The organism is Cytobacillus gottheilii, from assembly GCF_001636345.1.
In the GTDB taxonomy this organism is placed as follows: domain Bacteria; phylum Bacillota; class Bacilli; order Bacillales; family Cytobacillaceae; genus Cytobacillus; species Cytobacillus gottheilii.
This window is the reverse complement of the sequence record NZ_KV440945.1, coordinates 2,623,354-2,681,024: the sequence shown is the minus strand read 5'-3', so window position 1 is coordinate 2,681,024 and position 57,671 is coordinate 2,623,354. Positions and strand designations below refer to the sequence as shown.

The 57,671-nt window shown below is 36.4% G+C and carries 57 protein-coding genes and 1 tRNA gene (1 of these 58 running past the window's edge); 50 read left to right on the top strand and 8 right to left on the bottom strand.

Annotation, left to right across the window (positions count from 1 at the left end):
* Together A6754_RS12980 and A6754_RS12975 are read left to right on the top strand one after the other, a co-directional pair.
* Nucleotides 1–26: the final stretch of an ABC transporter transmembrane domain-containing protein gene (locus A6754_RS12980; protein ID WP_066446260.1), read on the top strand. It extends 1,723 nt beyond the left edge of the window; only the last 26 of its 1,749 coding nucleotides appear in the window; its start codon lies off the left edge, out of view; it ends in the stop codon at nucleotides 24–26.
* A gap of 4 nt (nucleotides 27–30) precedes the next feature.
* Nucleotides 31–1,827, top strand: coding sequence for an ABC transporter ATP-binding protein (locus A6754_RS12975; protein WP_066446258.1), 1,797 nt, complete (start codon nucleotides 31–33; stop codon nucleotides 1,825–1,827).
* 54 nt (nucleotides 1,828–1,881) lie between these two features.
* On the opposite strand, the gene A6754_RS12970 is transcribed toward A6754_RS12975, so the two are convergent.
* The gene (locus A6754_RS12970) at nucleotides 1,882–2,043 is read right to left on the bottom strand and encodes an aspartyl-phosphate phosphatase Spo0E family protein (RefSeq protein WP_066451629.1); all 162 of its coding nucleotides are present in this window, start codon (nucleotides 2,041–2,043) and stop codon (nucleotides 1,882–1,884) included.
* 380 nt (nucleotides 2,044–2,423) lie between these two features.
* On the opposite strand from A6754_RS12970, the gene A6754_RS12965 reads away from it, so the two are divergent.
* From A6754_RS12965 to A6754_RS12955, 3 genes are all read left to right on the top strand, one after another.
* Nucleotides 2,424–3,131 carry a cytochrome c biogenesis CcdA family protein gene (locus tag A6754_RS12965; protein WP_066446253.1) on the top strand — a complete coding sequence of 236 codons (708 nt, stop codon included), beginning with the start codon at nucleotides 2,424–2,426 and terminating at the stop codon, nucleotides 3,129–3,131.
* Nucleotides 3,132–3,329: 198 nt separating this feature from the next.
* Nucleotides 3,330–3,689 carry a response regulator gene (locus A6754_RS12960; protein ID WP_066446250.1) on the top strand — a complete coding sequence of 120 codons (360 nt, stop codon included), beginning with the start codon at nucleotides 3,330–3,332 and terminating at the stop codon, nucleotides 3,687–3,689.
* A gap of 147 nt (nucleotides 3,690–3,836) precedes the next feature.
* Complete coding sequence (locus tag A6754_RS12955; protein ID WP_066446248.1) at nucleotides 3,837–4,319, top strand: CcdC family protein; 483 nt, start codon at nucleotides 3,837–3,839, stop codon at nucleotides 4,317–4,319.
* 104 nt (nucleotides 4,320–4,423) lie between these two features.
* Here A6754_RS12955 and A6754_RS12950 read toward each other — a convergent pair whose 3' ends face one another.
* A complete protein-coding gene (locus A6754_RS12950) occupies nucleotides 4,424–4,849 on the bottom strand; it encodes a DUF2621 domain-containing protein (protein WP_066446246.1) in 426 nt (141 codons plus the stop codon).
* 236 nt (nucleotides 4,850–5,085) lie between these two features.
* On the opposite strand from A6754_RS12950, the gene A6754_RS22805 reads away from it, so the two are divergent.
* From A6754_RS22805 to ltrA, 8 genes are all read left to right on the top strand, one after another.
* A tRNA-Sec gene (locus A6754_RS22805) sits at nucleotides 5,086–5,182 on the top strand.
* A gap of 233 nt (nucleotides 5,183–5,415) precedes the next feature.
* The gene (locus tag A6754_RS12945) at nucleotides 5,416–6,507 is read left to right on the top strand and encodes a nitric oxide synthase oxygenase (RefSeq protein ID WP_066446239.1); all 1,092 of its coding nucleotides are present in this window, start codon (nucleotides 5,416–5,418) and stop codon (nucleotides 6,505–6,507) included.
* 237 nt (nucleotides 6,508–6,744) lie between these two features.
* The gene (locus A6754_RS12940; protein ID WP_066446234.1) at nucleotides 6,745–8,268 is read left to right on the top strand and encodes a DHA2 family efflux MFS transporter permease subunit; all 1,524 of its coding nucleotides are present in this window, start codon (nucleotides 6,745–6,747) and stop codon (nucleotides 8,266–8,268) included.
* A gap of 530 nt (nucleotides 8,269–8,798) precedes the next feature.
* Complete coding sequence (gene ltaS / locus A6754_RS12935) at nucleotides 8,799–10,826, top strand: lipoteichoic acid synthase (RefSeq protein WP_066446230.1); 2,028 nt, start codon at nucleotides 8,799–8,801, stop codon at nucleotides 10,824–10,826.
* A 63-nt stretch (nucleotides 10,827–10,889) separates the two neighbouring features.
* Nucleotides 10,890–11,501 carry a class I SAM-dependent methyltransferase gene (locus tag A6754_RS12930; RefSeq protein ID WP_066446227.1) on the top strand — a complete coding sequence of 204 codons (612 nt, stop codon included), beginning with the start codon at nucleotides 10,890–10,892 and terminating at the stop codon, nucleotides 11,499–11,501.
* A gap of 100 nt (nucleotides 11,502–11,601) precedes the next feature.
* Nucleotides 11,602–12,627 carry a VanW family protein gene (locus tag A6754_RS12925; protein ID WP_066446224.1) on the top strand — a complete coding sequence of 342 codons (1,026 nt, stop codon included), beginning with the start codon at nucleotides 11,602–11,604 and terminating at the stop codon, nucleotides 12,625–12,627.
* Nucleotides 12,628–13,030: 403 nt separating this feature from the next.
* Nucleotides 13,031–14,743 carry a methyl-accepting chemotaxis protein gene (locus A6754_RS12920; protein ID WP_180320223.1) on the top strand — a complete coding sequence of 571 codons (1,713 nt, stop codon included), beginning with the start codon at nucleotides 13,031–13,033 and terminating at the stop codon, nucleotides 14,741–14,743.
* A gap of 620 nt (nucleotides 14,744–15,363) precedes the next feature.
* Entirely contained in the window at nucleotides 15,364–16,623 is a 1,260-nt protein-coding gene (gene ltrA, locus A6754_RS12915; protein WP_066446222.1) for a group II intron reverse transcriptase/maturase, read from the top strand.
* A 272-nt stretch (nucleotides 16,624–16,895) separates the two neighbouring features.
* On the opposite strand, the gene A6754_RS12910 is transcribed toward ltrA, so the two are convergent.
* A complete protein-coding gene (locus tag A6754_RS12910) occupies nucleotides 16,896–17,168 on the bottom strand; it encodes a phage holin family protein (protein WP_066446219.1) in 273 nt (90 codons plus the stop codon).
* 158 nt (nucleotides 17,169–17,326) lie between these two features.
* On the opposite strand from A6754_RS12910, the gene A6754_RS12905 reads away from it, so the two are divergent.
* From A6754_RS12905 to A6754_RS12795, 22 genes are all read left to right on the top strand, one after another.
* Nucleotides 17,327–17,545: a DUF1659 domain-containing protein gene (locus A6754_RS12905; protein WP_066446217.1), complete on the top strand. Its 219-nt coding sequence runs from the start codon at nucleotides 17,327–17,329 to the stop codon at nucleotides 17,543–17,545.
* 37 nt (nucleotides 17,546–17,582) lie between these two features.
* Nucleotides 17,583–17,801, top strand: coding sequence for a DUF2922 domain-containing protein (locus A6754_RS12900; protein ID WP_066446214.1), 219 nt, complete (start codon nucleotides 17,583–17,585; stop codon nucleotides 17,799–17,801).
* Between the two features lie 164 nt (nucleotides 17,802–17,965).
* Nucleotides 17,966–18,103: a YvrJ family protein gene (locus A6754_RS12895; RefSeq protein ID WP_066446212.1), complete on the top strand. Its 138-nt coding sequence runs from the start codon at nucleotides 17,966–17,968 to the stop codon at nucleotides 18,101–18,103.
* Between the two features lie 203 nt (nucleotides 18,104–18,306).
* Nucleotides 18,307–18,507 (top strand): cold-shock protein, encoded by a 201-nt coding sequence (locus A6754_RS12890; protein WP_066446209.1) that lies wholly within the window; start codon nucleotides 18,307–18,309, stop codon nucleotides 18,505–18,507.
* 256 nt (nucleotides 18,508–18,763) lie between these two features.
* Nucleotides 18,764–19,345: a DUF421 domain-containing protein gene (locus A6754_RS12885; RefSeq protein WP_066446206.1), complete on the top strand. Its 582-nt coding sequence runs from the start codon at nucleotides 18,764–18,766 to the stop codon at nucleotides 19,343–19,345.
* A gap of 81 nt (nucleotides 19,346–19,426) precedes the next feature.
* Nucleotides 19,427–20,572, top strand: coding sequence for an exonuclease SbcCD subunit D (locus A6754_RS12880; RefSeq protein WP_066446204.1), 1,146 nt, complete (start codon nucleotides 19,427–19,429; stop codon nucleotides 20,570–20,572).
* Nucleotides 20,569–23,706 (top strand): SbcC/MukB-like Walker B domain-containing protein, encoded by a 3,138-nt coding sequence (locus A6754_RS12875; protein WP_066446201.1) that lies wholly within the window; start codon nucleotides 20,569–20,571, stop codon nucleotides 23,704–23,706. The genes A6754_RS12880 and A6754_RS12875 overlap by 4 nt, the downstream gene beginning before the upstream one ends.
* A 27-nt stretch (nucleotides 23,707–23,733) precedes the next feature.
* Nucleotides 23,734–24,822 carry a DNA alkylation repair protein gene (locus A6754_RS12870; RefSeq protein WP_066446199.1) on the top strand — a complete coding sequence of 363 codons (1,089 nt, stop codon included), beginning with the start codon at nucleotides 23,734–23,736 and terminating at the stop codon, nucleotides 24,820–24,822.
* Nucleotides 24,823–25,627: 805 nt separating this feature from the next.
* Nucleotides 25,628–25,900 carry a hypothetical protein gene (locus A6754_RS12860; RefSeq protein WP_156495793.1) on the top strand — a complete coding sequence of 91 codons (273 nt, stop codon included), beginning with the start codon at nucleotides 25,628–25,630 and terminating at the stop codon, nucleotides 25,898–25,900.
* Nucleotides 25,901–25,949: 49 nt separating this feature from the next.
* Nucleotides 25,950–26,444 (top strand): GNAT family N-acetyltransferase, encoded by a 495-nt coding sequence (locus A6754_RS12855; RefSeq protein ID WP_257297636.1) that lies wholly within the window; start codon nucleotides 25,950–25,952, stop codon nucleotides 26,442–26,444.
* A gap of 270 nt (nucleotides 26,445–26,714) precedes the next feature.
* Nucleotides 26,715–27,446 carry a putative endonuclease domain-containing protein gene (locus A6754_RS12850; RefSeq protein WP_257297634.1) on the top strand — a complete coding sequence of 244 codons (732 nt, stop codon included), beginning with the start codon at nucleotides 26,715–26,717 and terminating at the stop codon, nucleotides 27,444–27,446.
* Nucleotides 27,447–27,745: 299 nt separating this feature from the next.
* Nucleotides 27,746–28,066, top strand: a complete 321-nt coding sequence (locus A6754_RS12845) for a hypothetical protein (RefSeq protein ID WP_066446192.1) — start codon at nucleotides 27,746–27,748, stop codon at nucleotides 28,064–28,066.
* 166 nt (nucleotides 28,067–28,232) lie between these two features.
* Nucleotides 28,233–28,958, top strand: coding sequence for a spore coat protein (locus A6754_RS12840; protein ID WP_066446189.1), 726 nt, complete (start codon nucleotides 28,233–28,235; stop codon nucleotides 28,956–28,958).
* 30 nt (nucleotides 28,959–28,988) lie between these two features.
* The gene (locus tag A6754_RS12835) at nucleotides 28,989–29,675 is read left to right on the top strand and encodes a response regulator transcription factor (protein WP_066446186.1); all 687 of its coding nucleotides are present in this window, start codon (nucleotides 28,989–28,991) and stop codon (nucleotides 29,673–29,675) included.
* Between the two features lies 1 nt (nucleotide 29,676).
* Complete coding sequence (locus tag A6754_RS12830; protein ID WP_066446180.1) at nucleotides 29,677–30,681, top strand: sensor histidine kinase; 1,005 nt, start codon at nucleotides 29,677–29,679, stop codon at nucleotides 30,679–30,681.
* A 93-nt stretch (nucleotides 30,682–30,774) separates the two neighbouring features.
* A complete protein-coding gene (locus A6754_RS12825) occupies nucleotides 30,775–31,458 on the top strand; it encodes an ABC transporter ATP-binding protein (protein ID WP_066446177.1) in 684 nt (227 codons plus the stop codon).
* Nucleotides 31,455–34,052, top strand: a complete 2,598-nt coding sequence (locus A6754_RS12820) for an ABC transporter permease (RefSeq protein ID WP_066446175.1) — start codon at nucleotides 31,455–31,457, stop codon at nucleotides 34,050–34,052. Before A6754_RS12825 ends, A6754_RS12820 begins: the two co-directional genes overlap by 4 nt.
* A gap of 122 nt (nucleotides 34,053–34,174) precedes the next feature.
* Entirely contained in the window at nucleotides 34,175–35,311 is a 1,137-nt protein-coding gene (locus tag A6754_RS12815) for a DUF1835 domain-containing protein (protein WP_066446166.1), read from the top strand.
* Nucleotides 35,312–35,367: 56 nt separating this feature from the next.
* Nucleotides 35,368–35,985, top strand: coding sequence for a hypothetical protein (locus A6754_RS12810; protein ID WP_066446163.1), 618 nt, complete (start codon nucleotides 35,368–35,370; stop codon nucleotides 35,983–35,985).
* A gap of 5 nt (nucleotides 35,986–35,990) precedes the next feature.
* Nucleotides 35,991–37,211, top strand: a complete 1,221-nt coding sequence (locus tag A6754_RS12805; protein WP_066446162.1) for an SEC-C metal-binding domain-containing protein — start codon at nucleotides 35,991–35,993, stop codon at nucleotides 37,209–37,211.
* 201 nt (nucleotides 37,212–37,412) lie between these two features.
* On the top strand, nucleotides 37,413–37,616 hold the full coding sequence (locus tag A6754_RS12800) for a DUF6440 family protein (RefSeq protein WP_066446161.1): 204 nt from the start codon (nucleotides 37,413–37,415) through the stop codon (nucleotides 37,614–37,616).
* Between the two features lie 320 nt (nucleotides 37,617–37,936).
* Nucleotides 37,937–38,398 carry a YhfM domain-containing protein gene (locus A6754_RS12795; RefSeq protein WP_066446158.1) on the top strand — a complete coding sequence of 154 codons (462 nt, stop codon included), beginning with the start codon at nucleotides 37,937–37,939 and terminating at the stop codon, nucleotides 38,396–38,398.
* Nucleotides 38,399–38,819: 421 nt separating this feature from the next.
* Here A6754_RS12795 and A6754_RS12790 read toward each other — a convergent pair whose 3' ends face one another.
* Nucleotides 38,820–39,263 carry a DUF3888 domain-containing protein gene (locus A6754_RS12790; protein ID WP_180320222.1) on the bottom strand — a complete coding sequence of 148 codons (444 nt, stop codon included), beginning with the start codon at nucleotides 39,261–39,263 and terminating at the stop codon, nucleotides 38,820–38,822.
* 381 nt (nucleotides 39,264–39,644) lie between these two features.
* Here A6754_RS12790 and A6754_RS12785 point away from each other — a divergent pair, with 381 nt between their 5' ends.
* The 3 genes from A6754_RS12785 (at nucleotide 39,645) to A6754_RS12775 (ending at nucleotide 40,967) form a co-directional block, all read left to right on the top strand.
* Entirely contained in the window at nucleotides 39,645–39,926 is a 282-nt protein-coding gene (locus A6754_RS12785; RefSeq protein WP_066446152.1) for a hypothetical protein, read from the top strand.
* Between the two features lie 173 nt (nucleotides 39,927–40,099).
* On the top strand, nucleotides 40,100–40,420 hold the full coding sequence (locus A6754_RS12780) for a hypothetical protein (protein WP_156495791.1): 321 nt from the start codon (nucleotides 40,100–40,102) through the stop codon (nucleotides 40,418–40,420).
* 148 nt (nucleotides 40,421–40,568) lie between these two features.
* Complete coding sequence (locus tag A6754_RS12775; protein ID WP_066446150.1) at nucleotides 40,569–40,967, top strand: VOC family protein; 399 nt, start codon at nucleotides 40,569–40,571, stop codon at nucleotides 40,965–40,967.
* 759 nt (nucleotides 40,968–41,726) lie between these two features.
* Here the strand turns inward: A6754_RS12775 and A6754_RS12770 are convergent.
* On the bottom strand, nucleotides 41,727–42,182 hold the full coding sequence (locus A6754_RS12770) for an SRPBCC family protein (RefSeq protein ID WP_066446148.1): 456 nt from the start codon (nucleotides 42,180–42,182) through the stop codon (nucleotides 41,727–41,729).
* Nucleotides 42,183–42,203: 21 nt separating this feature from the next.
* A complete protein-coding gene (locus tag A6754_RS12765; RefSeq protein ID WP_066446145.1) occupies nucleotides 42,204–42,689 on the bottom strand; it encodes an outer membrane protein assembly factor BamD in 486 nt (161 codons plus the stop codon).
* A 535-nt stretch (nucleotides 42,690–43,224) separates the two neighbouring features.
* Here A6754_RS12765 and A6754_RS12760 point away from each other — a divergent pair.
* Together A6754_RS12760 and A6754_RS12755 are read left to right on the top strand one after the other, a co-directional pair.
* Nucleotides 43,225–43,638: a DUF4275 family protein gene (locus A6754_RS12760; protein ID WP_066446136.1), complete on the top strand. Its 414-nt coding sequence runs from the start codon at nucleotides 43,225–43,227 to the stop codon at nucleotides 43,636–43,638.
* Between the two features lie 145 nt (nucleotides 43,639–43,783).
* Nucleotides 43,784–44,731 carry a hypothetical protein gene (locus A6754_RS12755; RefSeq protein ID WP_066446128.1) on the top strand — a complete coding sequence of 316 codons (948 nt, stop codon included), beginning with the start codon at nucleotides 43,784–43,786 and terminating at the stop codon, nucleotides 44,729–44,731.
* Between the two features lie 332 nt (nucleotides 44,732–45,063).
* On the opposite strand, the gene A6754_RS12750 is transcribed toward A6754_RS12755, so the two are convergent.
* Complete coding sequence (locus A6754_RS12750) at nucleotides 45,064–45,528, bottom strand: YozF family protein (RefSeq protein WP_066446125.1); 465 nt, start codon at nucleotides 45,526–45,528, stop codon at nucleotides 45,064–45,066.
* A 335-nt stretch (nucleotides 45,529–45,863) separates the two neighbouring features.
* On the opposite strand from A6754_RS12750, the gene A6754_RS12745 reads away from it, so the two are divergent.
* The 10 genes from A6754_RS12745 (at nucleotide 45,864) to A6754_RS12700 (ending at nucleotide 55,855) form a co-directional block, all read left to right on the top strand.
* On the top strand, nucleotides 45,864–46,271 hold the full coding sequence (locus A6754_RS12745; protein ID WP_246586635.1) for a hypothetical protein: 408 nt from the start codon (nucleotides 45,864–45,866) through the stop codon (nucleotides 46,269–46,271).
* Between the two features lie 160 nt (nucleotides 46,272–46,431).
* On the top strand, nucleotides 46,432–47,937 hold the full coding sequence (istA, locus tag A6754_RS12740) for an IS21 family transposase (RefSeq protein WP_066446114.1): 1,506 nt from the start codon (nucleotides 46,432–46,434) through the stop codon (nucleotides 47,935–47,937).
* Nucleotides 47,934–48,653, top strand: coding sequence for an IS21-like element helper ATPase IstB (istB, locus tag A6754_RS12735; protein WP_066446112.1), 720 nt, complete (start codon nucleotides 47,934–47,936; stop codon nucleotides 48,651–48,653). The genes istA and istB overlap by 4 nt, the downstream gene beginning before the upstream one ends.
* A gap of 322 nt (nucleotides 48,654–48,975) precedes the next feature.
* A complete protein-coding gene (locus tag A6754_RS12730) occupies nucleotides 48,976–49,605 on the top strand; it encodes a histidine phosphatase family protein (RefSeq protein WP_257297622.1) in 630 nt (209 codons plus the stop codon).
* A 137-nt stretch (nucleotides 49,606–49,742) separates the two neighbouring features.
* Entirely contained in the window at nucleotides 49,743–50,264 is a 522-nt protein-coding gene (locus A6754_RS12725) for a hypothetical protein (protein ID WP_066446107.1), read from the top strand.
* A gap of 338 nt (nucleotides 50,265–50,602) precedes the next feature.
* Nucleotides 50,603–51,202 carry a kinase gene (locus A6754_RS12720; protein WP_082851684.1) on the top strand — a complete coding sequence of 200 codons (600 nt, stop codon included), beginning with the start codon at nucleotides 50,603–50,605 and terminating at the stop codon, nucleotides 51,200–51,202.
* 718 nt (nucleotides 51,203–51,920) lie between these two features.
* Nucleotides 51,921–52,154 carry a hypothetical protein gene (locus A6754_RS22800; protein WP_156495789.1) on the top strand — a complete coding sequence of 78 codons (234 nt, stop codon included), beginning with the start codon at nucleotides 51,921–51,923 and terminating at the stop codon, nucleotides 52,152–52,154.
* An 86-nt stretch (nucleotides 52,155–52,240) separates the two neighbouring features.
* A complete protein-coding gene (locus tag A6754_RS12710) occupies nucleotides 52,241–52,654 on the top strand; it encodes a hypothetical protein (protein ID WP_066446096.1) in 414 nt (137 codons plus the stop codon).
* A gap of 633 nt (nucleotides 52,655–53,287) precedes the next feature.
* A complete protein-coding gene (locus tag A6754_RS12705; RefSeq protein WP_066446094.1) occupies nucleotides 53,288–54,562 on the top strand; it encodes a helix-turn-helix domain-containing protein in 1,275 nt (424 codons plus the stop codon).
* A gap of 39 nt (nucleotides 54,563–54,601) precedes the next feature.
* Nucleotides 54,602–55,855, top strand: coding sequence for an MFS transporter (locus A6754_RS12700; protein ID WP_066446092.1), 1,254 nt, complete (start codon nucleotides 54,602–54,604; stop codon nucleotides 55,853–55,855).
* A gap of 1,595 nt (nucleotides 55,856–57,450) precedes the next feature.
* Here A6754_RS12700 and A6754_RS12680 read toward each other — a convergent pair.
* Nucleotides 57,451–57,671 (bottom strand): ATP-binding protein (locus A6754_RS12680; protein WP_180320221.1); only part of this gene is annotated, 221 nt, incomplete at its 5' end.

Genomic DNA, 57,671 nt, shown 5'->3' with positions numbered 1-57,671 from the left:
AAGAACTTGTGGAGTACGGAGGGTAGCGAGATGGAAAAAATACCAGTTTTAACAGGGAAAGAACAGAGAAATATTTTATTTCGTTTACTATCCTATACAAAACCGCATAAAAAAACAATTATCCTTGCCTTTCTCCTTCTGCTGGCAACAACGGCAGGAGATATTTTAGGCCCAATTCTAGTGAGTATTTTCATCGATGATTATTTGCGTCCTCAGAATCTGGTTGCGGAACCATTAATTATACTTGGGACTGCATATTTAGGTCTTCAAGTCATGAACTTAATTGTTTCTTATTTTCAGCTGCTGAAATTCCAGGAAATCGCTTTGAAAATCATACAGCAGCTGAGAATTGATGTCTTTAGTAAGGTACAGGCTCTTGGGTTAAAATATTTTGATAAAACACCTGCGGGCAGTATTGTCTCACGTGTTACAAATGATACTGAAGCGATAAAGGATATGTTTGTCAGTGTCTTAGTGACCTTTATTCAAGGCGGATTTCTGCTGGTTGGGATTTTTATTGCTATGTTTATCCTGAATGTGAAGCTTGCCCTAATCTGCCTTATTATATTGCCGCTTATTTTTATGATAATGGCAGCATATCGGAAATACAGCTCCGTTTTTTACCAGGATTTGCGTGAACGGCTCAGTCAGCTGAATGCCAAGTTAAGTGAATCATTGCAGGGAATGGCTATTATTCAAGTTTTTAAGCAGGAAAAAAGAATGCGGGACGAATTTGAGGAAATCAACGAAGCGCATTATAAAGCAGGAATACGCAATATAAAGATTGATGGATTGCTGCTTCGTCCAGCCATCGATCTTGTTTACGCACTTGCTTTAATCATCGTGTTAAGCTTTTTTGGTTTTGATTCGTTAAATAGTCCAGTTGAAATTGGCGTTATTTATGCGTTTGTTAGTTATTTAGATCGTTTTTTTGAGCCTGTTAATAATATCATGCAGCGCCTGTCTATGTATCAGCAAGCGATTATTGCGGCATCACGCGCTTTTAAACTGCTTGATGAAGATGAGCTTGCTCCTGATCAGTCTGATAACAGCAGTTTGCAAGTTACAGATGGTGAAATAGAATTCCGCAATGTCTCATTTTCATATGATGGCAAACGGGATGTTCTAAAAAATATTAGCTTCAAAGCCAAACCTGGAGAAACGGTGGCACTTGTTGGTCATACAGGAAGCGGAAAAAGTTCAATCATTAATATGATGATGAGATTTTATGAATTTGAGCGCGGAGATATTTTGGTAGACGGACAATCCATTAAGCATTACGGAAAAGAAGAGCTCCGCAAAAAGCTCGGCCTTGTCCTGCAGGATCCATTCCTTTTTTATGGAACTATTAAAGATAATATTAGTCTATATAATGATGGACTATCAGATGAAGAGATTAAAAAGGCAGCTGAATTTGTCCAAGCGCATCACTTTATTCAGCAATTAGAGGACAAATATGATCATAAGGTAGTAGAGAGAGGGTCAACATTTTCCAGCGGTCAGCGTCAGCTAATTGCTTTTGCCAGAACCATTGCATCTAATCCAAAGGTTTTGGTTCTAGATGAAGCGACGGCTAATATTGATACTGAAACAGAAGAAGCCATCCAGTTTGCGCTAAACAAAATGCGAAAGGGCAGAACAACAATTGCAATTGCCCATCGATTATCAACGATTCAAGATGCCGAACAGATTCTGGTTCTCCACCAGGGGGAAATAGTTGAAAGGGGCAATCACCAGGAGCTGCTTTCCCAAAGAGGGCTTTATCACAAAATGTATTTATTGCAGAATGGGTCAGCGGAAATTGTGGAAGATGCAGTAGGAACTTAATAAGGTAAATAAAAATAAAAAGAATGCAGGGTGCCATGAGAGGTGACCTGCATTCTACGCTTTTTTTAGAAAGGTTCGATTGTATTCATTTAATAAGGCATCCAGCTCTTGACTAAATTTAATAGCATCCGTAGAATTTAACCCGTTTGACATGGCTACTTGAATTAATTCTGAACGTTTTTTTTCGATTAATGCAAGCAATTCATTTTTATTCACGGCTGGAAATCCCTTCATATCAATTTCACCTTTAGCAAATAGTACAGACATCACAAACCACCCATGTAAAACTCAAGAAATTGTCACAAAAATTGTTAGCTCCTATCTAGTATAACGAATGTTGGTAATTAATTCAAAAGAAACTTTTGTAAAACTTTAGGATGTCTAAACAAAATAACATTAGTTACATACTTGAAACATAGAAATATATGGACATCTATTTAGAGAATGGGTTAGAATTACGGGTAGCTTACATGCTGAAATTCTGTGTTTTTTTGAGCAATGGTGTTATGACATAAATTGTTCACATTTAAACCTTACTATTCTTGGTGCTTTTGCTAGAATAGAACATGATCACTATATGATCGGGAGTTGTTACGATGACAGATATTAATTTATTTCTTGCCTTGGGTGCAGGTTTTTTAAGTTTTATTTCACCGTGCTGTTTGCCCTTATATCCTGCTTTTTTGTCCTACATAACCGGGATGTCTGTAGGGGAATTGAAAAATGATAATGCTATGCTGCAGAAGAGAAGCCTTTTTCATACTATAGCCTTTTTAATTGGTTTTTCTATCATTTTTATTGCACTCGGATTTAGTTCTACTTTTATTGGTGAGTTTTTCAGAGAGTATAATAACCTGATCAGGCAGATTGGCGCAATATTTATTGTTGTGTTTGGATTAATGATTGTCGGTATTATCAGTCCAGAAATTTTAATGAAGGAAAGGCGTTTTGAATTTAAGAACAGACCAGCGGGATATTTCGGTTCTGTCTTAATTGGTCTTGCTTTCGCAGCTGGCTGGACACCATGCATGGGGCCAATCCTTGTATCAGTTATTGCGTTAGCGGCAACAAATCCTGGTTCCGGTATATTTTATATGATTGCATATACATTAGGTTTCGCTGTTCCATTTTTTGTTATGTCGTTTTTTATTGGCAAATTGCAATGGATTAAAAAACATAATGTAAAATTGATGAAAATCGGCGGATATATTATGATTGTTATGGGGATCATTTTATTTTTTGATTGGATGACAATGATTATTTCCTATTTCACTGCTTTAACAGGCGGATTTAAAGGGTTTTAATAGGGCTTAAAAGTGAGTGAAAAACCACTGACAATAGTAAAATTGAACATTCAGCTTATACATCCGCAAAAATTGTCGGTTACTTTGAATTGATATTTTTGATTAAATTAGGTATATTGGATTATGTAATTCTCAAGTAGACAGCTGTATTTTACATATAATTGAACTTACCGTCGCCGTATCGAGGGGGAAACACCAATGGCAAAGATTTTAATAGTGGATGATGCGAAATTTATGAGACTTACGCTTTCAAACATATTAAAAAAGGCGCAGCATGAAATTGTAGGCGAAGCGGAAACGGGATTAGAAGCAATCAATCTTTACCGTAAACTGCAGCCGGATCTTGTAACCTTAGACATCACAATGCCTGAGATGAGCGGTCTTGAAGCAATGAGAGAAATTAAGAAGGAATTTCCTGCAGCTAAAATCATTATGTGCTCAGCAATGGGGCAGCAGAAAATGATCGTGGAAGCAATTGAATCAGGCGCAAAAGATTTTATCGTTAAGCCATTTGACGAATCACGCGTTTTGGATGCGGTAGAAAGAGTTTTAAATTGAATGAACACTGAATCGGCATCTTTTGAAGGTGCCGTTTTTTTCATTTTCAACTCTAAATTCGTAATTAATTCTCATAATAGATGACTCATTCTATTAACATGAGATATAATAAGATAGTCAAAATTATAGAAAAAAGGATGTCTCTGTATGAACATGGTAGTTGTTTCTTCTATAGGTGCAGTGCTCATGGCCATTTTTGCTATGTTTATCCGAATGAAGTCTGCTGAAAAACCTGCTTCAGCTAGAAAAATTATTTTGCCGCCATTATTTATGAGTACTGGTGCGCTAATGTTTATATTTCCTGTCTTCCGTGTGACTCCAATTGAAATACTGGAAGCCATCTTAGTAGGTATGTTATTTTCAATCTTATTGATTAAAACATCTAAATTTGAAATTAAGGAAAACGATATATATTTAATCCGCTCTAAAGCATTTATATTCATTTTAATTGGATTACTTGTCATACGAATTGCGGCAAAGTCCATTTTAAGCGCATCTATTGATGTTGGCCAGCTTGGAGGTATGTTTTGGATTTTAGCCTTTGCTATGATTGTACCTTGGCGTATTGCGATGTATATCAATTTTAAGAAGCTGCAGAACACTCTTTTATTAGGGAAAAATGCGGTCTGATAAGAAGAACGGCTTATTCGCATCCGGTAATAGATTGTCCTTCTTCCAAATTAAACAAAAAATGCTCCAGCATGTGCCGGAGCATTTTTTGTTTATACATTTGATTAGAATAAATGTTCATAAGGGACTGTACTAATTCGGCTTTCATCCAGTTTTTTGCGGAGAAATTTATGATCCCTTTTTGGTGTTGCTAAAATATATCCTCGGATAACCAAATCCTGATTAATCACTTTTGCTTTCTCTTTTACAGCAAGTTCTCCTATTTTTCCAGCGATTTTCTGGCGTGCTACATCCCTAAATAACTCTGGAACGGGACTGACAAGATCCTCTAGCAGCTCTTTTTCATCTTGCTTCCATAAATGCTTTGTTTCCATTACAAAATGTTCTTCCCAATCCATATCGGACTTGCCGTCTTCTTTTGGCAAGCGCTTTAAAAATTTTCGGAACATAAAAAAGCCGCCAATCGCAAATGACCCGAGTAAAACGATAATCCAAAATAAAATAAACCATAAAAACCAGCCTTCAAGCATTGCATTCACCTACACTGAAATATTCTGATCCTATTATAAACCTTGTTTTACTATCAGACAAGAAGCCATTCCAGCACATTCATTATATTCAGTCATTTGAGTGTTCATAAGAATGTAACAATTAAATAGAAACAACAAGGTATTTACTATTGAAAGATAACGAAAAACATAGTACCATGTTACAGTATATCGACGAAATATAATTTAAGAGCTTACATATTCTCAACTTTAGAAATGGGGCTGAATGGGGTACTGGTGTCCCCCGTGGTCTTCAAAACCATCTGTGACCGCCGTGAGCGGTCAGCTGGGTTCGATTCCCAGGCGGTCCCGCCAGCAAAGCTAATAATACTATATAAAATAAGGTAAACTGCTGACTATAGCAGTTTTTTTTGTAGAAAATTGAATTTATGAATAGCAACGCAGATTATGTTTGAAAAAGCGTTTTATTTTAGAGATTCAAATTGAGACATTAGCTGTCCTTTTATTTTTGCCATGCATCAAGATTTCTTAATATCAGTAAATTCTATGAGTATATATATGAAGTATCATTAAAAGGAGGTTCACTCTTGAGTAATGAACTAAAAACAGAGGCAAAAGAGTTTATTCACCTCTGTTATCAGGAACTTGGCAAAAGCAGAGAAGAAATTGAACTTCGTCACCAGGAAATCGAAAAGAGTATTGATCATACAGGTACATACAATCACACTGCTGAAGAGTTAACTTATGGAGCAAAACTGGCATGGCGAAACAGCAATCGCTGTATTGGCAGGTTATTTTGGGAACAGCTCACGGTCATTGATAAAAGAAACATTGAAAATGAAGAGGAAATGTTAGCTGCTCTCATAGACCATATTACTTACGCAACAAATGAGGGAAGAATTCGTCCTACCATTACGATTTTTCCTCAAAAGGAGAAAAACCAGGCTTTCCGCATATGGAATCATCAGCTGATTCGATATGCTGGATATGATTCAGAGAAAGGTATAACCGGCGATCCTCATTCCGCTGCATTCACAAAGGAATGTATTCAGCTTGGCTGGAAGCCTAAATATGGTATGTATGATGTCCTGCCAATTGTAGTTCAAATCAATAATCAGACGCCAAGATGGAGAGAAGTCCCTCTTGAGCTTGTTAAAGAAATAGAGATAGAGCATCCAGAGTATCCGGAATTTCGAGATTTAAACTTAAAATGGTATGGAGTACCGATTATTTCTGAAATGAAGCTGGAGATTGGCGGCATTGAGTATAGTGCAGCTCCTTTTAACGGCTGGTATATGGGCACTGAAATTGGTGCAAGAAACTTTGCTGATATTGAACGGTACAATGTGCTGCCACAAGTTGCTGAGTTGCTTGAATTGAATACTAAAACAAATGCAACTCTATGGAAGGATCGAGCACTAGTCGAGTTAAATGCAGCTGTACTCTACTCTTACAAGAAAAATGGTGTCAGCATTGTGGACCATCATACGGCCGCTAAGCAATTTAAGCGGTTTGAAGAAATAGAAGCCGATCAGAAAAGAGAGGTTACAGGAGACTGGACATGGCTTATACCGCCAATTTCCCCGGCTTCTACCCATATCTTTCATTCTTCCTATGATAATAAAATTAAGAAGCCAAATTACTTCTATCAGAAGGCACCTTATGCTAATCATTCATGAAAGACCTAATAAAAACTCACCTTTTTTTAAAATGGTGAGTTTTTTGCTTTTCACACTATTAAAAGGAGAATTCCAGGGAAAATGGTTAATAATATCTCTATAAAGTCAGAAAAAATAAATTTAGGAAATCGAAGAAATTTTGATTGCATAAAGTGATTGAGTGTTATATGATATTGCCTATGATGTAGAACAAAGGTACAAATTAATGTACCAACAGTACAATAAGAGGTGAAAACAATGGAAGAAAAACACAATTCAAACACACGGCCTCCGTACGGCATTATTGCAGTTTTAATGATTGGTGCATTTATTGCTTTTTTAAATAATACACTGCTAAATATCGCCTTGCCGTCTATTATGAAAGATTTAGAAATTGGACCAACAACTGTGCAGTGGCTAACGACTGGCTTTATGCTCGTCAATGGAGTATTAATTCCGATGACTGCGTTTTTAATTCAAAAATATTCAGTGCGCAGATTATTCTTAGTTGCCATGAGTTTATTTACAATTGGTACTTTAATATGCGGAATCGCCGATGTATTCCCAATTTTGCTTTCAGGAAGAATGCTGCAGGCATCAGGTTCGGCTATCATGATGCCGTTATTAATGAATGTAATGCTGGTTAGCTTTCCAATTGAAAAAAGGGGAGCGGCTATGGGGATTTTCGGTCTGATCTTAATGGCTGCACCTGCAATTGGGCCAACACTATCTGGCTGGATCGTTGAAAATTATGATTGGAGAATGCTTTTCCACTTTGTAACCCCAATCGCAGTGATTGTATTGCTAATTGGTTTCTTCTTATTAAAAGATAAGAAAGAAAAAGTGCATCTTCGTTTGGATATTGTATCTGTTATCCTATCGAGCGCAGGATTTGGCGGGATTTTATATGGATTCAGCTCTGCAGGAAGTAAAGGCTGGGATAGTCTGCATGTTATTATTCCACTGGCTGTCGGAGTGGTTTCACTCGTTACATTTATTATCCGTCAGCACAAACAGACTGTTCCAATGCTGAACTTTGGCGTTTTTAAATTCCCGATGTTTGCATTATCTTCTGTTATAACAATGACAATGAATATGGCTATGTTCTCAGGAATGCTATTAATACCTATTTATGTTCAAACCATCCGTGGTATTACGCCATTAGATGCAGGCTTAATGATGCTGCCAGGTGCATTGGTTATGGCGTTAATGTCACCTATAACTGGACGTTTATTCGATAGATTTGGCGGTCGTGTATTAGCGATTATTGGATTAGCAATTACCGTAGTAACAACATATTTCTTCAGTAATTTAACGATGGATATCACATACACGCAGCTTGTCATCATGAACTCTGTTCGTATGTTCGGGATGTCAATGGTGATGATGCCAGTTTCAACAAACGGGCTTAATCAGCTGCCAACGAAGTTTTATCCGCATGGTACTGCGATGAACAATACCTTAAACCAAGTTTCAGGTGCGATTGGGACTGCTTTGCTTGTCACAATTATGACAACACAAAGTGAGAATTATGCAAAAGATCTCGCAGCGGATGCTATGCAGCAAAGCGGCGGTGCTCAGCCTACAGCTGAAGCAGCAGCTCAATTGCAGCAGCAAATTACGATGCAAGCTACACTAGAAGGCATTAATGATGCATTCCTAGTGGCGACTGGAATTGCGGCAGTGGCTTTAATTTTAGCTTTCTTCATTAAACGTTCTAAACAGGCAGAAGAACCAGCTGAAGAACCGCAGAAGTTTTCGCCAAAATTAGCTAAAAACTGATAGTAAATCAGGTTGAAAAGTAAGTAATTCAGACTATGTTTAACCCGAACAGTTTAGACGATTTATTGATTATCTGTCTATTTGTTCGGGTTTTTTATATGTGAGCCAGCAGACTTGCAAAAGCAGAAAACCGTCCTTCTGTGTGATGAGAGCATACTCAGCCTGACGAAACCACCAGCATCTCAGGACGCCGATTTTGTCGAATGGAAATGATTGGACAATCCAATAATGCTGTTTTATACTAAATATCTCCAGTTCCTTATCCATTGTATCGTCTAAGCAAGAGTTTGGGCACAATACAAGTATCGATCAAGCGTTTGGAAATTGTTCATCTGGTATTGCAATATTATTGATAAATTTCTGTCTAATTGGAGATACTTGACTTAATAAAAAAACGGAGTATAGTTATATAACTGTGGTCATTGTTTTGACACAGGATAAAATAACCATTTATTGGTTAGGGAAGTTAATCATATATAAAATAGAATGCTAATATGCTATAATAGTGTGCTAGAAGGTAGGTGCAAGAAATGAACAACATGTTGAGTAAAGGTCAAAGTATTTTCAGCAAATATATTGGCTTTTTCTTTTTAGCTGTGTTCTTCCTTTGGATGAAAACATATTTTGTACAATTAACACAATTTGAACTTGGTATAGAAAATACACTTCAAAAGATTTTGTTATTTTTAAACCCGTTAGGATCTTCCATTTTGTTCTTGGGGATTGCTTCTTTTTTTAAAGGGCGCAAAAAGTATATAACCTTAATGGTGCTGTACTTCTTTATGTCGTTTTTACTTTATGCGAATACTGTTTATTACAGATTCTTCAACGACTTTATTACACTGCCGACTTTAACGCAGACTCAAAACTTTGGAGATGTCAGCAGCAGTGTATTATCATTGCTTAGACCATATGACCTGTTATTCTTTGCAGATTTTGCATTTTTATTATTAATGCTTGTGTTTAAATTTGCGAAGATTGAAATGAAGGATATGAGCCGCCGCAAAGCTGCAGCAGTATTTTCACTGGCACTGGCGATTTCATGTGCAAATCTTGGCTTAGCAGAAACAGATCGTCCGCAGTTATTAACAAGAGGATTTGACCGTAACTATATAGTTAAGTATTTAGGTATGTACAACTATACAATTTACGATGCAGTTCAAAGCACAAAAGCTTCGGCACAGCGTGTAATGGCCGACAGCAACGATACGACAGAAGTTGTAAACTTTACGTCATCGAATTATGCAGAACCTAATCCAGAGTACTTTGGCATTGCTGAAGGCAAGAATGTCATTTATATTCACCTTGAATCTATTCAGACGTTCCTTATGAATTATGAACTGCATGGTGAAGAAGTAACACCATTTTTAAATTCATTAACTGAGGATAAAAATACTCTTTACTTTGATAACTTCTTTCATCAGACAGCACAAGGAAAAACAGCTGATGCAGAATTTATCCTTGAGAACTCTTTATACGGACTTCCGCAAGGATCTGCATTTACAACAAAAGGGATGAACACTTATCAATCAGCTCCAGGGATCTTAGGTCAGAAAGGATACTCATCTGCTGTATTCCACGGTAATTCTGGCACATTCTGGAACCGTAATGAGATTTATAAATCTTTTGGATATAATCACTTTTTTGACAGCAGCTACTATGAACTGAATGAAGAAGATATGGCTGATTATGGACTTATGGACAAGCCGTTTTTTGAGCAGTCTGAACAGCTGCTTGAATCATTGCCACAGCCTTTCTATACAAAATTTATTACTGTTTCACACCATTATCCATATCCATTAGCTGAGGATAAAGCAACCATTGCTCCTCACACCACTGGAGATAAGTCAGTGGATAATTACTTCCGTACAGCTCGTTATGCGGATGAAGCTTTAGAAGAGTTTTTCAATTATCTTAAAGAATCAGGGCTGTATGAGAACTCTGTGATCGTTATGTATGGCGACCACTATGGAATCTCAAGCAACCATACAAAGGCAATGGAAGAAGTGTTAGGTCATGAAGTTGGCGCATTTGAACAAACTGGCCTGCAGCGTGTGCCGTTATTCATTCGCGTTCCAGGAATGGAAGGCGGAATAAATCACGAGTATGGCGGTCAGATTGACTTGATGCCTACACTGATGCATTTACTTGGTGTAGATACAAAAGATTATCTGCAATTTGGAACAGACTTATTGTCAGAGGGACATGACGATGTCATACCATTCAGAAATGGTGATTTTGTCAGCTCAACCATTACGTCGATTTCAGGTAAATACTATGATTCCAAAACAGGTGAATTGATTGAAGATGAAGCTCGCCTAAAAGAAGCTGAAGAAATGCAGGCGGTTGTTGAGAATAAGCTTGCGTTATCTGACAAGGTCGTTAACGGAGACCTCCTTCGTTTTTATGAACCAGAAGGCTTTGAAGCAATTGACCGTTCTCAATATAACTATACTGCTCCTGAGGATGACTCCGAGCCTTCTAATGAAAATGAAGAGCAGACAGATGAAACATCCACAGATCAAGAACAATCAAGTACTGAAGAAGATACAGAATAAGCAAAAGGCTGCCTTACATAATGGGCAGCCTTTTCCATATGATAAAGATAGGGGAATACAAATATGTTAAAGGAAGAACAGTATGAAGCAAAACTAAATATTTCTACATCAGATCAGCAGCTTAGTGTTATTTCTTCATTTCATTATCACCGCTATGAGCCGACGCCTTATCGTGCCCTAGATGAATTGTTTAAGCATTATCAGCTTTCTCCTTCTGATCATTTAGTTGATTATGGCTGTGGGAAGGGCAGATTAAATTTTTATACTCATTTCCATTTTCAAAATGCAGCGACAGGAATTGAAATGAATAAACAATTTTATCAGCAGGCACTTTTGAATGCCAATAGCTACAAAATGAAGAAAGCTAAATCGAGTGGTAAAATACACTTTGAATGTACATTAGCAGAGGATTACAAAATCCTTCCTTCTCAAAATCGTTTTTACTTTTTTAATCCTTTTACTGTGCAGATCTTTATAAAGGTGGTCAATAATATCTTACTTTCAGCAGAAGAAAGCTGGCGAGATATCGAATTGATTTTTTATTATATCGACAGTGATTATGTGGATTTTCTAGAAAAACATCCATGTTTTGAGCTAAAGCAGGAAATAGATTTATCTGCCTTGTTTAAGAAAAATCAATATGAACGGTTCCTAGTTTATAAACTGGTTCTTTAACTTTTTAGAATGAAAAAATCTTTATAAACTCTTACATATCTTTCCTTTTCGGCCCATACATATAAATGAATCTAAATTTTACATGTATGCAGGGGGAAACATGAAGCAAAAATGGAGTTTTTACAGCTTAATTGCAGTTCTCGGATTAGTCATTCTCAGCGGGTGTTCAGGACAGGAAACCAGGGAAGAGGAATTAAAAAAGGAAATTGTTCAGCTTGAGGAAAAAATTGAAGATTTAGAACGTGCCGCACAGCCAAAATCAGAGCAAAAGGAGGAGTTAGAAACGGAGGCTGAAAAACCTCGTCATATTTCAATCATTGATCCAAATACAGAAAAAGAAATTAGAGTAATAGATCCTGAAGAATTAGGCTATAGTGAAAATCAGGAAGCCTATGTAAAAGAATTAAAAAAGTGGGCGAAAGAGCTGGCTCGAGGCACTGATGAAAAGAGTGGTTATGATCAGCGCATATATCCTGATAAAATGGGTGCTGATGGGCAAATCATTAAAGGAACACCAAGAGTTATTCTTGAAGAAGAAGAACTTGTCGAACGGATATTAGCTGCCTCAGAAAAAGGCGGTGAGGTAGAGCTTCCTTTATATACGACAGCAAGCGGCTATGCTGAGGAAGACGCCAGCAAATTAAATGAGGTTGTCATTGCTTCCTATACAACACATTTTAATCCTAATGTGGCAGGAAGAACAAAAAATATTGAACTCTCAACAGAAGCAATTCACCAGGTTATTGTCGGTAAGGATGATATTTTTTCATTCAATACAACAGTGGGTCCAAGTGACGAAGCACATGGTTATCAGCCGGCTGAAGAAGCTGTAAATGGCAAACTTGTTATGGGTATTGGCGGAGGGATCTGCCAAACTTCTTCGACCTTATTTAATGCAGTTGATCAATTGGCTGTTGAATATGTTGAAAAGCATAATCATTCAGTTACGGTTGGATATGTGCCAGTCGGAAGAGATGCAACTGTTTCTTATGGAGGTCTTGATTTCCGCTTTCAAAATACAGCAGGTGCCCCTTTTCTAATTCATACTGTCATGGCGGATGGGCAATTAACAGTAGAAATCCGTACAGCAAAACAATATGAAAGCATCCTGAAAAAACAAGTGTAAGTCCAATGTTAAAAAAATAAAGAAATGATGATTATACCTAGGGATGTTTGTCCAAGCCAGTAAAAGGATCATGCATACAATAACATTGTAAGATCTCCTCCCTAATAGATCTTTGGTCTGCATAGTGGCCGCTGAACTCTAAGAGTTTGGCGGCATTTTTTTTACAATAAAATAGATAAAAAGAGCAACTCACGCCTTTTGCTGAGAAAAATGATTCAGCAAATTATTTAATTCAGCTTTAACCCTGTCAGGTTGTACTTCGTTAACTATTTCCTTTTACATAACAAACATTTTAGCCATTCTATGAAATAGGCTAAAAGTAGCTGACGTTTAGCCCTATTCTATGGTAACTTATAAGTATAATATCCTATTTACACCTACTATTCGACACGAGAGGAAGAGGATGATGAAAAAAGGAAAGAAAATGAAAATGACTGTAGCGAAGAAGCTGCTGTTAGGATTTTTCATCGTATTTCTGCTATTTGGTATTGTAGCGGGATTATCCAATTATGAGCTTGAACATGTAAATAAACAGTACGAAGAAATTATTGATAATCGAGTGCCGGTTGCACTGACTGTAAAAGATTTAAAAATAGACTTATATAATCAGGCGAATGGTATTAATGGCTATTTGCTCACAGGGGATTCTTCTTACCTGGAAGACTTTGAAAGTGCCCGCAAGAGACTAATTCATTACATAGACGTTTTAAAAGAGAGTGCTCACCATCAGGAATCACAGCAGCTGGTTGAAGAAATCGATGCACTGCATACACAATTTTACGAGATTGCTGAAGAGCAAATCACATTAAAAATTCAGCAAAATGAAGCTGCTTATATGGAATTGGCAGAAACTTCTGCAAAGGAAGCTGGAGAAGAATTTATCACTACAGCAGACAGCTTGGTAAAAGTTGAAGAGAATCTGCTATCTGAACAGACGGAGGAAACTGCTGCAGCTGTCAGAACAATACAGATGATTGTGCTTTTAAGCAGTATTGGTGCAATTATTCTTGGTGTTATTGTTGCTTATTTCATTGGCGCATCCATATCTAAACCAATAAAACTTGCCGCAAAAACGATTGATTTGGTTGCTGAGGGAGACTTAAGCCAAGGGAAAATAAAGGTTAAAAACCGCGATGAAATTGGAAGCTTTATTACATCTTTAAATAAAATGGTACATGAACTAAGATTGCTAGTTGGACAAGTTAGGGATACTTCCAGTCAAGTAGCTGCCAGCAGTGAAGAAATGGCAGCAAGCTCAGAACAAAGCACACTTGCTTCGGAGCAGGTTGCGCACATTTCGCAGTCAAATGTAGCAGAAACAGAACTTCAGCTGAATCAATTTCAAGAAATTTCCCTATCTGTTGGTGAAATGTCATCTGGTATAAAAGAAATATCACAAAGCAGTGAAAAGATGTTATCTGCGACAGAGAAAGCAACTGAATTGACGGATAAAGGTACAGATGCTGTAAAAAACGTGGTACAGCAAATGAAGGATATCAACACATCTGTTGGAAATGCTACTCAATATATAACGGCCCTAAAAACTCGTTCTGAAGAAATCAGCAATTTCGTTGGAATGATTACGTCCATTGCCGATCAAACGAACTTATTAGCGTTAAATGCAGCGATTGAGGCAGCAAGAGCTGGTGAACATGGCAAAGGTTTTGCTGTTGTTGCAGATGAAGTAAGAAAGCTGGCTGAAGAATCAAAGAAATCTGCAGATCAGATTCAGCAGATGGTAGATCTCATTCAAGGAGAAACAGAGCAGGCTGTTATTGCGATGGAAGAAGGAAATGCCCAAGTTCATGAAGGACTGACAGATACAGAGAATGCCAATGCTGCCTTTTTGGAAATATTTACGTCCATTGGAGATGTCATTGAAAGAGTGGCAGAAGTCAATATATCAATTGAAACGTTATCGGAAATTAGTGATAAGATTAACGAGCAAATCATTACAATCAAAGATATATCTGAACGCAATGTTTCTTCTGCTCAAGAAACGTCCGCAGCAACTGAAGAACAGCTGGCAACAATGGAAGAAGTTGCAACTTCAGCAGAGTCATTAGCGAAATTGTCTGAAGATCTGCAGACCGTTGTTTCACGTTTTAAACTATAACTGCTTTTGTTTAAACAATAATATAGAAGCTGGAAAAAGCATCTCTGGAGGGGTGCTTTTTCCTTTCTGGTGCGCCCGGCATGGGTGCAATCTATAGGGTGCAAGTCCCGAGCCACGAAGGCAGTAGTAGTGGTTAGCTTAACGCAAGGGTGTCCGCGGCGACGCGGAATCTGAAGGAAGCGAGCGGCAAACCTCCGGTCTGAGGAATACGAACTTCATACAAGGCTAGGTATCATTGGATGCGTTTGCCAGACAAAACAAAGTCCTTACTGCCGAAGGTGGTACAGAGTAAAGGGAGCAGATAGATGGAGGGAAAGATTGTACTCTTACGCGGGGAGGTCTGGTTGGTACGCCAAGTACACTTGGTAACCTATCTAGAAATAGATAGCTGAACAACCAGAAGTCAGCAGAGGTCATAGTACCTTACCTACTCGAGACGGTAAGGGAAGGACTGAACAATTAGGAAGAACGAGAACTAGGCATACAATTCCTGTGTAGAAGCAGACAAGCCGAAAGGACTTACTTGAAGGAGGAAGTGGTGAATCCACAGGGGACTTCATGAGGGTGGAGCAGGAATAACATAATTAGACTTCTACGTTCACGTCGAAAGGAAATATCACATGTTAATGAATCTGATTCTGTCACGGGAAAACTTAATAGAAGCACTTAAACGTGTGGAGAAGAACAAAGGAAGTCACGGCATAGATGGAATGTCCGTAAAATCCCTACGAAGACAGCTCTATGAAAACTGGGACACCCTATGTGACTCTTTAAGGAAGGGTACCTATCAGCCTACCCCAGTCCGTCGAGTCGAAATCCCGAAACCGAACGGTGGAGTAAGATTACTAGGAATACCGACCGTGACAGACCGGTTCATTCAACAGGCAATTGCCCAAGTTTTAACCCCACTTTTTGACCCAATCTTCTCAGAACATAGTTATGGGTTCAGGCCAAGCCGAAGAGGCCATGACGCTGTTCGTAAAGCAAGGGGATACATAAGTGAAGGTTATAGGTGGGTGATTGATATGGACTTGGAGAAGTTCTTTGACAAAGTGAATCATGATAAGTTGATGGGGATATTGGCAAGCAGAATCCAAGACCGATTGGTCTTGAAATTAATACGGAAATATCTCCAAGCAGGAATCATGATAAATGGTGTAGTCTACGATGCAGAAGAAGGAACACCACAAGGAGGCCCCCTGAGCCCTCTTCTTTCGAATATCCTTTTGGATAAGCTTGATAAAGAGTTAGAAAGGAGAGGTCACAAGTTTGTCCGCTACGCCGATGATTGTAATATCTACATGAAATCGAAGAAAGCTGGAGAACGTGTGATGAACTCGATTACATGTTTTATTGAGCAGAAATTAAAGCTCAAAGTGAACAGGGATAAATCAGCGGTTGACCGCCCGTGGAAACGAAAGTTCCTTGGCTTTAGCTTTACGATTAATAAGAAACCGAAGGTTCGAATAGCCAACGAAAGTATTAAAAGGCTTAAAGCTAAAATACGAGAGTTAACCTCCCGTTCCAAATCCATTTCCATGGAAGGTAGAATTGAGAAACTAAATCAATATCTAACGGGATGGTGTGGATATTTTGCATTAGCCGATACACCTAGCAAATTTAAAGAATTTGATGAGTGGATTAGGAGAAGACTTCGTATGATTGAATGGAAACAATGGAAGAATCCGGGGACAAGAGTAAGAAAACTCAAGGGCTTAGGTGTTCCAGACCAAAAGGCATACGAATGGGGAAACTCCAGAAAGAGATATTGGAGAATAGCCTCTAGTCCGGTTCTAAACAAAACCCTCAATAACTCTTATTGGAGTAATCGAGGGCTCAAAAGTCTATATCAAAGATATGAATTTCTACGTCAAACTTAATTGAACCGCCGTATACCGAACGGTACGTACGGTGGTGTGAGAGGTCGGGGGTTAGTCACCCCCTCCTACTCGATCAATGTTTTTCTCTATATTTACATTGGTTAAGGTGAAATTATCTTTTTAAACAATTCATCCCCTTATATATCCTTCTAGTTCTCTTTAGTATCGATATCCATGTCAGATCCACAATTAATTATTCTTTTCTATATGTAGCCAATATGCCAGCAGCAGCTGGCATGATCAATTGGCAGAAAGCTGATTTTGTTCCTTCCTTACTTCTTTTGTTTTCTTATCAGGCCTCCTTCCAAAGTCTGTTTCAACATTTGATGCCCAAAAACAGCTATACCAGCAGCTATAATCCCATTTACCACTGACTCGTACGTAAAGCCATGAGCTAGACTTCCAATCGTGATTGAACATAGAAATAAAATCCAAATAATCGTCCAATCCGGGATAATAGGGGTATTTTTTAAAGCAGCTCCAATAACCCAAAGAGCCGGTATTAGCATAACGTATTTCTGGTTCAGGAATGTTAATAAGTCCATCAAACCACCTCCTTTGTCCGGCTTCTATATATCTTATGAAAATGTGATAGAATGGCTTGTTTTATTAACCTGAGCGAAATGAATTAAAAAACTTTTGCCTGCTACCTGTCCTTTCTACTGCTTTTTATTTATATAGAAAGTGAAAGGAGGTGATGGCAATGGCACAAGCACTTATGGTTGATACCAAGTTAAAGCTTGCGTTTGAAACAGGTTTGAATGAAAAAGGAGAACCGATCCTTAAATCCAAAACTTTTTCAAACATCAAAAAAGAAGCTACAGCAGATGGTTTACTATCCGCAGCACAAGCTGTAGGCACTCTTACCGACACTCCAATCGTTTCAATAACAAGAAACGACAGCTACACAATCGTAGAATAATGACCAACTTTAAACAAAAGAAGGGAGGGAAAAAGGCATGGAAAAGACATTGGAGCTTACCTTTCTGACAAACCTAGACAAGCAGGCCAGAATTTCAATTGATCAGCCGAAAGAGCCGATCGATCCAGATGCAGTAAGAGCAGCGATGGAGCAAATGATTTCATCAGATGTATTTCAAGGCAGCAATGGCAGCTATGTGGCTGTAAAAGAAGCTAGATTAGTAGAACGCACTGTAACATCCTATGAATTTGTCTAATTGCAGAAGAGGCCGGCAGGAAGTCTGCTGGCCTTGTTTTAATATGAACTATTTTTTAGCATGAGAATGAAATTTCGTAAAAAGAGTCTAGCTTCTCCAATGCTTCTCTATTGATGAAATGAACGCTCACAAATTTCTAATAAAAAGGAAGGGAGGGTAATAAGATGGATGAGATTTCCCAAATTATTAGCGATGTTGGTTTTCCAATTGTAGTAACCTTATTCTTACTAAATCGGATCGAAGCAAAGCTTGATGTTGTCGTCAACTCAATCCAGAGCTTGCCTGAGAAAATGAAACAATAGAGGAAAATAGAGGGAACGGAAATTGTTGACATATTTTAAGTATAATGCTAAGTTAAGAATAGCCGTTCTGCATCGTGTTATACTTTTTAGCAACTTTTCCGTCTCTTTAAACAAGGTTAGGAACAGTAGTATAGGTAAAGCATAATCGTTGTAAATGGTGATTAAAGATGGCTAATGGTTTAGTCAATAGGAGGATTTTTTTTATGAAAAACGGTAAAGTAAAATGGTTTAATGCTGAAAAAGGATTCGGCTTCATCGAAGGCGAAGACGGAAACGATGTATTCGTACACTACTCTGCTATTCAAACTGAAGGCTTCAAGTCTTTAGATGAAGGTCAAGAAGTATCTTTCGAAGTTGTTGAAGGTGCTCGCGGACCTCAAGCTGCAAACGTAAACAAACTATAATCGCTAACTAACCAAGCAGCCCTGGCTTTTGCCTCGGCTGCTTTTATCATTTCACTTATAATCCTCAAAGAAACTCTTCCCATTTCTGTATAATTTCCTTTATCAATCCAAAAAATAGAATACTCAGCAATGAATTTTTAAAAGTAATAGGCTATGTCTTGTCTAGAAGCAATCTTTTTCACACTAAATCACATAACAGATGCCACTCTCAGTTTATAGGGGAGTCTGCGTCAATTTTTAAGAAAGGTGATTATTCATGAACTTTGCTCTTGCAGCCCTCATAATGGTTTTTGCTGGTGTACTTCTTTTAAGACTGGCTGGCAGAAAATCGATTTCGCAGATGACCCTTGCAGAAACGGTTGTCATGATCTCCATCGGATCGATCATTGTTAAACCTATTGTAGAACAAAGCGTCTGGAAAACAGTCGTTGCCGCAGGGATTTTTGTGGCAGCCCTTGTCTTCATGGAAATTGTACAGTTAAAATTTAATGCAGTTGAAAAATTTATTACAGGCAAGTCAAAAGTTATCATTCAAGATGGCATCATTGATATTCATCAGTTGAAAAAATTGCGCATTTCTGTTGATGAGCTGGAGATGCGCATTCGAATATCGGGTATAAATAAGATAGAGAACATAAAAACAGCAACACTGGAACCTAATGGACAAATTGGTTATGAGTTAACTGATGAAGCCAAGCCTCTTACTGTTGGCGAATTCAAAAGGTTAATGGGACTTACAGCTCAAAACCCTATTGCCGATCAGACACCTCCAGGGGAATTATTTGCAGAATTAGTAAATGGTGAACATAAAAATCCTCATCCTTCGAAATTAAAATAATTAAAATAGAACAAATATTCCTATCCCCATTTTTGATTTGTTATAATAGATTCTAATAATAGGGAATGGGGAGGAAAGGCAATGAAGTTTATACATACTGCTGATTGGCATTTAGGGAAGCTTGTGCACGGTGTATATATGACAGAGGATCAGCGCTACTTTTTAGAGAGAATTATTGAAGTTGTCGAAGAAGAAAAGCCGGATGCAGTTGTCATAGCAGGTGATTTATATGATCGCTCTGTTCCTCCAACTGAAGCGGTTGAATTGCTGAATGAAGTATTATTTAAGATTAATGTAGAGCTAAACACTCCGATTGTTGCTATAGGAGGCAACCATGACAGTGCTGAACGCCTTTCTTTTGGTAGCTCTTGGTATAAAAAAAGCCACTTTTATTTGGAAGGGAAGCTGCAATCAGACTTTCAGCCGGTCACTATTAACGGTGTGAACTTTTATTTAGTTCCATTTGCAGAACCTGGTATGGTGCGGCACTTATTTGATGATTCAAGCATTCACTCCCATGATGATGCAATGAAACGAGTGGTAGGAGAGATTGAAAAAAACATCAATCATGATGAACCAAATGTATTGATTGGACATGCCTTTGTGTTAGGCGGAAAAACAAGCGATTCGGAGCGTACATTATCTGTTGGCGGTTCAGGCTGTGTGCATGCTGATGTATTTTCACCTTTCAGCTATACGGCTTTAGGGCATTTGCATAGCCCAGACGCAATCAAGCATGATACAGTCCGCTATTCTGGATCTCTCTTAAAATATTCTTTTTCTGAATCAAAGCAAAATAAATCTATATCCATTATTGAAATGAAAGAAAATGGAGAATTTGAGCTTCGCACACGCTCGATTCAGCCTAAAAAAGATATGAGAGAAATCGAAGGACACCTAGAAGAATTACTAGATCCTTCTTTCTATGAAAAAGAAAACATAGAAGATTATTTTAAAATTAATCTATTAGATGAGGGAGCTTTAATTGATCCGATTAACAAGCTCCGACAAGTTTTCCCAAATGTTCTTCATTTAGAGCGAAAAATATCTATAACTGATATGAAAAAGAAATCATCTTTTACATCTATTAAGGATGGAAAAAAATCTGAGCTCGATTTATTTCAGCAATTTTATGAGGAAATGACAATATCTCCTTTTACAGAAGAAAGAAAAGCAGCGATCGCTGATGTTATTGAAAAAGTACGGAAGGAGGAAGCATTGAAATGAGACCGCTAAAATTGACTATGCAAGCCTTTGGGCCGTACGCAGGAAAAGAAGAGATCGACTTTACACAACTCGGATTGAGAACAATGTTTGTTATATCAGGTAAAACAGGAGCTGGCAAAACAACCATTTTTGATGGAATCAGCTTCGCGATATATGGTAAAGCGAGCGGCGAAGATCGTAATGGCAGTGATCTGCGGAGCCAATTTGCACTTAACAGTATAGCAACAGAAGTGTCACTTGAGTTTTCACTCAGAAATAAAACGTATTTTATCTCGAGATCTCCTCAGCAAATCAAGAAAAAAGAACGGGGCGATGGAACAACTACGGTTGGAGCAAAAGCTGAACTTTATATCTATGACAAGGACGGTAAATTGCAGCTCCTCGCATCAAATGTAAGAGATGTAGATGAAAAAATTAAAGAAATTATGATCATTGACAGCAATCAATTTCGGCAAATTTTAATGATTCCACAGGGAGAGTTCCGTAAACTTCTTACGTCGGACAGTAAGGACAAAGAATTGATTCTGCAGCGCCTCTTTCATACAGAACTATATAAAAGAATGGAAGAAGTTTTAAAAGAAGAAGCATCTCAATTGAAAAAGGCAGTGGAAAAAAGACTTGATGATCGATCACATGCAATTCAGCAAATACATGCATCTTTTTCTGATGAACTTAAGAATTACCTCGACGCAGGAAGCACAAATGATGTTGTAATCCTTCCACTCCTGGAGGAAGAAATATCCTTCATGGAAGCTGCTCTAGAGCAGCTCATAAAAGCAGGCAAGACAGAGCAGGAGAAACGAAACAAACTACAGCAAAAGATTTATGAAGCAGAAAATATCGTCAAGCAGCTGGAAACAAAAGAAAACCTGCAGAAGCGTAAGATCGAGTTGGATGGTTTAAAAACATCTGTTGAAGAAAAGGAAGCCGAGATTGCGCTTGCGCATAAAGCGGCTATTTTGGAACAGCAGGAAGAAATATGTCATATGCTAAAGCGCGATTTAGATGTGGCCGAGCAGGAGCACAAACAAGCCGAAACCCGTTTTACAGATTTATCCCAATTGCTTCAAAAACATCAGGAATTATGGACAGCGGAACAGAATAAGGAAGAGGAAAGAAAAATTGCTCAGGAAAACGTCAATCGCTTAAAGAATATTCAAGAGGATATCTATTCTTTTGCAGCTGTAGAGGCTGATGCAATGGAAGCAAATAAAAATCTCCAGCAGTTAAAAGAGAAGCGTTCCGAGCTTGAGGAACGCCAAAAACAAATAGAAGCCAAACTTGAAGAATTAACTGCAGAAAAAGGTAAATTGGAACAAAATCAGCTTCAGTTTATACAAAATGAGCATATCATCGAAAAGCTTAACAATGAGCTGCAAAAGCTGCATCAGTTTAAAAATCAATCTGATCGCTATCATGAAGCAGAGCGAATCCATAAAGAAAAAGAAGAATTTTATACTCAAACAAAACGACAGTTAGATGATGCAAAAGCAACTCAAGAAGCTTTAGAAAACACGTGGCTTAAAGGCCAGGCTGCTGTGCTGGCTGGGAAACTTGCTGATGGAGAGGCTTGTCCTGTTTGTGGTTCAAACCATCATCCGGTGCCTGCACATGCAAGCGGCGAAGTTCCAACTGATGAAGATTTAAAAGCTGCCAAGGAAAGGCTGGTCAAAGCGGAACAGCAAAAAGGGCAGGCTGAGTCTGCATTTTATCAGGCACAATCGTCCAAGCAAGCGATCTTTGATACGTTAAATGATTTAGAAGAGGACATACGAAAGCATTCTCCTGACTATCAGATGGAGCAGCTGCCATCTCTTTTTCGAACAGCTAAAGATAAGCTACAGGAATTAACACTTACACAAAAAGAATTCAGCAACGAAAAAGAAAGACTTTCTCTATGTGAAAAACAGTTGAAAAATGGTGAAGAAGCGAAGAAAAATCTTCAACACGAACTTCAATCCACCGGAGAAAAAGTCAATGAAGCAACTATTCTGTATACCGAAAAACAAACAGAGCTGACTCGTATGACAGGAAAAATCCCAGCTGAACTGCGATCCGTACAGCTTTATCAAAAACAATTACAGCAAGCCGAGAATGAACTGCAGCAGATGCTCAAACAGCTTGAAGCAGCACAAAAGATGCATCAGGAGACACAGTCAAAGCACGCTGCAGAAAAAGCCAGATTAGAGCTGCAGGAGAAAAACGCTGTTCAAATCCGGGAAAAGCTAAAAATTGAGCGCAATCTATTTGTTGAAAAAATGCAAAAACAGGGCTTTAAAGTATATGGAGAGTACAAACAGGCAAAGCGTACGGAACTGCAGCTACAGGATCTTGACAGCTTCATCCGCAATTATAGAGAAGAGCTGCGTTCTGTCACAGACAGAATATCTGAGCTTTCAGAGCTCCTTCACAATGTTGAGGCACCTGATCTTGAGGCAATGAGAAATCAGCTGAAGGAATTGGACGAGCAAATCTCGATTCTTCAGGAGCAATATACCGCGTTAACGATTAAAAAGAGAGATAACACAGCAACCAAACAAAAGATCGATGAGATTAATGCTTCCATGAAGGAATTGGAAGAGCGCTATCAGCTTATTGGCCATTTGTCTGACATTTCAAAAGGTCAAAATACGTACAGAATCACATTCGAACGTTTTGTTCTTGCGGCCTTTTTAGATGATATTTTAAGGGAAGCCAACAGCCGTCTGACAAAAATGACGAGCGGACGCTATGAATTGCTGCGCAAAACAGACCGCTCAAAAGGAAATGTTCAAAGCGGACTTGAACTGCTTATTTATGATCAATATACTGGACAGGAAAGGCATGTGAAAACATTGTCAGGCGGAGAAAGCTTTAAAGCATCTCTTGCGTTGGCACTTGGCCTGGCTGATGTTGTTCAAAACTATGCAGGCGGGGTTTCGCTTGAAACCATGTTTATTGATGAAGGCTTCGGCACACTTGATCCTGAATCATTAGATCAGGCGATCGAATCATTAATTGATATTCAAAGCAGCGGCCGTCTCGTAGGCGTGATTTCCCATGTGCCGGAACTAAAAGAAAGAATTGATGCAAGATTAGAAGTAACTGCAACCCAAACAGGCAGCAAAACGCAATTTTTATTGAAGAATCATTAAGCTTCTAATCTAAGGAGAGACGCTGAAATGGCTTCTGCATTAAAAGACATCTACAATGTACCATTTATTCATAAACTTATCTCTTCAATTAAAAGTGAATATCCTCCCTTTAACGGGGAGGTATTTACTTCTGCTGTTTTTGATGATCAATGGGAGTATAGAACATTAAAAGAACGGATGCGTCATATTACGCTAAAACTGAATGAAGGCTTGCCTGCGGATTACGAAGAAAGCTTAGACTTGCTAATGAAAGTTGCACCCCATTTTAAAAATGAAGATTTGGCAGCCATTATTTTTCCAGACTATGTTGAAGTATTTGGCTTGGATCACTGGGAGCTATCCATTGCAGCCTTGGAACATTTCACTATGTATTCGACATCTGAATTTGCCGTCCGTCCGTTTATCCTGAAGGATCTAGACAAGATGGCAAAACAAATGGAGAACTGGGCAGTCTCACCTCATGCCAATGTTCGGCGTCTGGCAAGTGAGGGAATTCGTCCCCGTCTCCCTTGGGGAATGGCCCTTCAGCCGTTAAAAAAAGACCCATCTCCTATTATTCCCATCTTTGAGCTTTTGAAGGAAGATGAGTCTTTATATGTTCGTAAAAGTGTAGCCAATAATTTAAATGATATCTCAAAGGATCATCCAGAACTTGTCCTTCAATTAGCGCAAAGCTGGATTGGTTCACATCCTTATACGGACTGGATTATCAAACACGCTTGCCGAACGCTTTTAAAAAAGAGCGATCCTGCTGCTCTAGCCTTATTCGGATATTCAGGTGCAGAAGGATTATCTGTTCAAAACTTAAGGATTGAAAATGAAACGATCCATATTGGAGAAGAACTTCAATTTTCCTTTGCCACCGCCTCAGAGCGAAACGAAGCAACCATGATCCGGTTGGAATACCGTATCCACTATGCAAAAGCACTAGGCAAACAATCCGCTAAAATATTTAAAATAACGGAAAATACCATCTCGAAGGATAAACCGCTTCTGTATAAAAAGAAACAATCCTTTAGAAATATGACAACAAGAAAACACTATCCTGGTGATCACACGATAGCAATTCTTATAAATGGGGAAGAAAAAGCTAAGCTTTCATTTATTGTTAGGTGAGTGGAATGGGACTTGGGCTGGGTTACCGATATTTGGCGTATTACCGAGAGAAACGAAATATGAAATGCTGAAAAATGGTAATTGGGGTTATGTTATTGAGAGAAACAGGACGCGAAACCCTAGTAACTGGAAAATGGAGTCGTATAAATGAGAGAAACAGGACATGAAACCCCAGTAACTGGTAAATGGAGTCGTGTAAATGAGAGAAACAGGACACGAAACCCTAGTAAATGGTAAAAAGAGTCGTGTAAATGAGAGAAACAGGACATGAACTCCCAGTAACTGGAAAATGGAGTCGTGTGAATGAGAGAAACAGGACACAAAACCCTAGTAACTGGAAAATGGAGTCGTGTAAATGAGAGAAAGAGGACAAAAAACCCCAGTAACTGGTAAAAAGTGTCGTGTAAATGAGAGAAACGGGACACGAAACCCCTAGTAACTGGAAAAAAGAGTCGTGTTTTTTTCAAAAACAGGATATAGCCGCATTAAATGGCAAAAAAGTCTTAGAAATAAGTGAAACGCTACTCCAAAGTCCGCAAACTGTTAGCCAAGATCTAGTTACTGTTAGAACGGTGACCCAAACCACTTATAACCCAGATGAAAGTCCGCTGCCAGCGGACTTTTTTGTACTCCTGTAAGATACCGCAGCATAATAGTACATATGGAGCTGAGCTAAAATGAAAACTGAACTACCACATCAAAAATTTGCTGTATAAAAATGTATTGTACGTCTAAGAAAATATGGAACTTTCTATTTATTTCTTCGTATAAAAAGGAGACAGAGAAAGGAGGAGCAAGATTGGAAGTGCAAACAAAAGCAGCTGCTGAAATAAACATACATACAAAGGAAAACATGACAATAAAAAAGGCTCTTCAAATATACGGCATTTTTGCAGTAATAGGTATGTTTTTATCCAACTTAACCATACCTGTATCTTTAAATGAAGAGATGCAATTTTTCCTAAATGAAGAATTAAAATTATCTCCGACTGAGTTGAAGGAATTCTCAGTTTTTATCGTTGTAAATGCTTGTGTTTTCTTTGGGGTGATTCATACGGTTTTTAGAAAGAGGTCATGACACTGTAGTTTGTAATGGATTTCAAAGGAAGAGTGAATTGGAGGAAGCTGTGATAAAAATCAGACCTATTACCATGAACGATTACAAATATGTACTCAATTGGAGTACCGATAAGACTTTTTGTCATGCAAATGGCTGGAAGATTGATCGAAAGCCAGAGGAATTATATGACTGGTGGTTCAATCAGTTGTATTATTCCTCTAGAGAATTTGTCAGATTAGGGATTGAGCAAGACGGAAAATTAATTGGATATGGCGACATGGCAGATATGAAGAACCATACTGCCGAATTGGGAATCGCGATCGGTGAAAGAATGCTTTGGAGTCAAGGAATTGGCACAAAAGCAGCGTCAGATTTGATGAAATATGGTGTAAAGAAATATGGAATAGCCAAATACACTGCTGAAACGCATGAAAACAACCAGCGTTCACGAAAAATGCTTGAGAAATTAGGATTTCAAGAAACAAGCAGAACTGGAAAGGAAGAATACTTAGGAGAATATGTTCAATTAATTCAATACGTTCTTAGGTGCAACGGGTTATAACCGATAAAGTTAGGATTCAATTGTGTATGCTGGTTCTCAGTATTTAAAGGATATAAATTGACAATTGGAAGATTTATACTAAACTAAAATAGTAATATCCGCTGACTACCCTTTGTAAATTTACCTCCATCTGCACCATTTCTTCCAATGTTCAATCAAATTAATGCAGATTAAAAGACAGCTATGCTGGATTCCAGGTTAAAAGATCTCCTGGGTAAGTTTTAGGCTCTAATAATGAAGAAGTATCTATTATGAAAAAGGAGGAATTCAATGGGATATGAAGAAGAATATCAGGCGTTTTTAAATGCTCACATGCAGGCAAGAACTGGGGAACGGCTGCGGCGCTTGGAAGAAGGCCATAGTCAGGCTGAAATGCTATTTTTGAAGCAAGTGTGGTGGCCGATATTTTATCAGTTCAAGTACCTTCATCCAGAATATGAAATAGATGATTTCAAGGACGGCAAAAGGTATTTGGATTTTGCTTATATTCGCCCGGGAATTCGGATATGTTTTGAGATTGACGGGTATGGGCCTCATTTAAAGAACATAAGCAGATGGCAATTTGCTGACAACCTTGATCGTCAAAATCAGTTAGTGATTGATGGATGGACTGTGATTCGCTTTTCTTATGACCAAATAAAAGAGAAGCCACGCCGCTGCCAACAGATTGTTCAGCAAATGATCGGCCAATGGCTGGGTGATGAGTTCGATGAAACATCCTTGTCCTACGCTGAAAAGGAAGTAATCCGGTTAGCAGTTCGTAAAGGAGAAGCCATTTCCCCTAAAGAAGTTCTACATTATATGAAGTTAAGTGATAAAACTGTCAAAAAAGTGCTTTCTAACCTAGTTGATAAAAAGCTTCTGATTCCCGCATCAGGTCAAAAAAGGGTCCGCACTTATCGACTGGGGGATAAGGTGAAGGCTCCTATCTGGTGTACTATGGAGTGTAGGGATCAATCTAGGGTTTATTATGGATTGAGGGATCCATCCTGGATAAAATAGACGGAAGAATTCCGCTTAAATCGTAAAATCACGGAAAAAGTGATGAAATAGACGGAGAAATTCCGACTAACAACCCAAAAAACATAAAAATAGGCTGTTTTCCGCGAGATAGTCGGAAAACCTCCGCTTATTTTCCCCGAAAATAGCTCATTTCAGCAAATAACGGTAAAATCTCCGCTTATTTCACTATCAGGCTGCAACAACCACCCCCCACTCTCGATATAAACCCATTCCTCAATAACCTCGACTTCAACTCCGTTAATTGGGCAAGCTAAAGAAAAAACAGGAGCGATCTCATAATGCCAAGAAAAGCTGAGAAATCTGATGAAACAGAAACTGATACGCTTCAGCCCAATGAACAGCAACCTAACAGCGCTCAAGATGAAATAGAGCATTTAAACAAAATGCTTGGTGAGGTCTTAACCTATCTCTCTGATGATGAGGTTGAAGAGATCGATATTGAATATTTGCTCAAGAATACAGAAGGACTTCGTGATTGGTGGGATGGGTTTCGGGAGAGAAATCGCAAATCCATTGAAAAAGAAATAATGAAATCCCTCGGTACGCTGCCTATAAAAGAATTAGAAAATATCCGGGAACAAATTAAGGCTAAATCATAAGGCATTCAATTCTAAAAGTCTGCTTTTTGGACGACATTTTGTTACATAGAATTACTAAATTCCCTTACCTCAATGCTTAATTTTGGTTATCGAAACAAGTGAATAACAAACCGGAAAATCTTCATAATAACAAGGTAACACTGAAACTTAAAAGGGAGGTAATATCATGGACATCCAACAACAAGGCCAACAAATGCATCAAAATATGCACACAGGTACTGTACCGCCGCAAATGAACCATGGTGGACATGAGGTTTTTGACTTAAATGAAGTACTAACTGCAGGGGTTGGCACGATTAATCAATTTGTCATGCTAAAGGAGCAAGCACAAGATCCTGAACTGATTAATATCATGAATCGCCAGCATGCTTTCCTTGTTCAAGAGTATAATACAACTCTTGAGTGCTTCAAAACAGGTCAAGATCCTCAGGTACCGACACAAACGTATAATATGACGCAAAACAATGATTTTATTTATGGTTTAACACCAAGAGCGCCTAAGAAACCATTCCAGTCTGCAACTGAAATTAACGATGAATACATTTCAGGGTGCCTGCTGCATGCACATAAGTCAGCTGCATCTCAAAAAACAATGTCTGCACTGGAAACAACAAATCCAGTCGTGCGCAGAGTGCTGGCAGATTCAGTGCCAAATTGCATTGAAATGGCTTATGAGCTATCGATTTATCAAAACAAGAATCACTACTACCAAGTTCCACAATTGGCAGCACAGGATATGCAGGCTTTAACAAATGCATACGCTCCAGCTGCAGCACCCAGCAGCAGGGCAAATGCCTATGAACAACCAAATGAAGCATTAATCAACTTGCCCCTGCCCTGTGCAGGGGTATTTTATTTTAAAATAAATAAACTTTGCTTATCACTTCATTGATCCTTTATGCTAGAGGTTGAGGTGAATTAAATGGTTACGATTATGATTGTTGAAGACGACAAAACGATTGCTGCTGGTCTTGAATATACATTACAACAAGATGGTTTTGAATCCATTCTTTGTTATAATTTTGCTTCAGCATTGGATATTTTATCTAAAGAGATAGACCGTATTGACCTTTGCTTGTTTGATGTCGGACTTCCAGACGGAAGCGGCTATGATTTATGCTCATACGTGAAAGAGCGCAGTGATCTCCCGGTCATTTTTTTAACAGCTTTCGACGATGAGGTGAATGTAGTAATGGGCCTCGATATGGGCGGGGATGATTATATTACGAAGCCTTTTCGGATTCGGGAGCTGCTGTCGAGAATTAAATCAGTGCTGCGCAGATACGCTAAACAGCCGCTGAATAAAAAAACTATTGAAATTCAACATATAGTCATAAACACACTGGAAGGTAAAGTGTTCAAGAGGGAGGAAGAAGTATTTCTAACTGCACTTGAATATCGTTTGCTGCTCATCTTCAGCAATCATATTGGACAAGTGCTGTCAAGAACACAGCTGCTTGAACAGTTATGGGATGTAGCAGGTGATTTTGTGAATGATAACACCCTGACCGTTTATATTAAAAGATTGCGTGAAAAGCTTGAGGACCATCCGCAAACACCAGAAATCATTAAAACCGTCCGCGGTATTGGCTATAAAGTAGGTGAGTAGCATGTGGCGGAACAGAGAATGGCAATTATTTTTGGTTGTATTGATGACAATAAGTGTACTTATATTGGGAGCAGCCACATTTTTTTTAACAGCCGAAGCTCTTATCTACATTCTGGCAACGGAAGTTTTGCTGATTACCGCTTTTTTACTATTTACAAGGTGGCGATATCGGGAAATTGAAAAACTCACAGATTATATGCGGAAAATCAGCAGTGAAAGCATAGCATATGACATTCGTGATAATTATGAAGGTGAATTAAGCATTCTAAAAAATGAATTTTATAAAGTAACAAGGAAGCTTTCTGACCAAAGTAATTATCTGCAAAAGAATAAGCAAGAATTAACTGATGCTATATCTGATATTTCACACCAATTAAAAACTCCCTTAACGTCCATGATGGTGATGTCTGATCTCCTGAACGACAGCAACTTAGATGTTAAAAAGCGTTCAGAATTCACCCGCAGTATGACCGTACAGCTTGAACGCATTGATTGGCTTGTGTCTTCACTGTTAAAGCTATCAAAAATTGATGCCGGAACAATCCAATTTAAACAGGACCCTGTTAACGCGGCAGATGCTATTAGAAAAGCAACTCAGCCGGTCCTGATTCCGATGGATGTAAAAAATCAAACATTTGAACTCACAGGTGATGTGACAGCGACGTTTATTGGAGATGCCAACTGGACTGCAGAAGCGCTGGTGAATATTTTGAAAAATTGTGTTGAGCATACTGGGGAGGGCGGACGCATCACGGCTTCTTGCTCTGAAAACGCCCTTTTTACTGAAATCATCATCACTGACAATGGCAGAGGTATCCCGAAAGAAGATCTTCCATACATATTTAAGCGATTTTACAAAGGGAAAAATGCTGGTGATGACAGCATTGGAATAGGACTAGCCATGGCATATAGCATCATTAAAAGGCAGAACGGCTCTATTACTGTCAAAAGTGAACTTAACCAAGGAACAACATTCCATATCAAATTATATAAACAAATTCTGTAACAGCTTAAGTGACTAAATTGTCATTTTACAGTCACGGCAGAGTCATTTTAGGCAGATATACTTTATGTAAATTGAATGTTGGAGGTATATGATATGGATATTTTAAAAATAGAGAATCTGTCTAAAGTGTACGGAACAGGAGATACAGCAGTCAAAGCTCTTGATGATGTTTCTTTTTCAGTCAAAAAAGGTGAGTTCGTAGCGATTATTGGACCATCGGGCTCCGGAAAATCAACTCTGCTGCATATGCTTGGCGGTGTCGATATTCCAACAAGCGGCAAGGTGCTCGTTGACAATACCGATATTTATGGATTAAACGAATCACAGCTTGCAATTTTCAGACGCAGGCAAATTGGATTGATCTATCAATTTTATAATCTAATACCTGTGTTGACAGTGGAAGAAAATATCACGCTGCCCGTACTTCTTGATGGACATAAAGTCGACAATCAGCATTTAACTGATATTGTAAATACGCTAGGCTTAGAACACCGGCTGTCACATTTGCCGAATCAGCTTTCAGGCGGACAGCAGCAGCGTGTTTCGATTGGAAGAGCGCTTATCAGCCAGCCTGCCATTATGCTTGCAGATGAACCGACAGGAAATCTGGACAGCAAAAACAGCGAAGAAATAATGGACCTGCTGAAAATGTTTAATAAAACCTACAAGCAAACACTTATTGTGATTACACATGACGAGCGGGTGGCACTTGAAGCAGACCGCGTTATTTCGATAGAAGATGGCAGGATTGCAAAGGATGAGGTGCTTCATCCATGAATATCGTTAACAAGCTAACCATTCAGCACTTGAAACAGAATAAGAGGAGAACGCTCGTTACGATTTTTGGTGTTATTATTTCTGTTGCAATGATTGCTGCAGTGACCACTTTAGGAGTCTCTTTCCTGGATTTATTTAAAAAACAGTCCATTGCCAATAATGGCGAATGGCATGTGTCGTACGAAAATGTAAGTAAAGAACAAATACAGGCGATTCAGGATGACGATCAAACACAATCAGCCTTTTTATCGAGAGATGAGGGCTATGCCAATTTAACAGGCTCTGAAAATGAAAATAAGCCATATGTCTTTATTAAATCCTTTGATACAGATGGCTTAGAGAATTATCCAATTCATTTAAAAGAAGGCCGATTGCCAAAAGAGAGCAATGAAGCAGTTGTTTCAGAACATATGAAAACAAACGGAGGAGTTTCTTATCAGATTGGTGATGAAGTAACACTGCAGGTTGGAGAAAGAGTGAGTAATCTGCCAGACTCTGATCCTGAGATGGAATTAAAACAAACAGCTTCAGTTGTTCAACTGGACGGCGAAACAGCTGAAACGATTGAAGACACTGCTGAAAAGACATATGAGATTGTTGGTAAAATTGAAAGACCTGAGTGGGAGCCAACATGGTCGCCTGGATATACCATGATTTCTTATTTAGATGTTGAAGCAGATGTTTCAGCTGATGTATCTGTTATCGTGAAAGATATTAATAAGGACATATTTGACCATGCGGAGGTTTTAGCAAACAGTATTGGATTGGAGAAAGCATCTTTAAGTTTTAATGACAGTCTGCTCCGCTATTACGGTGTTACAGATAATGCAAACCTGCAAACTACATTGTATAGGCTGCTGGGGATTATTGTTGCAGTTATCATGATTGGTTCTGTTGCACTAATTTATAATGCGTTTGCGATCAGTGTATCTGAAAGATCCCGTCATTTAGGGATGCTGTCAAGTGTGGGGGCAACTAAACGCCAAAAAAGGAATTCCGTCTTTTTTGAGGGTTTTGTCATTGCTCTTATCAGTATTCCCCTGGGGATCATCGCCGGTTTAACAGGTATATGGATCACCTTCCTATTAATTAATGACATGATTGAAGGAGCTTTAGGCATTTCAGAAAAATTAACGGTAGTCATTACACCAATGTCAATTGTGACAGCATGCCTTTTGTCGTTAGTAACCATCTTTATTTCAACCTATTTACCGGCTGTTAAAGCATCAAAAATATCAGCAATTGATGCGATCCGCCAATCACAGGATGTAAAACTCACAGGCAAAAAGATTAAAACACCGAAACTTGTGAGAAAGCTATTTGGCATCGAAGGAGAAATAGGGCTCAAAAATTTAAAACGAAATAAGCGCCGTTATAATGTGACCGTCTTTTCCCTTGTCATCAGCATTCTCTTATTTTTATCGGTCTCCTATTTTACCGATAGCTTAAAAAAATCATTAGAACTGTCACAGGAAGGAATTAATTTTGACATTAGAGTTTCACTCAATAGCAGTAATGAAGAAAAGTCAGAACAGCTGGCAAGTATTAAAGAATTTGACTTGGTTGAGAGTTCAGTGCTGCAAAAACAAATTGATCTAAACTTTTATGTGAAAGAAGAGGAGGCGGCTCTGCCGTTTCAGGAAGACATAAAAAGCGGATTAATAGAGCTGGATGAAAAGGGAGTTCCATATTACACTTCCGTAACCAGTTTGGATGAACGAAGCTTTGAAGATTACGCAGAACAAATTGGTGTGAAATCATTTACAGATGAACCATTGAAAAGTCACCCGGTCATCTTAGTAAATACAGCACAATACGAAGACTCTGAAAGTGGAAAATTTGTCGAAACAGAAGCTGTTTTTAAGGAAATTGGTGAATCTCTATCTTTGCTTTATTATGATTATGAGCAATCAATCGAAAGTGAATTTGCAGATGTCACCATAGTGGCTGAAACAAATGAGGTTCCGATGGGGGTTAATTACGGTGGCATCGGCAGTGTTAACTTAATTACGACCGAAGAGGTTTTTAATGAGTTAGTGGCATCTGACAAACAGGAAATGGCTAATTCAAGTGTATTTCTTCGCAGTTCAGACCCGATAAAACTGCAGGAAATGATCGAAGACGCCGACGCTGATTTTTATGTTTCTAATCTGTACAAAGCCAGACAGGAGCAGGAGCAGCTAATTTTGATTCTTTCGGTCTTTACCTATGGGTTTATTGCCCTGATCACATTGATTTCAGTTGCTAATATTTTTAACACAATATCTACTAGTGTTTCCCTTAGAAAAAGAGAGTTTGCTATGCTCAAGTCAGTAGGAATGACACCGATGGGCTTTAATAAAATGATCAGCTATGAGAGTCTCTTCTACGGTCTAAAATCCTTACTGTATGGCCTGCCGCTCAGCCTTATTGTCATGTATCTGATCTATTATGCTACAACCTCATCATTTGAATATACATTTGAAGTGCCTTGGATGAATATTATTTATTGCGTTATCAGCATTTTCGTGATTGTAGGAACAGCCATGCTGTATTCAATTCGAAAAGTCAATCAGGATAATATTATTGAGAGTATTAAACAAGAGAATATATAGAGTACAGCTGAAAAAATGAGGTTCTTTTCTGACCTCAAAAACGAAGCGTCATTCCTAATTGGATATGGCGCTTTTTTACATGAGTGAGTATGGTAAAATTTATAGAAAAGGAGTGGATCGAAGTGAAAAGCAAAGTCAGATTTCCGTTCGTATATTTTTATTTGGAGCCTAATCGGGTCTATATGTATAAAATGGACTCTACGGAGTATTTAACTGTTTCGAATTGGAATCAAAATGGCGAGTGGAGATCATTTGAAATAGCTGATGAGGAAGCGTTTGAAACGTTTAAACATGAAGAGACCCAACCGCCTGAAGGATACAGTATATTCGTCAACCAGGATGTGTTGAACGATATGGTTGAAGAAATCAACAACAGTATCCAGCAATATCGCTCATTGCTGGCTTGTAAACCGTTCAGCAGAGATCCATTTAAAGAGGTGGATAGCGTACATATTGTTTCTTCCGAATCCGCAGCAGGTTCGGTTAGAGTAGGACTGCAGCATCCAAAGGCTGTTATAGGCTTTACTGAATTTCTTGCAATCGGTCCCATATGGAAGCTTCATGAGAAAAAAGGACAAGTGTATCGCAATGAATGGCTGTTTGACCATATTAATAGTGAGCAGGATGAATTTGAGGGTGGAAATAAATTTAGGAATATGCTGCGGGAGATCGAAGACATTCCAGAAACTCTGCCGATTTATATCTGGTATGGAAATGATGCATATGAACAAACATTCCTGCGGTTTATTTTATACATACTGCGGCATAAAGCAAATGTGATTTATCTAATGAATTCTGTTGAACTCTATGAGAAATACATAACCACAAAGGATGCACAACACGAATTCTTATATACATGTCATCTTGCCTCTCAAGATGTTAGGATTCTTTTTGAAAAAAGAGGAGAAGTTAAGGCATTAAATGAAGCAGAGCTGTATCAATATCATAAAGAATGGGAGACACTCTCACAGGCTAAGGGAGTTTTGCGGACTTTCCGTGACAATGAAATAATGGAAGTAAAACAGAATCACTATGATTCACTAATTTTAAATACGATCAAAAAATTACATGAGGAACAGGAACAAAAAGACTTTATTAAAACAGGCAGTGTTATTGGTGAGGTTTTGGAAAACCGTAAAGAATTTAAACATGCGGACTATTTGGAATATCGGATCAGGGACTTAATCTATACAGGGTTTCTTGAGTTAAAAGGAGTACCAAAATCGATGAGTCATTATCGTGTGAAGCTGCGTTCGTAATGTTTTTACAATGATAACTGCAAATCTTAGATCCATTTAGATGAGGGGGGATCTCGATGACCAAAAAAATAAGCGACCCTGCTCAATGGCGTGGGAGCTATTATGAACTGGAAATGCAGTATGATGGAGGCGACCAAGAAGTCATAAATGCAGCGCTCAAAACCATGGCAATGCACATGGATTTAGCTTATAAGGATAACTATGTGGAAAAACGCCAGCCTGTCCAGCTTCCAATTCAGATAAATAAAGAGCAAACATATTCGTTCATTGGAAAACTTACTTATTCAAAAACGATCACCCTTAACAGCCTTGTTGAAGTCATTCTTGATGGTGAAACAGCCTCCGTCATTGTTTCAATTCCGCTATGTGAAATAGAAGAGTACTTTTCAATTGACTATCCTTTAACCATCAAGCAAAACCAATGGTTAAAAAGAATGCATGAGATGTTCATTGAACTCTCTGTCATTATTTATGGACAATCCAAGTTTCAGCTTGCTATGATAGGCGATGAGGTTTCCGGTTATACAAGAATAGGTGAAATTAAAGGCAGTGACCTGCACAATGAAGAGATCATCTTTATTCTCCCGGTTGATCTGCAGCGGAAACTTAATGTAGAGCACATAGGAGTAGAATACCCTCATCAACTAAGAATGTACGAAGATATAATGGAGTGAAAGAAATGAGTAATAAAGTGAGCAGCAACGAAGAGAAACAACTTTTAAAGGCACTCTCCAATATGAAAGAAACGGTTATATTGGAAGAAGATAAGAGAGATAAAAAGCTATATGCAACAGTTGAATACCCTATTAGTCTGGAAGATACCCTGAGCAAGAAGACAAAAGCAGAATTAGATACCATTCGGAAATTTTACGGGCTGCAGGGACTCAGTACATTAAAAAAAGCACCATTAATAGAAGTGCTAATTGAAAGCATCGTTAATCAAATGGAATCTTTTTTGGCAAGTATTGATGCAGAGAGAATGCAGGTGATCATTAAAATTCTCCAAAATGGAGGGTATTATGCATTTACTGATTTAACTCATCAAAAGATTAGCTATTTTCGTGAAAGCGGCATAGTAGCAACAGGATCCATTAACGGAGAAAGAGTCCTTTATATTCCAGCAGATCTAGTAGAGCAGCTAAAGGCGCTTTGTGAAAGCACAGACATAAAACAAGCAGTCAAACAAAACACGGAGCTATTAAAAATCACAAAAGGAATTATTTTTTATTATGGAGCAGTCTCATACAATGAGTTACTATCGATGATTGAAAATCTGCTGAAAAAGCCAGTAAATCTGCTCATGTATTTAGAGCTTTTACTTGATCGCAGAGTATATGACTCAGAAATTATTTTTAAAGACGGTTATGTTCAGCATGATGAACTGGAAGATTTAGATAAGCTCAAAAAAGAACATAAAATGCGGCCGCATATTGGGTTTTATCCTTTTACAAAGGAACAGCTCTTTAAAGCAAGTGAACCTGGCTACATTGATCAGACCGCCAGCTATCAGCAACTGGTGCAATACATGTTGACTCACTATCCCTTGAAAAAGTCCGAAGCTGAAGACATTGTAGGAGAAATTGTACTTCTCATAAAGATTGGCAAGCAATTCGGTGAAATTCTGATTTATATACAGGAATACATCGATTTTAAGGATGTTGATGAGGTAAATGCTTTTATGAATCCTGTCATGACATTAGTCAATCATACAAAACAATGGCACTTAAAAGGCTACGCACCAAAAGAAATCCGCAAACCAAATACAAACCCAACCGCTGTGTTAGCAACATCTTCCAGCAGCAACATTATTGATATAAAATCAAGGCAAAAAAAAGTTGGCAGAAACGAACAATGCCCTTGCGGCAGCGGGAAGAAGTATAAGAAGTGCTGCGGGAAATAATATGTGCATACTTGTGAAAAATAAACTGAGCCGTTATTTCTTATAAATTTCCAAAAAAGAAAGTGTGCATTAAAAGAGTCAGTTTATTTCGCTTGTTTATGTGCAATCCAGATTATTGGATTAGATCGCTAGCAGTGAGGAAAATAAACAGGGAACCTTTTAAATAACATCACGAATAAATTAAATTAGGAGTGAGGTAGCATGTTTCGAGACAAAAGCAAAGAAGAAAAACGATTTGATGAAAAACTAGTCCAAAATTATCAGCACGGACTGATCTACATTTTGGTTGATCGGAAAACAGGTGTTAATTATATGCATGTATGGAATACACAAGGCAGCGGATTAACACCATTATTAGATGAAAACGGAAAAGTCATTGTGGATCCGATTGACGGTTCGGAATAATAGAGTAAAAAAACCCTTTCAGATGTGGAAGGGTTTTGTGCTTTAAGAAGCAGTATTGATCAGTAAAATATTTGAAAAACAAACATCGTGATACAAAACCTGCTTATTAGTTACTAAGATAAATAAATGATATAACATAGTTATGCTTAGCATCTATAAATTTATCTTTTATCTTATACAGGTGCATGGACTATTAGGTATATTGCATAAAGTGTTTTTAGTTTCAAACCCGATTTACGATTTAGCGGTGCGTCTATTAATTTGAATTTTTAGTAACTTAACCGAAGAACAATCGTCTATAGAGGAAAGGAGTGAGCGATTTGAGGAAATATATCTATTTCATTATTTGTATTGGAATTTTTTCAATTATCATTTCAGGTTGTTCCATTAGAGGAACAAATGAAGTTCAGATTAATGTTCAAGATAAATTACAGCATTCAGAAACTAAGTTGAAGGTTCAAAAACGTGTTGGAGAAGAGGCAAATTATGAGGAATTCAAAGAAATCAACAATCAGGCCACTGTTCAAAATGTCAAACATCTACTGGAAAGTATTCACTGGGAAAATGCTGAAGTAAGTATGACACACCCTCCTGATTTCCAAATCAATTTCAGCAGTAACAAGGGAATAGCTGTTATAAATTATGATCTATGGATCAGCCCTAACAATGAACAAATCGAGCTTGTTATACAAGGTGAAGGGAAATATGTTCAGTTAAGTAAGAGTAAATCGGGAAAATTGTTCGAAACCATTTCAGGAGAGAGGTTATCTAACTTTGATTAATTTTTGGTTTTATATGTGTCTTTAACGAGAAGGAGGAGCTAATAGCAATAGCTGGACTGAATATAGACCCCTTCATAAATGATAAAACAATGGGAAGGCTAAGAATTTTTTATGTTTCTAGATAAGTGAAAATAGATATCCTAACTCAACACATTTTTTAAAGCTGTAAAATTATTTTTTTGTAAAACAAGACACATTTATAGAAATGACCAGTTTAATTTTATCAAAAGAGAGATGTTAGAAATTGCTCGATCGATGAATTAACGTAAATTACAGACCAAATGTTTACTGTCTGCCAATTATAGAATGGTTAATCATATTGCAGCTCTCTAATCCTTATAGTGTTAGTTTGTTTAAGTTAATTGTAAACTTCATTAAATAGGCAGTTACAAAAATGAGCTGTTTTCCAACAGCTCAAACTTTACTGATTCTTTTTGTTATCATGATGATGGCTGTATTTAACAACTTTAACCGACACTTCATCAAGCTTCTTTCTCTTACCTTCAATTGAGCCGAAGTACGTTTTAGGATCAATCTGTACGGTCACCGTGTCCAAATTCATAGCTTCATTCTTTAGGTTAGAACTAAATGTACGAATCATCAATTCAAGTTCGTACCAACTTTTTGACACTGATCCCGTATGATCGACAATCAACTCTAGTTTATTGACTCTCTCAAATGTCCAATTCACTCCTTCTTCACATTCTTTATTAACAATTTCTGTGATATAAGGATTAATCATATCAACCAAAAGCTCTTCTGGAGAAGCGTAAATTTCTTTGTTGATCTTGCTGCTAGGATCTTTGTCTGCATGTGCTAGAGAAATAGGGACCGATAGACTCATTAAGATTAAAAAAGTTAACATTAAAAATCTTTTCATATTATTCACCTCAAAGATAGTATTCCACTTGGAGCAATTAAACGCATACCAATTATTAGTTGATAATATAAATAAACCAATCTTTTATGACCGCTTGAAAAGACGTCACAGTTTTTGCTTGATAAAGTGAGACACTTGTTCCAGTTAAGGACTCCTTTTACGGTAGAGCTTATATTATGCTCTTAACGATAAAGCAGCACTGTTGTCTTTGTGTATTTTCGATACTCATTAAAAATGTATATATACTATAACTAGCATATCAACAAAATTGTGCTTGTTATAAAAACGGGTCGGGTTAGTGCAATAAGAAGACTAAAGGGGGAATGGGGAAATATGGTATATTATTTAATAAGGAGGGGTATAAAAATGAACGCTATTAATCGTTGGATTGTTATTATTTTTCTTACTTTCTTTACTTTTTTAATGGTCAACAAAGGATTAGATTTATGGTCTCTTGGAACGAATGTGGATGGTGAAGGCATCGGAATATACCTTTTAGGATTAGAGATAAATGACCGAGTACCAGAAGCGAATATTCGAATATATGCAATTGGTTTCTTTGTTGCAAGTTTGATTACTATGTTGATTGCCTTTGCACTTGTTGGAAAAACTTTTTTAAAGTTAAAAGGTAATACAACAGTAAGTTAATTATTGATAGATATTCAACTATTGGGTGAAAGTGTTGAAGATGGGAGCTGTCATTATCGGCAGCTTTTTCTTTTTATGCTAACGTATGCAGGCTAGAGGAAAAGAATTATATTCTACTAAAATAGGTGGTACAGTTTAATAATATTAATACCTAAATTTAGGAGGTTTTCTATATGCCAATGGAACAAGAAACCATAAGTATGTTAATTAGTGGATTTTTAATTATAATGGGAATTGCAATTGGAATTACAATTTTTTTGTGGGTGAAAAATAAGAGACGGAGTGGGGCATACGCTTGGCTTTTCCTACATTTTTTGTTATCCTCTGTTGCAGTATATTTTTCTTTACAAGCCATTTCGTTTGATTACCTTCATCCTATGGCATCGGAAGAAATATCTCTTCGTTTAGGGGAAACAGCAGTATTTTGGGCTTTAAGTATGATTTGTTTGTTGTTGGGTATATTCAATTTTTCCAAATTAATTAAAAAGGTATAGCTCCTTGTTGAACTAACTGGTGCTTTCCTTAGATAAAATGGAAGCCGTTTTCTTATGATGCTATAAGGGCAGTTTAGTAAAAGAATGGATTTATAATACAAGTTGAACTAATATTTAGAAAATAGGTCCTAAAAGGAGTAGATTGATAATGGAAAAGGTCAGACCATTTTTAATGTTTCAAGATGGCAAAGCAGAAGAAGCAATGAATTTTTACACATCTCTGATTGAGGATTCAGCAATTACAAACATTGTTCGATATGGTGCAAATGAAAGTGGGGATGAAGGAACTGTCATGCAGGCTACTTTCACATTAAAAGGTCAAGAATTTATGTGCATTGACAGTAATGTAAAACATCAGTTTTCCTTCACACCTTCGTTCTCAATATTTGTTACTTGTAATACCGAAGAAGAACTTGACAATATTTATCAGAAACTGAGCGAAGGTGGACAAGCACTTATGCCACTAGGAGATTATGGATTCAGTAAGAAATTCGGCTGGCTAAATGACCGTTTTGGAGTTTCGTGGCAACTAAATCTCCCTAATTAATATGAAAAACTTAATATCCTGTTTATACCAATAATAAAAAGCATAACGGGTGCATATGTTTCAGATCAGCTGCCAAATAAGGCGGCTTTTCTTATGGAACAAACGGAGCAGTTTAAAGCAACGGGTGCATTCAATAACTCCAATATCCCAAAAGAGCCAGATAAACATTATTTTATTCATTAAAGTGTATATGTGGGCTCTTTCTTAATCACCTCTATCTTAAAAAATCAGAACAGTCTATTCAGAATGTCTTGTTTTCTGAGTCCGCTAATTACTATGAAAAGGGAATGTTACTTTCCAGTAAAGTGTCCCAATATTTTAGCAGAAACTGTTTCATTTTTAATGACGGTCACACCTTTCATTTTACCTGAACAGAGAAGGTATCAGTTCCGCTTGTATCGTCCCTTTCGTAGTCATTGACTGCAGCACCCAATAGTGTAAGAACCAAATACTTGCTAATCCAATATTGTATTTCATTTCATCATCCATTACGACCAATTTGTATGGTTCGAATTAGGTGGAGTGTGCTTTTTGTGCTTCATCCTTCATTAATTCTTGGCCATCTTTAGCATTTTTATCACTGATTCGTTTATAACGGTTGGTTTTTTTATCTAAAAAATATCAAAATAAGAGTAGTGCAACAACAAACACGCCTACAAAACTCCATATCAAAACCATTAACTTTTACCACTAATCTACCCTTCTAGTCATAAGATAAAAAACTACTCGACTAACAGCTGATCTTGGACTTTAGGAAGGTTATTCCATACTCTCAGCAATCTTTTTCAATGCTTTTGCCCGAGAAACAATGAATGACGTCATATATTTCTCCAAAAATAACTTGTCGGCTACAACGCCAATTGGACCGAATGGTGATTTATATTGAAATTTATCAATCATTATGGTTCCTCCAGCTTCTTCAATAAACTGATGGGTATGAACGAAGGAATGGAAAGCTCCCGTCACCATAACATCAACAAATGTATGTGGTTTCTCCATTACTGTCACTTTGGCTGTCAACCTTTGTTTAATCCCAAAATGGATGGCTTCCCAGGTAACCGTATCACCTTGTTCTAAAAATCCTTCTGTCACTCCACTAACAGCTCTTTCCCTAGTTTTAGAGGTCGTTTGAGTATGAATATCTACATTTCTTACAAGGTCGAAACATACTTCAACTGGTGCTTTAATAAATTGCTGATGCTCAATTATAGGCATTTTATTTTCTCCTTTTACTAATTAAAAACCCTCAATATCAAAGTTCATTCTGCCGTCACGGTAAATCTGAAATGGGTCATCTCCGCCAATCAATAATCTCCCATTATAAATTGATGCTGTTTCATTCCATTCAAATTCCTGGCCATTATGTTCTGTTTGAAGTTTTATATGATGCCAGAATGAATGGCCATCTTCATATTCGACTTCACCAATCTCAAAGTTTATTAATTGATAACCTTTTTCTTGCGAGATCTCTACTTTTTTTAAATAGAACTCTTTTGCTTCTTCAGCAGATAATGAGAATTCTTCATCTAATTTATAATCATCCGTTCTTCCATCATATTGGAACAAATGTAATTGTTCGAAAGCCTTCTCATAATTGCCATCTATCATTGACTGATAATATTCCTTGATTAAACCTTCTGCTTTTCTTTCTTCAGTGGAATTACACCCTGTAAGGATTAGAATTAATGATAAAAGGAACACAATTTGAATTAATTTGTACATCTATTCACTCTCCTAAAATTCCCAGTTCCACTCTAACTTTAGCACAAAATTTGTAAAAGCACTTTAATTTTTGACGTTACTTTGTATGTGCAGAATGAAGTTATACTTCAAGAAAAATTTTAATGAAAAATAAAATAGATACCATTTCAGAAGTTGGCTTGTTTAGTGGCTATTATTTAATATTTGAATGGGGAATTATTATCACAGAAAAATAGTTTCCAAGAGGTGATTAAGTTCCTGAATATTTAAGTGTATTTTCTTCCTAATAATTCCAACTTTATTAGTAGTATACTATAATATAGCTATCATTATTATACTCCATTGGGTTACTAACATCAGTGTATGCATTAAGGTTAGCTCCTAAAGATTATGCCCAAGCTGCATTTATGTAATCTGACATAATAAATGGATATTGTTCATAGGGGCATTGATCTATAAAGGGCAAATCAGCCAGCAAAATTTAAGAAGACAATTTTTCATTAGAGGTTTATCTGGTTACCAGTAAAGTAAAGGAAGGAAATGGAGGTAACAATAGTTGAATTTAGCCACTAATCTTCGTAAAAAAGGAATTATTGTAACGGAATTTGAGAGCATAGGTAATGATTATAGAAAAGAATGGATCAAATCATTCTTTGAATCTATAAATGAAAAAAGATTATATCGTCACCATTTTTTATGGGAGCTGTTGCATAGTAATAGAATGAATTACCTTGAGGGTAAAGAGGCAAACAAAACTTTTGATAGAGTGAACAAACAATACTGTTATATATTTTTTCAAGAATCCAATGATGTTTTAAAAGTAGAATTTGCTTCAGAAATGAAAGCAAACGATTTTTTAGATCAATATGGTGAATATAGAGACGTGTATGTAGTTGATAAAGGGTTTAATTGGACATACGTTATTCCGCACGAAAAAGGGATTTATGGTCCGTATTTTTATCGGAAATAACTTTATAGGAACAAGTGTGTTGAGACACATAGGATTAGTGTTTTTATGAAGTGGTTTAACTAATCAGGTCAGGTACGTGCAAATAGGGATAAGATGAGAAAGATTAGAACATGATATGACGGAAATTGATAAAGGAAGTGTTTCTATGCTTCAGATGAAGATAATTAAAAAATTTAAAACCTCTTATCAGATTAAATTTTCCAATGACTATCGTTTTTTATGCCATACAATGGGCAGTAAAACAATTATTTATGATACGAATTCTTGGGAAAAAATAAAGGAGCTTAGTAAACCTAATCACCCAGGGTTTATTCACTTTTCCGACAATGATGAATATTTGTATATAAAAAACACAAGCGGTACTTTATATTTGTATGAAACAGTTGGATTTGAATTAATTATGACCATAAAATCAAATGAAAAATATCAACTTGTTGAAGCAGACTTTGCTTTAACCAATACTTCACTCGTTATTCTAGATACATTGAATACAAAAGACGGAAACCAATTGGCATTAATCAACATGGAAAATGGTGACATTAGAGTCTTAACTCAATTTAAAGATTCAATTAATTATGCCTATTACAATCAATTCATCGAGGCTGAAAGAGCCTATTTATTTACTCTTGTATATGAAATTACCGATAAATTCAACGATGAATACATAGTTCGTAAAATTGTAAAAGTGAAAGAACCAATAAAAAATGAAGCGATAGAGGTAATAGAAAACTCTGAGATCTGGGATTGGAATTTTATCCTTTTTAACTCTATTCATAACTCATTTATTGTAGTTGAAAGATATGACATAATTATGCTTGATGCACAATTTAAGGAGATTATTAAGAAAGTTAAGTTGTCAGATAAAGTTTCTCCAGAATTAGGTGTTTTTCAGTATATTCACCTTTCAAATGATGGTCGATTTATTATCCTTACATATAGTAAAAGAGTTATAATCCTGCGCTACGAAGATTTAGAACCAATTGTTGTTGAAGAGATTCAATATGCTTGCTTTGGGGAATTCAGCAGCGATGACCGATTTATTCTGATAGGAACGTGGGATAATGGGTACATTCTTGAAAACACGCTGCGTTAGTTTTTTGAAGAGCTAAAGGTCGCTGTGGTTCTTAATGTGTAATGATTCCGCTTAGGGTGGATGTTATTTTAATTCAATCTGCTAAATTAGGCAGCTATTCCTGTCACAAATACAGTTTAAATGGAGAGTTAGGGCATCATTCCTAGGTTTCTATTTGCGTTCCTTAAAAATATTATGTTCTCTCATCAGAAGGTTTTTCTGGACTCTTTCCCCTAAGACTTCCGGTCATTTCAAGTGGAATTCACCGACGATCTGATCATTTTTTAAATAAAGACAAATAACGAAATATCCACCTAGACAAAAAAAGAGAGGTGTCACCTCTCAATTGTAAGTTACTGTTTGAAAACAAATTGTTCTCTATATTTGCGCTGGTCGTTAGGATTATCGCTTTTCTTTATCCAAGTTACAACAACTTTAAGCTCTGTTGCTTTCGTATATAAAGGAAAGTTTGAATGATGAAATGCTGGAGATAAATTCTTTTCAGGTAAATCATTTTGAATAGTAAACAGTTCAAATTCTATGTTTGTATTAGGATCATCTCTATATGCTTCAACCCTTACCAATTCAATATTATCATTGCCATTATTTTTAATGTCAAGACTGTAAAACTTATATAACTCTGGTTTATCTGAAATACTGGATGTTGGATCTTGACTATCCGCTTTATCTACAACTACTTCCCATTGTTTAGAAGATTCTTTAGCAGGAATTTTATCCAAAGAAGTAGCTAGGCAATTACTTGATACAAAGCCCATCATTAAGAAAGAAAATAATAAACATGAGACAATCTTTTGCAAAACAATCACATCCTTTTTTTACTTAGTTTGCTTTAGGATGTAAAGTCTATACACATTTGTTAAACTTCGTGACGCAATGCAACTCCATAATGAAATGCTTATATCTATACTTAGGGGATAGTTTAGTTGAAGAAAGACCCAATATTAAACAAAAAGGAAGCATGTATAGTCTAGCTTATTATTCGAGAAGCACGATTTCATATCATCACCATCCCATCCAACAAGATAAGGCTGAACAAGCAATCTTTCTATTTTAAGTATAGGGTAACGTTATTAGAATAAAGAATAAATGTTTGGGAAGAGTATGAAGAAAAATATATATGAGGTGGATTTTATTGGTTAAACAATGCTTATGCCTAGTAGGATCATTATTATTTGCATTTACCGTTGTGCACACAGTCAATGCAGAAACTATTCCAGAAGTAGAAAATTCGCATTTCACAACTGAAGATATTGTTTCAGACTTAGTAATGCCAACTATTGATAAAAGAGTGATAAAAGAATATAAAGGCGATGACCTATTTGGCTGGGAATGGCAAAGAATTGTCGGAATAAAGTACAATAACAATCATTCATATGACATTGATGTAAAAATTAATATTCCTTCAAAAGATAATAACGATATAGAAGATTTAGTTAAAGTAAGAGTATCCCCATCCTGTGACAGTGAAAAGATTAATAAGCAGAAATGTAACCACGATTTTAATATCGAAATTATAGACTACAAACATTTATCTCGATAAGGAAGGGTACTGTTTATGGCATTATAAAAATGTAAGGTTCGGCATTTAATTTGTACAGGCCCCGAGGGGGCCTGTACAAATTAAAAAAACCACTTGTCAACATTCCAAAATACACATACACTTCCTGTTGGGACAAACAAGCGCAGGAGGTATTAAGGAGATGTTGGCAGTGGCCGAGATTAAGTATATCAGACACGAGGTTAATAATAAAGATTGCAATTATACAGATGTAGCTAAAAGAATGGGGAAGGATCCTAGAACAGTTAAGAAATATGCGGACATGGAGGACTTTAACGAAAAGGTAAAAAAAGTGCAACAAAGACAAGCACCGGTATTAGGCCCAGTAAAATCTATCCTAGATGATTGGATTATGGAAGACTTGAGGAAGAAAAAGAAGTTCCGAAGAACGGCTAAGAGAATGTGGGAATTGTTAAAAGAACTTCATGAATTCAAAGGCTCTGATCGTAGTGTACGGAATTATGTTTCATTCAAGAAGAAGGAGTTACTGCAGGAGTCACCTCAAGCTGCACTTCCATTAGAATCTATTCCAGGAACAGCACAGGTGGACTTCGGGGAGGCTCCGTTTATATATGCAGGTGAAGAGTTAGTCTTGCCATTTCTAGTGATGTCCTTCCCTTCAAGTAATGGATTTTATTTTCAGGTCTTTCCTTCGCAAAACAAGGAATGTTTCTTAGAAGGAATGAAGAGAGTGTTTCATCATATGGGAGGAGTACCAAAAACCATACGTTTTGATAACCTATCCCCTGCCGTAAAGAAGATCTTGCCGAATGGAGAACGGCAATTAACGGATGAGTTCCAAAATTTCGTACTGCATTATGGGTTTGAGTGCGAGTTTTGTAATCCCAACAGTGGCAATGAAAAAGGACACGTTGAATCCATGGTAAAGTATGTGAGAAATAACTTTCTCCTTCCTAGTCTTTCTATTATTGAGCTCGATGAGCTAAATATGAAGTTATGGGAAAAAGCTGAGAGTGACAGAAATCGAAAGCATTACCAAAAAGAAAGCTTAATATCTGACCTATTTGAAGAAGATAAAGCAGCCTTTCTACTTTTACCTTCTAAAGAATACAATTGTGTTAGATATGAAACGTTGAAAGCTGATAAATATGGTTATATTAAACTGGACTTGAACCTGTACTCCACTTCACCAAGATATGCACAAAGCAAGGTATTAGTAAAGATATCCTACAATACCGTTGAGATCTTAAATGATGATCATCAATTAGTAGTGAGTCATTCTCGACTGTACGGGCAATACCGCAAGTCGATGAAATGGCAGCCTTATTTAAATTTAATGGCCAAACGCCCTATGGCACTAAAGTATACCAGTTTTTATGATCAACTACCTGAGGAATGGAAGGTGTATTTTGAGTGCTGCACGGTATCTGAAAAACCGGAAGCATTGCGATTATTATCGACTATATTAAAAGATTACGATTTCACCATAATAACGAAAGCTCTTGTCACCGCTTCAGAGAAAGGACATCCCTCTGTCGAGGCAATTAAACAAGTATTCTACCAACTTATTAATGGACGTGGAGTACGTAGTGAGATAAAGCCGACAATCCCGTTACCTGAATTACCTAAAGCTACAAGAGGACTTGATCTTTATGACCAGCTCCATAAAGGAGTGACAAAACATTGAACCAGCAGATTCAGTCCTATGCGAAACGATTAAAACTCAGTTGGATTAGGGAACATTACCACGAGGTAGAAGCAACAACTAATGAAAACTTTTTACTAAAGCTTTTTGAGGAGGAAATCCAACAAAGGGAGGAGCGAAAAGCCAATTTATTACTTACTCAGGCTACCCTCCCTAAAGTTAAAGGAAAGCCATTTGATTGGACAGAAGTACAATTGCCTGGAGGACTAACAAAGGATTCTCTATTGAATGGAGAATTTATGGACCAACAAGAGAATGCCATCTTCTATGGTGGAGTAGGGGCAGGGAAAACATATCTAGCCACACTGATTGGGTTAAATGCCATACAGAAGTATGGCAAATCAGTAAAGTTCTACACAGTGGCAGGATTGGTCAACCGTCTTCTTGATGCCAATGAAAAGGGTACGTTAAGCAAACTGTTTAAGCAGATTGAAAAACTAGATTGCTTGATACTTGATGAATTGGGCTATATTCCCCTACATAAACAGGGAGGAGAATTACTATTTCAAGTCATTTCGATGTGTTATGAGGCAAAGAGTATCATCATAACAACTAATCTTCAGTTCGGTCAATGGAATCATGTCTTTGGCGATCCTATATTGACAGAGGCAGTTATTGACCGACTCATTCACCATTCGCATCTTGTAGTGTTTAATGGTGATAGTCATCGCTACAGAGAATCTATTTTACAAAATTAGTAAACGAGTTCGTTGACAAGTGGATACATTTTTAATTGCCGTTTTATGCATTTTTTAGTTGCCAAATACAGAAGGGTACTAATATTAAAGTTCCAGAGCTGCCACTAAGGCAGCTTGTTTAGTTTTATTTTACTAAAGGGTCAGAATAGTGGGGGAGGAATAATAAGTATAAGCGGGAATAAATTAAGAAGTATATGTTTTACATTAAATCAAAGGTTACTCACTGTAATATAATTCTTAACTACCATAGCTGATTGTTTCTCTACTTATTAATCTGCAGGAATAATGTTAAGAGACCGCTATATATGAGGAGGATAATAAATTGGAGTTAGTTTTTATTAGGCACGAACAGGGTGAACATACTCTGAATCTACCTTATAGTATATATACAACTGATCCTTCTTTAACAAAAGAAGGTATAATTCAGGCGCGAGAGCTTAGAAGTCAATTTCCAATTTCAGAAGATGACATTGTAATAATCAGCCCTATAAGAAGGGCGTTACAAACAGCAATGATATGGACAGAAGGAATAAGTCCTACAAAATTGGTAAGCCGACTAATCTCCCCAAGAATATTTCCTCTAAAACAAGATTCAAAAACACTTCCATGTTATCATCTATTAACAAGAGAAAAGATAAGAAAGGATTTTCCTGATTTTATCCTTGATAAAGAATCGTCACTTAATTTATGGATATATGGAATAAATATTATTCCAGAAAATGAGTTTATTTTGTTAGCAAAACATTTTCTAGAATGGTGTAAAAAACAAGATAAGAAGAGGATTTATCTTGTATCTCATGATGGACAATCACTTCTTACAAACAATATATTTTGGGTAAAAAATTGTCTAGAGATGATTTTCCGAAAGAAACAGGATGGTTTATACGTAATTACTAACCTAGATATAAGTAATAATGATTTCATTTCGGAAAAAATAATTAATAACAATTAGAATAAGAATTGCGTTTCATTAACCAATGACAAAAATAATGGTCTTTAACAAGGGAAGTTATTACTATGCTAAAAATATTAAAAGTATTAGATCTTATGGTTAAATAGTCCAATCTATAAATGAAGAGGGGGATTGTTTTGAAGAGATATCTAAAAATCTCAACTATAATTATGTTTTTAATTTTAATAGGATGCGAACCATTAGCGAAAGAAACGATGGACTTTTATGAAAGTACAGGGAGTATTGATCTGTCAAGTGAAGATATCAATTCTATTTCAATAAATTCATCTGAGAAGGATGTAATCAACAATTTCGGAAAATCAAATGAAGTCGAAGAAATAGACAATCCAAAGTCAAAATATTTAAGTTACGATGGTGTGGAGTTTGGATTTGTAGATGACAAGGTTATTCGATTATTCATTAAAAGAACACACGAAAACTCTAAAATATATGAAACTTATAAAGAAATTAAAATTGGAGATAAAAAAGAAAAGGTAATGAAAGAATACGGTGATCAGTATTATGAAAGGGTTGAAAGTGGCATAGATACGGTTGGATATTTTGATAAAGATAATAGGATAAATATAGAGTTTGGGATTAATGAAGATAAAGTGATAGCTATTATTATTCAGCAAATTGGTTGGAAGGAAGATAATTAAGCTATAACGGAGGAATTCCAGATAAACTGCCTAACTTGACAGGTTCTTTAAAATTCCATAATAGGGGCATGTTAGCTTAGGAAGGAAAATACGATTAGAATAAAGAATTTACAGGAATTAGTGACAAGCTAGCAATATATATTAAAGGGGGAAAAAATGAAGCGTGTTTTTTAGGTATATTGCTAATCATGGTAATCCTTTTAGGAATGTATTTTTTGACTACCAATGCTTAGCTGCTTCTTTAAGTAAAGGGAGACCAGTCCTCTAATAAGTGAAATCTTGCTTATGATAGAAACGGGGCGCTATAGTGCAATTGGCATATTAAAATTTGGGTGGGAATGAGCTTGGAAGATAAAATAACAAATTTATTTAAAAGAATTCCAAAAGTTGAACAAGGTCAAAGGGTTGTTCTAGGAATAGATGGATTAAGTCGTTCTGGTAAAACAACAATAGTAAGAAACATCGAACAGCATATTCAAGATAAAAACATGTTGGCTTGTGTTTTGCATTTAGACGATTACATTGTAGAGAGAAAAAAACGTTATAACACCGGTTATGAAGAGTGGCATGAGTATTACAATTTGCAATGGGATGTAGAATGGCTGAAAGAGAAGTTATTCAAAAAACTTAAAGTAGCTAATGAACTACAATTATTGACTTATGACAATAGTTGTGATTTGCAAAAATTACATACAGTTAAAATACCTGATACTTGTCTAATTATAATCGAAGGAGTTTTTTTACAAAGAAAAGAGTGGAAAAACTATTTCGATTTTATGATTTATCTGAATTGTTCAAGAGAAGAGAGGTTCAATCGTGAAAATGTCGATACACAAAATAAAATTGAGAAGTTTCAAAAGAGATACTGGAAAGCTGAAGATTATTATATGGAAACAGTTTCGCCAATCGAAAAAGCTGATTTAGTTATCAAGAATTAAAAAATTTAGAATGAATAAATGCTTTTGAAGACTTACATTGAATTTGAGTAATCAAAGGAAATAGAGTTTCCGTTAATTTAAATATAATTAAAGTTTAACAGAGACAGGATTACTGACTTTGAAAAAAATCTCTCCTTCAAAATTTAAATTCCTGTTATTTCCATAACAATCCTTTACTTTTTAAAAAACCTTATGTTAAAATTATAATAATATTCTGATTTTTATTTTTGCGGAGGGTGATGTATTGAACTTCAAATACATATTTGTTTTCCTTGCAGTATTTGTCCTAAATTATATTATCACCACAAAGGTTTTAAATTATTTCTTTTTTGCACCAACCGCAATATTTAACATTATAATATCGATAGCAATTTTTATTATTTTATTAGTATTAACGAAAATAACTGTTGATAAAATATTTGAGTGAATTTTGAAACAACTTTATTTCGTGTATTACTGAATATTTAAAGTACCTTTGAATGTATCAGATTCAAAGACACTTGGATCAATTCCTGGAAACGCACCAGTTTCTTAGGGTGATTAAACCGATACATTTCCCCGATTTCAGAAATAGTCGCTCCCCGATTTTTTATCTATTCCGAAAATGGATTGTTTGCCCACTCTAGGTGAACTGCTTCTACAGATCTCATTTATTTTCTTTATGATGGTCTTTTTTCCTGCTTTTAAAACGTCTTATGACCTAGGAAATGTTTGAAGAGTGAGCAATGACATATCAGAGTATAATTCACCAAAAACCCCTTCATTCAAGTTGAAGCATGTTGCACGTGCACCGGACTATAGAGGAACGGAGTTTTGCAACCCACTTGTTATTTTGAAAATACCAAGCAGAGATTCAAATGTTTCTATATTGGATCAATCAATAAAAGCTGGAACAAAACATGAAAAAGTGATCATAGGGTTGGAACTTACCGGGCACTATTGGATTACCTAATAATGAACATTATTTTTAGATTCTTTTAATATAAATAAATATTTACTCATTTATCTGTATAATAATTTATAAAGGGAGGGAAAGTGGTGAAGAGAAATAAGTTAATATTTTTGATCATAGCTTTTATAATCTTTGTTTTTTTTGCATATGATTTTTTAAAAGGTAGGCATATAAGTGAACAATATTTATATGAGGGGAAAAGTGAAAATTGGAAAGTTTCATCTACTTTTACTAGTAAAGGCCATGTGAATTACCAAAGTAAAATAATAATAGAATACATCGGTAAAGATAACAGCATAATTGAAGTTAATTCCTGGTCATTAGAAGGAACAGGTTATGGTGTTGGTGGAGGAGAGCAAACCTTAAAAGATAATAAAATAATTAAAACTAGTGACTACGAAGACTTCCAATTTAAACAGTCAGATCAACAATCTTTTTCAATCGAATGGTTAGATGAAGATGAGGAATTTAAGTTATATCAAAAGGTTAATAATAATTAAGAATAATTTTCTCCTGAAAATTGTTCTTTTTTTTGTCTAAATTGGTTATTTAAACTGATAATTAGTATCAACTCTCATTAGATTGCTACAAGGAATCTAGGTAATCATAGTAAACATTTTTGAAAGAAGTAAATTCTTTTATTCTAATTCCATCACTGAAGAATATAAAAAATACTTAAGCATGGAAACTTATAGTCATGTGTGTAGGTTAAACCCGATTATATGACTGAAGATATAAATAATGTTGTTTTTTTATGATAAATTGAAAATAGTTATACTTTAAATTTTTTATTAATGCGTTCTAAAATAAATATGCTTTTGTTATTAAAGGGGGAGGTAGATTAATAATGAATAAAGCTGTTGTTAATCTTATAGTTAACATACGTGTGAGTAATTACAAGGTAGGTAAACTTATTATTAGTAAATTTAACATTAATGTTTATGGTTAAATAAATCAATGAACCATTTTGTAAAAGTTTGTGCCGTTGATGAATTCGAACTATCGATCAATATAATGGCTTATTCTAGTTGTGTAAGTGCTGTGAAATTCGGGTTATGATCTAAAATAATACTTACCATATACACAATATATGTTAAAGAAAATTTGTTAAAATTAGGGGAGAGGTGAAAAGAATGACAGAGAATGAAGGAAAGAACTGGGGGCGGATGATAAAATATCATCGTCAGCAACAAGGTTTAAGACAGGATGATGTATCTTTAGGCATTTGTACACCTTCTTATTTGAGTCGTATTGAAAATGGTGTGGTGATTGCCGAACAAACCGTATACGAAATGCTGTTAGCACGTCTAGGGATTGACTTAGGCATAGAGGTAGCCAATATAGAATTGAAACATTCTTTTCTTGAAGCATTATATGCAAAACTATTATCGAATGAAAATCTGACACAAAACGAATTAGCAACGTTGGAGTCTTATCAAACGGAGGTTTTTCAACAAGAAATCGATTTGCTGGCCAGTTTGGTCTATAGTCGTTTTTTGTCATCCATCAATGCCTTAACTGTAGCTAGGGAGCTGCTGATGAGAATTGAACCTTTCGTCATCTGGCATCAAGATCGGGTAACACAAATGTATATTGCGACTACGACGGATGTTCATTTATCTTTCTTTGAGTTCGATGAGATTATCTTTCGAGAAGAGCAACAGCATGTCAGTAATTATATGATTACTGCCAATCGTTTTGAGCAAGCGAATTATCTTTACCATTTAGCTTTTGCTCACCACCGCTATTATTCATTCCAGCAAGCTCTATATTATATCAATCGTGCGGATGAAGCGTTCTCGCATTATTACAAACCTTTATTTCAGTTGAAGCTTTATTCAATGAAAGGCGTTATTTTGAATGATTTACATAGGTTTCGAGAGGCACTGTTGGAATTTGAAGCAGGTCTGGATTTATTAAAAAACGTTTCATCTATACAATCTCCAAGGCAATGGAGTTCTCTTTACAACAACCTTGCCTATAGTTATGAATGCCAAGGTTTATTCAAGAAATCGATGTCTTATTATGAGCAAGCAAATGGCTTTGAGGAGGATTTACATATTGTAATAAATTGGATGAGAGCCTCATATCAACAGGGTGACAAAGATATATTGAATAAGCTATTTACCCATTATCCAAAGGAACGATTTAATGTATGGCATCATAAATATCAACTAGATTTGCTCAAGTATGTAAGTGATCGAGATTTTTCGCTAAATAAGGTAAAAGACATAGAAGAGCTTGTTTTCCCTTATTTCTTTGAGCAAGAGTATTATTCACTGATATTGTACTATGCACCTTTATGGGCATCGATTTATGAAGGACTCAACGCTTATAAGCGAGCAAGTATTTGCTTCAAATACGCATTTATTGCAAGTGAAAAAGTGCGTCAGCGTATGAGTAGCTAAAAAGGAGTTGAAAGAACCTTAATAGAAAAGAGGAATAATATGAAGGATATTTGGAGGGATTGGAAGAATCCATCAATATTATTATTATCCATCGGTTTTTCAAGTATAGGTGACTTTCTTTATTTAGTTGCAATTAATATTATAGTTTATCAGTTAACTGGGTCGGCAGCTGCAGTTGCAGCGCTATGGATTGTAGGACCACTGACTAATATTGTTACAAAGTTCTGGACTGGAAGTTTTATTGACTATCGAAGCAAGAGAAAATTAATGATTGTAACGCATCTAGTTAGAGCTGCCTTCATCTGCTTAATCCCGGTGGCAACAAACATGGTAGTTATTTATGGAATATTAGTTGTCTTGAGTGTGGCAAAAGCATTTTTTAATCCATCTTCTATAACCTATATTACTATTCTCATTCCAATAGAAAAAAGAAAGCGTTTTAACTCTATTCAATCTTTTGCTAGTTCAGGAGCATTTATTATTGGACCTGCTATCGGGGGTTCGTTTATTTTATTAACTTCTGTTGAAGCAACATTGTGGCTAAATGCTTTCTTTTTCCTGATTTCAGCAATTTTACTATTTTTTTTACCTGAAAAAGAAAATTTTGATAAAGAAACGATTCCAACATTGACTATTGGACAAGTGATTCATGACTTTACGATTGTTCAAAAATTCATGGTAAACAATAAATATGTATCTTTTATTTATATGGGTTTTATTATAATTATGGTTTTTTCCTTTACTATGGATGCACAAGAAGTTGTTTTTACTCAACGAGTAGTAGGTCTTTCTGAATTTGATTATAGCTTATTAATTAGTATAACTGGTATTGGTTCTGTTGTAGGAGCTTTATTATTATCGGTTTTCTCTAATAAATTTGCACTTCGATTTATGATAGCTATTGGATTAATCATGATGACAATTGGCTATGTAATCTATGCGTTCTCATGGTCATTTACCTCTATAGTTGCTGGTTTTGTTACAATAGGTTTCTTTAATGTGTTTTTAAATGCAGGAATTGTGACTTTCTATCAAAACAATGTTCCTGTTAATGTAATGGGGAGAGTAACAAGCATTTACCAGCTAATCCAAAGTGCTATCCAAGTAGTATTTATTTTAGTTTTTGGAGTAATAGCAGACATTGTTTCTCTAAGACTTACAACAGTCACTTTGGCCCTAGTCATGTTGCTTTTCTCTTTTATTTTTTCTGTTTCAGTATTAAAGTCCAATAATAAGAGTTTTTATAGGGAAGATAATAACGTTAAAGGAGAATTACATTTAGAAGAGAAATAAATTATGTTAAGTATAATACTGAATATAGAAACTTAAGGGGGAGGGCAAACCGGTATCGAAACGCTAATTGATAATAGACACATTTCCTTATTTTCAAAAGGTAGCATGCGATGCAGGTTATTTACCTATTTTGGTTACAGTTACTTAAAGCAATATTTCAGAAGTACATGCCTGTTTATGTCATGCTGGTTAACTTGAAGAGGAACTTTGTTGCCTTAAATATAAAATTTTTAAATAAATTCACTTAAATAATCTGGCGCTTAACTTTAAGGTTAGTTGCCCATTGAACATGTTCTATTTGTGACAATGGGATTATTTACCTCTTTAATAAAAGCCTAAATCGGATAATAATTATTTTACGATAGACTTTAATTTTAGGGGACAAGGATAATAAGATGGGAATAATTATTTTTTCAATTTTTTTAATAATGGTAGGTGTATTTTGTATATGGATGGCGATTTTTAGCAAGAAAAAGGACTTGAAGGAGTTTGCATCAGATATACCAACAGATCTAAGTGATTTTTTCATACTAATAATTTATAAGCTATTTCCCCCTATAATAAGGAGGATCTTCTTATTCTTAGCAGGAATAGGGGTTATCGCTTTGGCTATTTTTATTTTATTCACTTAAAATCTTTTAAAACTATAAGGTATTTATGTTTCAGTTGCGGAACCAAGTCAACTTTTCGGATCTATCCAGATAGTGATAGAAGACAATCAACAAAGTTACTTAATATAAAAGATATAATAAAGTTTAATTATAAAGGAGCTTAAAGAGCTTGCTAGAAGAATTTCTTGCCTCACTAATACCAAATGGCAGTACCTCTTTGGATACAAAAAAAATTGACCGAAATATTGAAATGTTAAAGAATTATTCTTGGTTTAAGGATATTTATGATGATGAAAGATATCATAGGTTATTCTTTGTAAATTGAAAGGTTAGAATGTATTTACAAAATACCTATCGTGTTAAGAAAATAATCAAGAACGAAGATTTCAAAATGAAATTTATAAAGTTTTTGAATGAACAATTATAACAAGTCATACTTACTCTTCTTTATGGAAAGAGTGCTAATACTCACGATCAGCTGCCTATATAGTCGGCTTTCTTATGTAACAAGTGGGCAACATTCATGTCATAAGCGAAACTGTGCTTACACCAGAAAATGGGCAGGGTAGTAGAAAATAGATGTGTTAATTAAATCCATTCTAGGTGATTTATGAATACAGCCAAGAGATTTTACCACCCTCGCCATCTTTTTTACCACTCTCCGCCAAGGAATTTACCACTCTCCGCCACATGTTTACCAATGGATAAAAAAGCCCTACAGATTAACATTCTAGTAATCTGATAGGGCTTTTATTATTAATTAACTATTTAGATTGGTTACTGAAGTAATCGAAGATTATCATTCTAGTCCCTTCAAATATATCTTCCTCAGTCCAGCTATAAGGAATAGGTTCCTCGACGTATACCTCTAAAAGCATTTCATTTAGTTCCTTTGGGAAAGGAATCCAGGTTTTGTAACCCACCCAATAATAGTATTCTTCAATCTTCTGAATCTCCCTAGTGGTTTATGTGGCCATATTAAGGTTACCTGCCTAACCCATGACGCTCACGCATAGAAACTTCTCCATCTAGTAGAATTTGATAGGAGTCATGAATAATACGATCTAAGATTGCTTCCGCAATCGTTTCATTTCCTAGCTTTAAATGCCATCCACTAGGATCAATCTGTGAACAGAATATAGTGGAGCCAACCTTATGACGAGCTTCTGTAATTTCCAAGAGGATTGCTGCTTCATCCGTTGTTA

Excerpts from the sequence above, each read along its gene's own strand:
- A6754_RS12975 (WP_066446258.1), top strand. The coding sequence starts at position 31 with ATGGAAAAAATACCAGTTTTAACAGGGAAAGAACAGAGAAATATTTTA.
- A6754_RS12965 (WP_066446253.1), top strand. The coding sequence starts at position 2,424 with ATGACAGATATTAATTTATTTCTTGCCTTGGGTGCAGGTTTTTTAAGT.
- A6754_RS12960 (WP_066446250.1), top strand. The coding sequence starts at position 3,330 with ATGGCAAAGATTTTAATAGTGGATGATGCGAAATTTATGAGACTTACG.
- A6754_RS12955 (WP_066446248.1), top strand. The coding sequence starts at position 3,837 with ATGAACATGGTAGTTGTTTCTTCTATAGGTGCAGTGCTCATGGCCATT.
- A6754_RS12950 (WP_066446246.1), bottom strand. The coding sequence starts at position 4,849 with ATGCTTGAAGGCTGGTTTTTATGGTTTATTTTATTTTGGATTATCGTT.
- A6754_RS12940 (WP_066446234.1), top strand. The coding sequence starts at position 6,745 with ATGGAAGAAAAACACAATTCAAACACACGGCCTCCGTACGGCATTATT.
- ltaS (WP_066446230.1), top strand. The coding sequence starts at position 8,799 with ATGAACAACATGTTGAGTAAAGGTCAAAGTATTTTCAGCAAATATATT.
- A6754_RS12930 (WP_066446227.1), top strand. The coding sequence starts at position 10,890 with ATGTTAAAGGAAGAACAGTATGAAGCAAAACTAAATATTTCTACATCA.
- A6754_RS12925 (WP_066446224.1), top strand. The coding sequence starts at position 11,602 with ATGAAGCAAAAATGGAGTTTTTACAGCTTAATTGCAGTTCTCGGATTA.
- A6754_RS12920 (WP_180320223.1), top strand. The coding sequence starts at position 13,031 with ATGATGAAAAAAGGAAAGAAAATGAAAATGACTGTAGCGAAGAAGCTG.
- ltrA (WP_066446222.1), top strand. The coding sequence starts at position 15,364 with ATGTTAATGAATCTGATTCTGTCACGGGAAAACTTAATAGAAGCACTT.
- A6754_RS12910 (WP_066446219.1), bottom strand. The coding sequence starts at position 17,168 with ATGGACTTATTAACATTCCTGAACCAGAAATACGTTATGCTAATACCG.
- A6754_RS12905 (WP_066446217.1), top strand. The coding sequence starts at position 17,327 with ATGGCACAAGCACTTATGGTTGATACCAAGTTAAAGCTTGCGTTTGAA.
- A6754_RS12900 (WP_066446214.1), top strand. The coding sequence starts at position 17,583 with ATGGAAAAGACATTGGAGCTTACCTTTCTGACAAACCTAGACAAGCAG.
- A6754_RS12895 (WP_066446212.1), top strand. The coding sequence starts at position 17,966 with ATGGATGAGATTTCCCAAATTATTAGCGATGTTGGTTTTCCAATTGTA.
- A6754_RS12890 (WP_066446209.1), top strand. The coding sequence starts at position 18,307 with ATGAAAAACGGTAAAGTAAAATGGTTTAATGCTGAAAAAGGATTCGGC.
- A6754_RS12885 (WP_066446206.1), top strand. The coding sequence starts at position 18,764 with ATGAACTTTGCTCTTGCAGCCCTCATAATGGTTTTTGCTGGTGTACTT.
- A6754_RS12880 (WP_066446204.1), top strand. The coding sequence starts at position 19,427 with ATGAAGTTTATACATACTGCTGATTGGCATTTAGGGAAGCTTGTGCAC.
- A6754_RS12875 (WP_066446201.1), top strand. The coding sequence starts at position 20,569 with ATGAGACCGCTAAAATTGACTATGCAAGCCTTTGGGCCGTACGCAGGA.
- A6754_RS12870 (WP_066446199.1), top strand. The coding sequence starts at position 23,734 with ATGGCTTCTGCATTAAAAGACATCTACAATGTACCATTTATTCATAAA.
- A6754_RS12850 (WP_257297634.1), top strand. The coding sequence starts at position 26,715 with ATGGGATATGAAGAAGAATATCAGGCGTTTTTAAATGCTCACATGCAG.
- A6754_RS12845 (WP_066446192.1), top strand. The coding sequence starts at position 27,746 with ATGCCAAGAAAAGCTGAGAAATCTGATGAAACAGAAACTGATACGCTT.
- A6754_RS12840 (WP_066446189.1), top strand. The coding sequence starts at position 28,233 with ATGGACATCCAACAACAAGGCCAACAAATGCATCAAAATATGCACACA.
- A6754_RS12835 (WP_066446186.1), top strand. The coding sequence starts at position 28,989 with ATGGTTACGATTATGATTGTTGAAGACGACAAAACGATTGCTGCTGGT.
- A6754_RS12830 (WP_066446180.1), top strand. The coding sequence starts at position 29,677 with ATGTGGCGGAACAGAGAATGGCAATTATTTTTGGTTGTATTGATGACA.
- A6754_RS12825 (WP_066446177.1), top strand. The coding sequence starts at position 30,775 with ATGGATATTTTAAAAATAGAGAATCTGTCTAAAGTGTACGGAACAGGA.
- A6754_RS12820 (WP_066446175.1), top strand. The coding sequence starts at position 31,455 with ATGAATATCGTTAACAAGCTAACCATTCAGCACTTGAAACAGAATAAG.
- A6754_RS12810 (WP_066446163.1), top strand. The coding sequence starts at position 35,368 with ATGACCAAAAAAATAAGCGACCCTGCTCAATGGCGTGGGAGCTATTAT.
- A6754_RS12805 (WP_066446162.1), top strand. The coding sequence starts at position 35,991 with ATGAGTAATAAAGTGAGCAGCAACGAAGAGAAACAACTTTTAAAGGCA.
- A6754_RS12800 (WP_066446161.1), top strand. The coding sequence starts at position 37,413 with ATGTTTCGAGACAAAAGCAAAGAAGAAAAACGATTTGATGAAAAACTA.
- A6754_RS12790 (WP_180320222.1), bottom strand. The coding sequence starts at position 39,263 with ATGTTAACTTTTTTAATCTTAATGAGTCTATCGGTCCCTATTTCTCTA.
- A6754_RS12785 (WP_066446152.1), top strand. The coding sequence starts at position 39,645 with ATGAACGCTATTAATCGTTGGATTGTTATTATTTTTCTTACTTTCTTT.
- A6754_RS12780 (WP_156495791.1), top strand. The coding sequence starts at position 40,100 with ATGCCAATGGAACAAGAAACCATAAGTATGTTAATTAGTGGATTTTTA.
- A6754_RS12775 (WP_066446150.1), top strand. The coding sequence starts at position 40,569 with ATGGAAAAGGTCAGACCATTTTTAATGTTTCAAGATGGCAAAGCAGAA.
- A6754_RS12770 (WP_066446148.1), bottom strand. The coding sequence starts at position 42,182 with ATGCCTATAATTGAGCATCAGCAATTTATTAAAGCACCAGTTGAAGTA.
- A6754_RS12765 (WP_066446145.1), bottom strand. The coding sequence starts at position 42,689 with ATGTACAAATTAATTCAAATTGTGTTCCTTTTATCATTAATTCTAATC.
- A6754_RS12755 (WP_066446128.1), top strand. The coding sequence starts at position 43,784 with ATGCTTCAGATGAAGATAATTAAAAAATTTAAAACCTCTTATCAGATT.
- istA (WP_066446114.1), top strand. The coding sequence starts at position 46,432 with ATGTTGGCAGTGGCCGAGATTAAGTATATCAGACACGAGGTTAATAAT.
- A6754_RS12720 (WP_082851684.1), top strand. The coding sequence starts at position 50,603 with ATGAGCTTGGAAGATAAAATAACAAATTTATTTAAAAGAATTCCAAAA.
- A6754_RS12705 (WP_066446094.1), top strand. The coding sequence starts at position 53,288 with ATGACAGAGAATGAAGGAAAGAACTGGGGGCGGATGATAAAATATCAT.
- A6754_RS12700 (WP_066446092.1), top strand. The coding sequence starts at position 54,602 with ATGAAGGATATTTGGAGGGATTGGAAGAATCCATCAATATTATTATTA.